49 protein-coding genes are annotated in these 51,171 nt (G+C 71.5%); 24 read left to right on the forward strand and 25 right to left on the reverse strand.

Annotation, left to right across the window (positions count from 1 at the left end; translation table 11 throughout):
• The 5 genes from CIK81_RS18375 to CIK81_RS18780 all read right to left on the reverse strand — a co-directional run.
• The coding region (locus CIK81_RS18375; RefSeq protein WP_346218063.1) for a biotin/lipoyl-containing protein at positions 1-417 on the reverse strand (417 nt) is incomplete at its 3' end.
• Positions 418-448: 31 nt separating this feature from the next.
• The gene (locus CIK81_RS15685) at positions 449-1,441 is read right to left on the reverse strand and encodes an alpha-ketoacid dehydrogenase subunit beta (RefSeq protein ID WP_096165195.1); all 993 of its coding nucleotides are present in this window, start codon (positions 1,439-1,441) and stop codon (positions 449-451) included.
• The gene (locus tag CIK81_RS15690) at positions 1,438-2,577 is read right to left on the reverse strand and encodes a thiamine pyrophosphate-dependent dehydrogenase E1 component subunit alpha (RefSeq protein WP_096196273.1); all 1,140 of its coding nucleotides are present in this window, start codon (positions 2,575-2,577) and stop codon (positions 1,438-1,440) included. The genes CIK81_RS15685 and CIK81_RS15690 overlap by 4 nt, the downstream gene beginning before the upstream one ends.
• Positions 2,578-2,671: 94 nt before the next feature.
• Positions 2,672-3,904 (reverse strand): anhydro-N-acetylmuramic acid kinase, encoded by a 1,233-nt coding sequence (locus CIK81_RS15695; RefSeq protein ID WP_096196274.1) that lies wholly within the window; start codon positions 3,902-3,904, stop codon positions 2,672-2,674.
• The gene (locus tag CIK81_RS18780; protein WP_096196275.1) at positions 3,901-5,475 is read right to left on the reverse strand and encodes a glycoside hydrolase family 3 N-terminal domain-containing protein; all 1,575 of its coding nucleotides are present in this window, start codon (positions 5,473-5,475) and stop codon (positions 3,901-3,903) included. The genes CIK81_RS15695 and CIK81_RS18780 overlap by 4 nt, the downstream gene beginning before the upstream one ends.
• Positions 5,476-6,056: 581 nt before the next feature.
• Here CIK81_RS18780 and CIK81_RS15710 point away from each other — a divergent pair.
• Positions 6,057-6,977 carry a CPBP family intramembrane glutamic endopeptidase gene (locus CIK81_RS15710; protein ID WP_158542073.1) on the forward strand — a complete coding sequence of 307 codons (921 nt, stop codon included), beginning with the start codon at positions 6,057-6,059 and terminating at the stop codon, positions 6,975-6,977.
• 160 nt (positions 6,978-7,137) lie between these two features.
• Here the strand turns inward: CIK81_RS15710 and CIK81_RS15715 are convergent, their stop codons facing one another.
• Both CIK81_RS15715 and CIK81_RS15720 read right to left on the reverse strand, forming a co-directional pair.
• Positions 7,138-8,430 (reverse strand): Gfo/Idh/MocA family protein, encoded by a 1,293-nt coding sequence (locus CIK81_RS15715; RefSeq protein WP_096165211.1) that lies wholly within the window; start codon positions 8,428-8,430, stop codon positions 7,138-7,140.
• Positions 8,431-8,498: 68 nt separating this feature from the next.
• The gene (locus CIK81_RS15720; RefSeq protein ID WP_096165213.1) at positions 8,499-9,827 is read right to left on the reverse strand and encodes a nitrate/nitrite transporter; all 1,329 of its coding nucleotides are present in this window, start codon (positions 9,825-9,827) and stop codon (positions 8,499-8,501) included.
• Between the two features lie 319 nt (positions 9,828-10,146).
• Here CIK81_RS15720 and trpB point away from each other — a divergent pair, with 319 nt between their 5' ends.
• Together trpB and CIK81_RS15730 are read left to right on the forward strand one after the other, a co-directional pair.
• Positions 10,147-11,469, forward strand: coding sequence for a tryptophan synthase subunit beta (gene trpB / locus CIK81_RS15725; protein ID WP_096165215.1), 1,323 nt, complete (start codon positions 10,147-10,149; stop codon positions 11,467-11,469).
• 39 nt (positions 11,470-11,508) lie between these two features.
• A complete protein-coding gene (locus CIK81_RS15730; protein ID WP_096165217.1) occupies positions 11,509-11,814 on the forward strand; it encodes an RDD family protein in 306 nt (101 codons plus the stop codon).
• Here the strand turns inward: CIK81_RS15730 and CIK81_RS15735 are convergent.
• Complete coding sequence (locus CIK81_RS15735; protein WP_096165220.1) at positions 11,771-12,895, reverse strand: histidinol-phosphate transaminase; 1,125 nt, start codon at positions 12,893-12,895, stop codon at positions 11,771-11,773. The two genes, CIK81_RS15730 and CIK81_RS15735, sit on opposite strands and share 44 nt — an antisense overlap.
• A gap of 145 nt (positions 12,896-13,040) precedes the next feature.
• Between CIK81_RS15735 and CIK81_RS15740 the strand changes: the two genes are divergently transcribed.
• The 4 genes from CIK81_RS15740 to CIK81_RS15755 all read left to right on the forward strand — a co-directional run bounded on the left by CIK81_RS15740 (position 13,041) and on the right by CIK81_RS15755 (position 16,030).
• A complete protein-coding gene (locus tag CIK81_RS15740) occupies positions 13,041-13,439 on the forward strand; it encodes a phage holin family protein (protein ID WP_096165222.1) in 399 nt (132 codons plus the stop codon).
• Positions 13,440-13,512: 73 nt separating this feature from the next.
• Positions 13,513-14,952 (forward strand): adenylosuccinate lyase, encoded by a 1,440-nt coding sequence (gene purB, locus CIK81_RS15745; protein ID WP_114355877.1) that lies wholly within the window; start codon positions 13,513-13,515, stop codon positions 14,950-14,952.
• Entirely contained in the window at positions 14,952-15,356 is a 405-nt protein-coding gene (locus CIK81_RS18785; protein WP_114355878.1) for a metal-sensitive transcriptional regulator, read from the forward strand. The genes purB and CIK81_RS18785 overlap by 1 nt, the downstream gene beginning before the upstream one ends.
• The gene (locus tag CIK81_RS15755) at positions 15,353-16,030 is read left to right on the forward strand and encodes a DNA-3-methyladenine glycosylase (RefSeq protein WP_114311450.1); all 678 of its coding nucleotides are present in this window, start codon (positions 15,353-15,355) and stop codon (positions 16,028-16,030) included. Before CIK81_RS18785 ends, CIK81_RS15755 begins: the two co-directional genes overlap by 4 nt.
• Positions 16,031-16,100: 70 nt before the next feature.
• Here CIK81_RS15755 and CIK81_RS15760 read toward each other — a convergent pair whose 3' ends face one another.
• A complete protein-coding gene (locus CIK81_RS15760; protein ID WP_096165230.1) occupies positions 16,101-16,826 on the reverse strand; it encodes an SDR family oxidoreductase in 726 nt (241 codons plus the stop codon).
• A gap of 96 nt (positions 16,827-16,922) precedes the next feature.
• Between CIK81_RS15760 and CIK81_RS15765 the strand changes: the two genes are divergently transcribed.
• The gene (locus CIK81_RS15765; RefSeq protein ID WP_096165231.1) at positions 16,923-17,684 is read left to right on the forward strand and encodes a CPBP family intramembrane glutamic endopeptidase; all 762 of its coding nucleotides are present in this window, start codon (positions 16,923-16,925) and stop codon (positions 17,682-17,684) included.
• 61 nt (positions 17,685-17,745) lie between these two features.
• Here the strand turns inward: CIK81_RS15765 and CIK81_RS15770 are convergent, their stop codons facing one another.
• From CIK81_RS15770 to mshD, 10 genes are all read right to left on the reverse strand, one after another.
• A complete protein-coding gene (locus tag CIK81_RS15770) occupies positions 17,746-18,072 on the reverse strand; it encodes a rhodanese-like domain-containing protein (protein ID WP_096165233.1) in 327 nt (108 codons plus the stop codon).
• Positions 18,073-18,361: 289 nt separating this feature from the next.
• A complete protein-coding gene (locus CIK81_RS15775) occupies positions 18,362-19,711 on the reverse strand; it encodes an FtsX-like permease family protein (RefSeq protein WP_114355879.1) in 1,350 nt (449 codons plus the stop codon).
• A complete protein-coding gene (locus CIK81_RS15780; RefSeq protein ID WP_096165237.1) occupies positions 19,708-20,439 on the reverse strand; it encodes an ABC transporter ATP-binding protein in 732 nt (243 codons plus the stop codon). The genes CIK81_RS15775 and CIK81_RS15780 overlap by 4 nt, the downstream gene beginning before the upstream one ends.
• Before the next feature lie 305 nt (positions 20,440-20,744).
• Positions 20,745-21,530: a phosphate ABC transporter ATP-binding protein PstB gene (pstB, locus tag CIK81_RS15785; RefSeq protein ID WP_096165239.1), complete on the reverse strand. Its 786-nt coding sequence runs from the start codon at positions 21,528-21,530 to the stop codon at positions 20,745-20,747.
• 28 nt (positions 21,531-21,558) lie between these two features.
• Positions 21,559-22,722, reverse strand: coding sequence for a phosphate ABC transporter permease PstA (gene pstA, locus CIK81_RS15790; RefSeq protein ID WP_096165241.1), 1,164 nt, complete (start codon positions 22,720-22,722; stop codon positions 21,559-21,561).
• Between the two features lie 7 nt (positions 22,723-22,729).
• On the reverse strand, positions 22,730-23,743 hold the full coding sequence (pstC, locus tag CIK81_RS15795; RefSeq protein WP_114305993.1) for a phosphate ABC transporter permease subunit PstC: 1,014 nt from the start codon (positions 23,741-23,743) through the stop codon (positions 22,730-22,732).
• Between the two features lie 100 nt (positions 23,744-23,843).
• Positions 23,844-24,974: a phosphate ABC transporter substrate-binding protein PstS gene (pstS, locus tag CIK81_RS15800; RefSeq protein WP_114355880.1), complete on the reverse strand. Its 1,131-nt coding sequence runs from the start codon at positions 24,972-24,974 to the stop codon at positions 23,844-23,846.
• 362 nt (positions 24,975-25,336) lie between these two features.
• Entirely contained in the window at positions 25,337-26,200 is an 864-nt protein-coding gene (locus CIK81_RS15805; RefSeq protein WP_096165246.1) for a DUF4190 domain-containing protein, read from the reverse strand.
• A gap of 211 nt (positions 26,201-26,411) precedes the next feature.
• The gene (locus CIK81_RS15810) at positions 26,412-27,356 is read right to left on the reverse strand and encodes an NUDIX hydrolase (protein ID WP_096165247.1); all 945 of its coding nucleotides are present in this window, start codon (positions 27,354-27,356) and stop codon (positions 26,412-26,414) included.
• 3 nt (positions 27,357-27,359) lie between these two features.
• Positions 27,360-28,397, reverse strand: a complete 1,038-nt coding sequence (mshD, locus tag CIK81_RS15815; protein WP_096165249.1) for a mycothiol synthase — start codon at positions 28,395-28,397, stop codon at positions 27,360-27,362.
• Positions 28,398-28,535: 138 nt separating this feature from the next.
• Here mshD and CIK81_RS15820 point away from each other — a divergent pair, with 138 nt between their 5' ends.
• The 7 genes from CIK81_RS15820 to CIK81_RS15855 all read left to right on the forward strand — a co-directional run bounded on the left by CIK81_RS15820 (position 28,536) and on the right by CIK81_RS15855 (position 34,224).
• Positions 28,536-29,285: a hypothetical protein gene (locus CIK81_RS15820; RefSeq protein ID WP_114305995.1), complete on the forward strand. Its 750-nt coding sequence runs from the start codon at positions 28,536-28,538 to the stop codon at positions 29,283-29,285.
• Positions 29,286-29,568: 283 nt separating this feature from the next.
• Entirely contained in the window at positions 29,569-30,219 is a 651-nt protein-coding gene (locus CIK81_RS15830) for a heme-binding beta-barrel domain-containing protein (protein WP_096165253.1), read from the forward strand.
• A complete protein-coding gene (locus CIK81_RS15835; RefSeq protein WP_241964218.1) occupies positions 30,212-31,333 on the forward strand; it encodes a folate-binding protein YgfZ in 1,122 nt (373 codons plus the stop codon). The genes CIK81_RS15830 and CIK81_RS15835 overlap by 8 nt, the downstream gene beginning before the upstream one ends.
• Before the next feature lie 207 nt (positions 31,334-31,540).
• Positions 31,541-31,975, forward strand: a complete 435-nt coding sequence (locus tag CIK81_RS15840; RefSeq protein WP_114306063.1) for a hypothetical protein — start codon at positions 31,541-31,543, stop codon at positions 31,973-31,975.
• Complete coding sequence (locus CIK81_RS15845) at positions 31,972-33,264, forward strand: aromatic acid exporter family protein (RefSeq protein WP_096165257.1); 1,293 nt, start codon at positions 31,972-31,974, stop codon at positions 33,262-33,264. Before CIK81_RS15840 ends, CIK81_RS15845 begins: the two co-directional genes overlap by 4 nt.
• Positions 33,265-33,307: 43 nt before the next feature.
• The gene (locus CIK81_RS15850; RefSeq protein ID WP_096165261.1) at positions 33,308-33,628 is read left to right on the forward strand and encodes a DUF2516 family protein; all 321 of its coding nucleotides are present in this window, start codon (positions 33,308-33,310) and stop codon (positions 33,626-33,628) included.
• 224 nt (positions 33,629-33,852) lie between these two features.
• On the forward strand, positions 33,853-34,224 hold the full coding sequence (locus CIK81_RS15855; protein ID WP_096196286.1) for a VOC family protein: 372 nt from the start codon (positions 33,853-33,855) through the stop codon (positions 34,222-34,224).
• Between the two features lie 792 nt (positions 34,225-35,016).
• On the opposite strand, the gene fbaA is transcribed toward CIK81_RS15855, so the two are convergent.
• The 3 genes from fbaA to CIK81_RS15875 all read right to left on the reverse strand — a co-directional run bounded on the left by fbaA (position 35,017) and on the right by CIK81_RS15875 (position 37,710).
• Positions 35,017-36,042: a class II fructose-bisphosphate aldolase gene (fbaA, locus tag CIK81_RS15865; RefSeq protein ID WP_096165264.1), complete on the reverse strand. Its 1,026-nt coding sequence runs from the start codon at positions 36,040-36,042 to the stop codon at positions 35,017-35,019.
• Positions 36,043-36,190: 148 nt separating this feature from the next.
• Positions 36,191-36,829 carry a TrmH family RNA methyltransferase gene (locus CIK81_RS15870; RefSeq protein WP_241964219.1) on the reverse strand — a complete coding sequence of 213 codons (639 nt, stop codon included), beginning with the start codon at positions 36,827-36,829 and terminating at the stop codon, positions 36,191-36,193.
• A 77-nt stretch (positions 36,830-36,906) separates the two neighbouring features.
• On the reverse strand, positions 36,907-37,710 hold the full coding sequence (locus tag CIK81_RS15875; RefSeq protein WP_114355881.1) for a DedA family protein: 804 nt from the start codon (positions 37,708-37,710) through the stop codon (positions 36,907-36,909).
• 254 nt (positions 37,711-37,964) lie between these two features.
• Here CIK81_RS15875 and CIK81_RS15880 point away from each other — a divergent pair, with 254 nt between their 5' ends.
• Positions 37,965-38,888, forward strand: a complete 924-nt coding sequence (locus CIK81_RS15880; RefSeq protein ID WP_114306001.1) for a neutral zinc metallopeptidase — start codon at positions 37,965-37,967, stop codon at positions 38,886-38,888.
• Positions 38,889-39,061: 173 nt separating this feature from the next.
• On the opposite strand, the gene CIK81_RS15885 is transcribed toward CIK81_RS15880, so the two are convergent.
• A complete protein-coding gene (locus CIK81_RS15885) occupies positions 39,062-39,661 on the reverse strand; it encodes an orotate phosphoribosyltransferase (RefSeq protein WP_096196290.1) in 600 nt (199 codons plus the stop codon).
• Positions 39,662-39,870: 209 nt separating this feature from the next.
• A complete protein-coding gene (locus CIK81_RS15890; protein WP_096196291.1) occupies positions 39,871-40,716 on the reverse strand; it encodes an SDR family oxidoreductase in 846 nt (281 codons plus the stop codon).
• Positions 40,717-40,791: 75 nt separating this feature from the next.
• Here CIK81_RS15890 and CIK81_RS15895 point away from each other — a divergent pair, with 75 nt between their 5' ends.
• The 7 genes from CIK81_RS15895 (at position 40,792) to CIK81_RS15925 (ending at position 46,757) form a co-directional block, all read left to right on the forward strand.
• Positions 40,792-41,592 (forward strand): exodeoxyribonuclease III, encoded by an 801-nt coding sequence (locus CIK81_RS15895; RefSeq protein ID WP_096165275.1) that lies wholly within the window; start codon positions 40,792-40,794, stop codon positions 41,590-41,592.
• Between the two features lie 506 nt (positions 41,593-42,098).
• A complete protein-coding gene (gene ssd / locus CIK81_RS15900) occupies positions 42,099-43,256 on the forward strand; it encodes a septum site-determining protein Ssd (protein WP_114307560.1) in 1,158 nt (385 codons plus the stop codon).
• Positions 43,253-44,485, forward strand: a complete 1,233-nt coding sequence (locus tag CIK81_RS15905) for a TadA family conjugal transfer-associated ATPase (protein WP_096196293.1) — start codon at positions 43,253-43,255, stop codon at positions 44,483-44,485. Before ssd ends, CIK81_RS15905 begins: the two co-directional genes overlap by 4 nt.
• On the forward strand, positions 44,482-45,579 hold the full coding sequence (locus tag CIK81_RS15910) for a type II secretion system F family protein (protein WP_114355882.1): 1,098 nt from the start codon (positions 44,482-44,484) through the stop codon (positions 45,577-45,579). Before CIK81_RS15905 ends, CIK81_RS15910 begins: the two co-directional genes overlap by 4 nt.
• 241 nt (positions 45,580-45,820) lie before the next feature.
• Complete coding sequence (locus tag CIK81_RS15915; protein ID WP_114307559.1) at positions 45,821-46,021, forward strand: DUF4244 domain-containing protein; 201 nt, start codon at positions 45,821-45,823, stop codon at positions 46,019-46,021.
• Positions 46,021-46,416, forward strand: coding sequence for a TadE family type IV pilus minor pilin (locus tag CIK81_RS15920; RefSeq protein ID WP_096165282.1), 396 nt, complete (start codon positions 46,021-46,023; stop codon positions 46,414-46,416). The genes CIK81_RS15915 and CIK81_RS15920 overlap by 1 nt, the downstream gene beginning before the upstream one ends.
• Entirely contained in the window at positions 46,413-46,757 is a 345-nt protein-coding gene (locus tag CIK81_RS15925; RefSeq protein ID WP_096165285.1) for an Rv3654c family TadE-like protein, read from the forward strand. Before CIK81_RS15920 ends, CIK81_RS15925 begins: the two co-directional genes overlap by 4 nt.
• A gap of 2 nt (positions 46,758-46,759) precedes the next feature.
• Here the strand turns inward: CIK81_RS15925 and CIK81_RS15930 are convergent, their stop codons facing one another.
• Positions 46,760-49,276 (reverse strand): DEAD/DEAH box helicase, encoded by a 2,517-nt coding sequence (locus CIK81_RS15930; RefSeq protein WP_096196297.1) that lies wholly within the window; start codon positions 49,274-49,276, stop codon positions 46,760-46,762.
• A gap of 76 nt (positions 49,277-49,352) precedes the next feature.
• Here CIK81_RS15930 and CIK81_RS15935 point away from each other — a divergent pair, with 76 nt between their 5' ends.
• Entirely contained in the window at positions 49,353-51,053 is a 1,701-nt protein-coding gene (locus CIK81_RS15935; protein ID WP_114355883.1) for a methyltransferase, read from the forward strand.
• Positions 51,054-51,171: the final 118 nt, after the last annotated feature.

A 51,171-nucleotide genomic window follows, 5' to 3' on the forward strand; every position in this document is an offset into this window, starting at 1 on the left:
GTCGGCCCCGGCGTCGGCGTCGGCGTTGGCGTTGGCGTCGGCGTTGGCGTCGGCGTCGGCGTCGGCGTCGGCGTCGGAAGATCCCTCGCCGGACTCGATGTCCTGCGCACCGGACGGAGCCGGGCCCGCCGCCGGGGCGGGGCCTCCGGCGGTGTCCACGCGCAGCAGCGGGGTGCCGACGGGCACCTCGTCCCCGACGGCGACCAGGATCTCCAGGACCGTCCCGCCGACGTGGCTGGGCAGCTCGACCGCGCTCTTTGCGGTCTCCACCTCGATCACCGGGTCGTTGATCGCGATGGTGTCGCCCACGGCGACCCTGATGTCGATGATCTCGGCCTCGGTGAGACCCTCACCGGGGTCGGTGAGGGCGATCGTCACGACCGACGCGGAAGAGGGAGTCGCAGTCTCGTCTGGCATAAGGGGATCCTTTCACGCAGGGGCGCGGCCGTCAGTGCTCGAGCAGACGGTCCACACCGTCGAGCACCCGGTCGAGGTCGGGGAGGTAGGCGTGCTCCATGCGCGCCGGCGGGTACGGCAGGTGGTAGCCGCCCACCCGCAGCACGGGCGCCTCGAGGTGGTAGAAGCACTCCTCGGAGATCCGGGCGGCGATCTCGCCGCCGATCCCGCCGAGCACCGGGGCCTCATGCGTGATCAGCAGGCGCCCGGTGCGCTGCACCGAGGCGATGATCGTCGGATAGTCGATGGGGGCCAGCGACCGGGCGTCGATGACCTCGAGGTCGATGCCCTCCTCGGCGGCGGCCTCCGCGCTCTCGAGCGCGAGGGGCATGCTCGGACCCCAGGCCAGCAGGGTCGCATCGGTCCCCGGACGCACCACCTGAGCCTGCCAGGGGGAGATCTCGGGGCGGTGGTCGGGGTCCACGTCTCCCTTGACCCAGTACCGCTTCTTCGGCTCGAAGAGGATCACGGGATCCTCGCACTCGATCGCCTGACGGGTCATCCAGTAGGCGTCCTGCGCGTTCGAGGGGGCCAGGATCCGCAGGCCCGCGGTGTGCGCGAACAGCGCCTCCGGACTCTCGGAATGATGCTCGATCGCGCCGATCCCGCCGCCGTGCGGGATCCGGATCACGATGGGCATGTGCACGGCCCCCGCGGTGCGATTGTGCATCTTGGCGACCTGGGTGGTGATCTGGTTGAACGCGGGGAACACGAACCCGTCGAACTGGATCTCGACCACGGGTCGGTAGCCGCGCACGGCGAGGCCCACGGACGTGCCGACGATCCCGGCCTCGGCCAGCGGGGTATCGACCACGCGCTGGCCGCCGAACGCGGCGTGCAGGCCGTCGGTGACGCGGAAGACGCCGCCGAGCACGCCGATGTCCTCACCCATCAGCAGCACCTTGTCGTCCGCGTGCATCGCATCGCGGAGCCCAGCGGTGATCGCCTTGGCGATCGGGAGGTTGGTGGTCGACGTCGCGCTCATGCGTCCTTCCCCGTCTGCTCGGCGTCCTCGTCATCGTCCTCGAACTGCGCGATGTACTCCAGGTACTGGTCGCGCTCGGCCTCGACGATCGGGTGGGGCTCGGCATAGGCATGGGTGAACATGCCCACCGGGTCCGGATCCTCCATGCCGTGGATGTGGTGGTGCAGCTGCATCGCGAGGTCGTGGGCCTCCTCGTCGCAGCGGGCGATGAACGCCTCGTCGATCTCCCCGAGCTGCTCGAGGTGGCGGCGCAGGCGCAGGATCGGATCCTTCTCGCCCCACTCCTCCTCCTCGGAGGACGGGCGGTAGCGGGAGGCGTCATCACTCGTGGTGTGGGCGGCCATGCGGTAGGTGACGGCCTCGATGAACCGCGGGCCCTCCCCCGCGCGGGCGGCGTCCAGGGCCGTGCGCACGGCGCCGAGCACGGCGAGCACGTCGTTGCCGTCGACCCGCACCGAGGGGATGCCCCAGCCGCGCGAGCGCTGCGCGAGAGGCACTCGCGACTGCACCGAGGTGGGCACGGAGATCGCCCACTGGTTGTTCTGGGTGAAGAAGACGACCGGGGCCTGGAAGGACGCGGCGAAGGTGAAGGACTCCGAGACCTCTCCCTCGCTCGAGGCGCCGTCGCCGAACAGCGCGAGCACGGCGGTGTCGGTCTCGGGGTCGCCGGTGCCGACGACGCCGTCGCGCTGCAGCCCCATGGCGTAGCCGACGGCGTGGGGCGCCTGGGAGCCGAGCACGATCATGTAGGGGTGGGTGCGCAGCGCGTTCGGGTCCCAGCCGCCGTGGCTTACCCCGCGGTACGACTCCAGCAGGCGCCACGGCTCGATGCCACGGGCCCAGGCGATCCCGTGCTCGCGATAGGTGGGCACGAGGTAGTCCTGCTCGCGGGAGGCATGGCCGGCGCCGATCTGCGCGGCCTCCTGCCCCAGCGCGCTCGCCCACAGGCCGAGCTGGCCCTGACGCTGCAGGTTCGTCGCCTCGAGGTCCGCCCCACGGATCATCACCATGTCGCGGTAGTAGCCGCGCAGGCGCTCCGGGGAGGCGAGGTCGTCCTCGCCGCCGGAGCCGGCCAATGCGGCGTCGAGGTCTGCGTGCGGGGTGCGGGTGCCATCGGCTGCGAGGAGCTGGACCATCGGCTCCTGGGCCGCGACATCGGGGATCGTGGATCGGAAAACACTCACGGCGGGAGCGTAACCTACGGTGCCGTAAGGAGGAAAGAGGCCCTGCTCAGCGGTGCGTCGTGCGCGTCGATCGGTCCGGGACGATCTCGAAGCGGCCGACGGGGACCTCGTCGGCAGGGCCGTGCGGCAGCGCGCTCAGGCCGCGCGGCGGGGTGAGGGATCCGAGCACGCGCGGGCCGCGCGCACCGGTGTGGGCGGGACCGTCGGGGCCGGCCAGGGTGCCGGGCAGACCGTGGGCGCCGAGGTAGCCGAGCAGGGCGATCAGCAGAGCCTCCTTGCCGTCGGCCGGGATCCCCAGCTCATCGGCGTCCAGCAGCAGCACCGGGCCCAGGTGGTGGGCGAGACGCTCGCGCAGGAGCGGATTGCGGATCCCGCCGCCGGAGGCCACCACCCGGCTCGCGCCGAGCTCGCGGATCGCCTGCGAGATGGTCACGGCGGTGAGCTCGGTGAGGGTCGCGAGCAGGTCGGGCAGGGCGAGCGCGTCCGCCGCGTCCCGCCCGAGCAGTCGGCGCACGTACTGGCCGTCGTAGTGCTCACGCCCGGTGGAGCGCGGCAGCGGCTGCGCGGAGAAGGGATCAGCGAGCAGGGCCTGCAGGGCGGGGCGGTCGACGGTGCCGGTGCGCGCGATCAGGGCGTCGTGGTCCGCAGCGCGGCCGGTCGCGGCGTGGACGGCGGCGTCCAGCAGAGCGTTCCCCGGCCCGATGTCCCCGGCGATCACCTCTCCCGGCCCGCTCCCACCGCCCACCAGGCTCACGTTGGAGATCCCGCCGATGTTCAGCACGGCGGTGCGCTCCTCGGGGTCGCCGCCGAGCAGCAGCTGGTCCAGCAGCGGTGCCAGGGGCGCGCCCTGACCTCCGGCGGCGACGTCCGCGCTGCGCAGGTCGTGGATCACAGGGAGGCCGGTGGCCTCGACGAGGCGGGAGGGGTCCCCGATCTGCAGGGTGCTGAGCGTGCGACCGTCCTGGACGTCGTGGTAGACGGTCTGCCCGTGCGTGGCGACCAGGTCGGCGTCCCCGTGCTCGGCGAGCACCGCGGTGGCAGCGGCGGCGAAGGCGTCCCCCACTGCGGCGTGCAGGCGGCTCCAGGTCGCGACGTCCGCGGGGGCAGGCGGCAGCACGGCGCGCAGCGACGCGCGGGTGGCGGCCGGCCAGGGCTGTTCCCCGAGGTGCAGCGGACGGGCGGTGAGGAGGGACGGATCGGCGGGGTCCCGCGCGAACTCGACCAGAGCCACGTCGATCGCGTCCAGGCTGGTCCCGGACATCATCCCGAGCACCTTCATCGCCGGTCCCCGTGCAGCAGCAGGTCCACGGCGGCCCGCATCATCGTGCGGCCCGCGCCGTGGGCGAGGACCAGGCGACGATGGTCGGGGGCGGCGTCCGGCACGCCGACGTGCACCACGATCGTGTCGGGCCGACGGGCGAGCAGCGCGGCCAGCCGCCGCCCTTCGTCGGGATCGCTGCGCGGCAGGCGGGTGAGGGCGAGGACCTGCGGCCGATCCGCCACCGAGCCGGGAGAGCCGGGTTGGCCGGGCCGGTCGGGAGGGCCGGGCTCGTTGGGCTGGTTGGGCTGGTCGGGAGAGCCAGGCTGGTCGGGCTGGTCGGGATAGTCGGGGACGTCGGCCTGCACCCCCTGATCGCGCAGGGCCTGCACCAGCTGCTGGGAGCGCGCTCCGGAGGCGTGGTGCGCGCCGGCTCGCAGATCGAGCACCGCCACCGGGCTCAGGTCGAGGCGGGCTCCGCGCCCGCGGACGGCCCGCGAGGCGGCGTCGGCTCCCAGCTCCTCGGCGTGCCGCAGCGCATCCTGGAGATCGGGAGGAGGCACGAAGCTGCGACGGGTGCGCAGGCTGCGGCAGTGCGCGCGGGTGCCGGCGGCACGTTCACGCAGCGTCTCGCGGCGAAGACGACCGCTCTCCACCGCCGCCACCACCGCGTCGTGCGCCTCGCGGACCATCTGCTCGTCGTCGCGACGGATCGAGGTGCCCAGACACAGCAGGTCGGCGCCGGATTCGAGGGCACGCACCGCAGCCTCCCCGAAGCCGGGATCCGCGGCCACGGCGGCCATGTCGAGGGCATCGGTGATGAGCAGGCCACGGAAGGTGCCGCCGGCGGTGCGGTCCAGCAGCGGGCGCGCCCACGGCGAGATCGAGGCCGGTCCGTCGCCGAAGGCGGGGACGAGCACGTGGGCGGTCATCACGGCGTCGAGCCAGGGCACGATCCGCCAGGGCGCGAGGTGCTCACGCTCGAACTCGGCGCGGTCCAGCGCGATCAGCGGCAGCGCGGTGTGCGAATCGGTCGAGGTGGCTCCATGGCCCGGGAAATGCTTGGCACAGGTGCCGAGCCCCGCCTCCATGAGACCGGTGGCGAAGGCGCGCGCATGGGCGGCGACCCGATCGGGGTCGTCGCTGTAGGCACGGGTGCCGATCACGGGGTTCGCCGGGTCCGTGGAGACGTCCAGCACCGGGGCGAGATCGAGGTCCACGTCGCAGGCCGCGAGCACGTCCCCGAGCGCGTGGCCGGCGTGCCGGGTCAGCTCGATGTCGTCGGCCTCCCCCAGCGCCCAGGCGGTGGGCAGCGGGGAGCCGGTGGCCGCCTGGATACGGGTGACGTCCCCGCCCTCCTCGTCGATGGCGACCACGCAGTCCTCGGAGCGGGCATGGACGGCTCGGGCGAGAGCCCGGGTGGTCTCGGGATCGGGCGTGTTGTGGCCGAAGAGGATCACGGAGGCCAGGCCCGCCTCGAGCACGTCGCCCATCCAGTCGGGGAGGTCGGTGCCGGTGAACGGCGCCATGAGCACCCCGAGGACGTCCGCGTCCCACGGGGTCGTGCCGGCATCCGCCGGAATGCTCGTCATCAATCCTTCACCGCCCCTGCTGTCAGGCCCGAGGCGAGGGTGCGCCGGACCAGCACGAAGAAGATCACCATCGGGAGCGTGATCAGCGCCGAGGCTGCCCTCACCGGTCCCCGGTCCGCGATGTTCAGCGTGACGACGGTGCGCAGCCCGACCCCTCCAGTGTACGTCCGTCCCCCGGACTCCCCACCCGAGGTCGGCGTCGCACCACGACCAACGCCCATCGACGGGCGACCATCGTCTACAGCCCGGCCCATGTCGTTGACCAGGGGTTCTCGGAGGACGACGGTGGAGTCATGCCCTCCTCATCACAGCCGTCCAGCTCTCCTCCCGAGACTCCGCCGCACCCGTGGACCGCTCCCGGAGCGGCCCCGCCGCCCCCTCTCCGGGACCAGGAGGAGGCAGGCGCGCGACCTGCCGGCAGCGCCGCCCCAGACGCACCGCACGGCGCCGCGGATGCGCAGGGCGGGGCGTCGCACCCTTCCGCGGCGTCCCTGATTTCCCCGGCTTCCCCGACCTCCTCTGCTTCCGCGAGCGCGGCGCGCCGTCGCGTCTCCTGGCGCAGCGTCGTCATCTTCGGCGCGGTGGCCTACGGCTTGCTGGCGCTCTGCGCGGCACCGTTCTGGGTGCTCGAGGGCGGCATCGCCCATCCGCTGTACACGCTCGTGATCGGCGCGGGAATGTTCGCTCCGACGATCGCCTCGGTCGTGGTCGCGAAACTCGTGGACCGCACCTCGTGGCGCGATGCCGTGGGCCTGCGCTTCCGCGGGAAGTGGAAGCGGATCCTGCTGTGGGCTCCGCTCGCGGCGCTGATCATGTTCGCGATCAATCTCGCCACCGCCGTGATCATGGTGCTGCGCGGAGTGCCCGGCGATCTCACCGGCAGCACCTGGGCCGCCGAGATCTCGCGCGCGATGGCCGAGAACGGCGCCGAGATGCCCACGGCGGCCGCGGTGGCCCTCATCCTGGGCGTCACCTTCCTCGGCATGCTGCTGACGGTGGTGCCCGCGCTCGGGGAGGAGATCGGCTGGCGCGGCTGGCTGTGGCGCGAGCTGAAGCCCCTGGGCGCCCTGCCCGCGATCGTGCTCGGCGGAGCGATCTGGTCGCTGTGGCATCTCCCGATCACGCTCATCGGCCACAACTACACCGGCGAGCCCCGCTGGGCGGCGGTCGCCATGTTCATCCCGGCGTGCATCGCCCTGAACTACCTCTTCGTCGCGATCACCGAGCGTGCGGGTGGCAACCCGATCCCGTCGGCCTTCGCCCATTCGGTGCTGAACTCGACCCTGGGCCTCACGCTCAGCGTGGTCGCCACGAGCGACACCGTCGCCTCGCTGAACTGGTTCGTCGACACCCCGCTGGGCCTCATCGGGATCGTGCTGACCGCCGCCGTCGCCGGCGCGATCATGCCGCGGCACGCCCGCCCCGACACCGGTCTTCCGGGCGCCGCTGCCGGGCACGGCGACGGCGAGCACGCACCGGCTGCTCCGACGGCGGGCGGCTGAACCGCTCAGCGCCCGGTCTCCGACCGGCACAGGCTCTCCGTCCGGTGCAGGCTCTCCGTCCGGTGCAGGGCTCGGCCCGGCGGCAGCATCTGCCGCCGGGCCTCCCTCTGCATCGGGCCGCGCCGCCGGATCATCGCGCCGACCGGTGCGGCGCCGCGCGTCACTCGACGGCGACCTCCGTGCGGGCCTCCTGCTCGGAGTAGAGCGCGTCGAGGTCCAGCGGCTCCTGATCGGCGTCGAGGTCCTGGACCGGCAGCGGGCAGTCTCCGAGGTCGCGGATCTCCAGGCGCTCGCCGCCCTGGTTCATCGACTGGTGGGCGATGACGCCGGGCAGGGTGTAGCGGGCGGCCTGCCAGGCGTTGACCATGGGCTGCTTGCCGTCGACCACGGCACGCGCGAAGTCGTCGACCAGGAAGTGGTGGGCGCCCTCGTGACCGTTGGGCATGCCCAGGAACTCCTGGGGCAGGCGCGCCTGGTGGTGGGAGCGGGCGGCGCCCGCCACGAAGGCGTCACGCAGCGTCGGCGAGACGTCCGCGAGGCGAGGATCGTCCAGGCTCATGGTCCGATCGGTGCGGATCAGATCCGTCACCTCGAGGACACGCTTCTTGTCGTGCCAGTAGGTGACGTCGATGGTCTCCTCGAAGGAGGACTCCTCGCCGAAGAAGCGGAACCGGGATTCCCGCTTGTGGCTGGGGTAGCCCACGCGGCGCAGCTCGTTCGTGCGGAAGGCTCCGCCGTTGTCCATCCCGAACAGGGCGAAGGCGTTGGAGACGTCGTTGCCGAACATCGAGACGTCCTTGTCGAACACCCCGTCCCCGCGAGTGTCGGGCCGGCCCAGCGCCGAGACGGAGACGGCGTGCCGCTCCCCCAGCACCCCGAGGATGCCGCCGATCGAGTGCGTCGGGTACAGCAGCGGCGGATAGGACGCCGTGGACTTCCAGCTCTCGCCGCCGGAGTACTTGTACGCGTCGTAGAAGCCGAGATCCATGTCGTGGACGTAATCGCCCTCGGCGTAGAACACCTCGCCGAAGGCCCCGGTGCGGTGGATGCGGCGTGCCAGCACCACGGCGGCGTTGTACTGGCTGGTCTCGCCCATCATGTAGACCAGGCCCGTGCGCTGCACCTCCTCGGTGATCTGCCGGATCTCGTCCTCCTCGATCGCCATCGGCACCGCGGAGTAGACGTGCTTGCCGGCGCGCAGCGCGGCCAGGGCGTGCTGTCCATGGGTCCAGCGCTGGGTGAAGATCGCGACGGCGTCGACGTCGGAGGCGAGCAGGTCCTCGAGGGTGTCGTAGCGCCGGTCGAAGGCCACCCCGCGCGCCTCCACCGCATCGATCCGCTCGGGGACGGAGTCGACCGCATACAGCGCATCGATCTCGGGATGGGCGGCGAACAGCTCGGCGAAGTGCGACCCGAACTGGCCGATCCCGACGATACCCAGGGTGAACGACATACTTCCTCCTTGAAATTAAGTGTCAGGAGGAACGCTACGTCACCGCGAACCGTTGCGGCAACCGCCGGTCAGATCCGGCGCCAGCGGCCGTTGCGCCACACGTCCCGCCACGGCGGCACGTGCTGCCCCGTGGCCGCCATCCGCCGACGGAGCCTGCGCCGGGTGACGAGCATGCCGACGGTGCCGATCGCCAGCAGCGGGATCTGGACGGCGAAGGCGGCACGGAAGGCCACCAGGTCGTAGTTCCCGTCGGGCCGCAGCAGGTCCAGCACCATGCCGATCAGCAGGATCGAGATGAGGCCGCCGAGGAAGCCGCCCATGATGACCATGCCGGTGGCGGTGCCGAGTCGGTGCTTCGCGAGGTCCGTGCGGGGGAAGTCGAAGCCGACGGAGGAGGCCGGACCGCCGATCGAGAAGCCCGCCACCAGGAACAGCAGCAGCCAGATCGGCGCCGGGCCGGGCCACAGCACGATCGCGATCAGCGGAGCGGCGATGGTGGCGAGGATGAGCAGCACCAGCGTGGAGCGGCGCAGCGGATGACGGGTGGTCAGGGCTCCGATCGCGGGACCGCCGACGATCCCGACCACGACCAGGAACGTCATGATCGCGGAGGCGGCGGGACGACTGAGCCCCTCCCCCGCCGTGAGATACGGATAGCCCCACATCATCGAGAAGGAGATGCCCGTGAAGCCGGCGGTGAAGTGGGTGAAGAAGCCCAGCTGGGTGGCCGGGTGCCGGATGATCCGGCCGAGGACCAGGGGGATCCGCGCGAGGTTCTGCTGGGAGCGGGGCCTGGGGATCCCCGGAGGGCTGGCGCGCACCACCAGCAGCGCGAGCAGCCCGGCGCAGGCGCTGACCCCGGCCGTGGTCGCGAAGGCGGTGCTCCATCCGGAGACCGAGAGGATCGCGACGAACGGCACGGCGGAGGCGATCTGTCCCACCTGTCCGAGGATGCCGGTCAGCTGGGTGAGCACCGGCACCCGGGCGGCCGGGAACCAGGCGGGGACCAGGCGCACGGCGCTCGAGAAGGTCAGGGCGTCTCCGGCGCCGACGACCACGCGGGCCACGATCGCGACCCAGACCAGGTCGGTCTGGGAGATGAGGAGCTGCCCGACGGTCATGAGCACGGCGCCGCCGGTGAGGGTGACGCGGGAGCCGTAACGATCCAGGAGCAGGCCCGCGGGCACCTGGGCCAGGGCGTACACCAGCAGCTGGAGGACGACGAAGGTGGAGACGATGGTCGCCGAGGTGCCGAAGCGCTCGGTGGCCTCCAGGCCGGAGACCCCCATCGTGGTGCGCTGCAGGACGGCGACGGAATACGCGAGCACCGCCGCGATCCAGACGACGTAGGCGCGCGTGCCTCCGAGGTGCTTGGCGTCGACCGCGCGGGCGCCCATGATGATCCTGCTCTCCAGCTCGTGAGGTGTTTCTCGACCGCGTCGAGGCTATACCCGTCGAGGTCATCGCCGCGTTCCTGACCACCCCTTGCCCTCAGCGAGGCGCGTCGGCCCGCTCATCCTGTGGACACGGCGCCCCCATGCTCCTCGCTCGGGGCCTATAGTCCGGGGCATGCGCATCACGACGACGATGACCTGGTGGACCGCCTGAGGGCGGTCCCCTGTCGCATGCGCTGACACCGAAGCCGCCCGCTGTGGGGCGGCTCCTGTCATCGGCGGACGCTCCCGCATCGGGCCCGAGACGAAGGACCACGACCCGATGAGCACCACCGCTGACCCCCTCCGCGCACACACCTCTGCCTCCCCCGGCGCGACGCGGGATGCCGCACCGCGCACCCTCGCGCAGGCCGCCGACCTCACCCGCGCCCCTGAGCTCACCGGGAACACCGGCGGGCGCTTCGGCTCCTACGGCGGGGCCGTCCTGCCTCCGCCGCTGGTGGGCCCGATGCAGGAGGTCGCCGACGCCTACGAGGAGGCCCGGCACGACGAGGGCTTCTACGCCGAGTACGTCCGCCTGCTGCGCGACTACGTCGGCCGTCCGTCGGCGATCTCCCCGGCCGACAGGCTCTCCGACGCGCTCGGCGGCGCACGCATCCACCTCAAGCGTGAGGATCTCAACCACACCGGCGCGCACAAGATCAACCACACGATCGGCGAGGCGCTGCTGGCCCGGCGGATGGGCAAGCGCACCCTGATCGCCGAGACCGGCGCCGGTCAGCACGGGGTCGCGCTCGCGACGGCCGCTGCACTGGTAGGCCTGGAGTGCGAGATCCACATGGGCGCGGTGGACGTGGCCAAGCAGCGTCCGAACGTGGTGCGCATGCGCCTGCTGGGTGCGAAGGTGGTCTCGGTCGAGGTGGGCCAGAAGACCCTCAAGGAGGCTGTGGACTCGGCGTTCGGCGTCTATGCCGCCGATCCCGAGCGCTACCTCTTCGCGATCGGGTCCGTCGTCGGCCCCGCGCCGTTCCCGGACCTGGTCCGCGATTTCCAGTCGGTCGTGGGCCGCGAGTCCCGCGCCCAGTTCCTCGCAGCGCACGGACGCCTGCCCGACGCGGTGATCGCCTGCGTGGGCGGCGGCTCCAACGCGATCGGTGCGTTCACCGCCTACCTCGAGGATGCCGACGTGCGCCTGATCGGCGTGGAGCCCGGCGGGCACGGCGAGGAGACCGGGCAGCACGCGGCGACGATGACCTTCGGGCGCCCCGGCATGCTGCACGGCATGGAGACCCTGGTGCTGCAGGATGCGGACGACGAACCGGCCGCGGTGCACTCGATCGCCTCGGGGCTCGACTACCCCGGGGTGGGGCCGCAGCACGTCCATCTGCGCGATCTGGGCCGCGTCGAGTACGAGAAGGTGGGCGACGAGGCCGTGCTCGAGGCCTTCCAGCAGCTCAGCCGCACCGAGGGAATCATCCCGGCGCTCGAGTCCGCGCATGCTCTCGCCCACGCGATCCGTCTCGCCCCGACGCTCCCGCCCGAGACGAACCTGCTGGTCAATCTCTCCGGCCGCGGTGACAAGGACATCGACTACGTCGCCGAGAGGATCGGGATGACCGGGGAGGCCGACGAGATCGTCGGCTGAGCCGACCGCCCTCCGCCGGCCCGCTGGGCACGGCGCCGGGTGGGGCTGGAGGTGGTCGCCGTGGCCGACGGCGGCTCGCTCACCGTCGGTGCGGCGCTGGCCCGGAACACGCTCAAGATCCTGCTGCCCTGGCAGGCGGGGCATGTGACGGCGATCGCGGCGATGTGGGGCGGGTTCGAGGACGGCGATCCGGTCGCCTACACGTCCTCGATCGTCGTCTACGTCCTGATCACGGCCTACGCGGTGATGTGCCTGCGCGGCAGCGGCCGTGGGCCCCATGACCTCTTGGCCGGCAGCGTGGTCAGGCCGGTCGGCGCTCCCGCCACGCCCTCGCCACCTCGATGAGCAGGTCGTTCGCCTCCTGCTCGGCGATGGTGGCGCGCACTCCGTCGGTCCCGTAGGCGCGCAGCACGAGCCCGCGCCGGTCCGCGAACTCCGCGAACTCCGTCGTCTTCTCCCCCAGGGGGAAGTAGACGAAGTTCCCCTGTGCGGACGGCATCTGCCAGCCCTGCTCGGCGAGCGCGGACAGCACCCGCGACCGCTCCTCGCGGATCCAGACGGCCCGTCGGTCCAGTTCCTGCTGCACGTCTCCTCGCAGGCTCATCAGGGCTGCGGTCTGGGCGGGGATGCTCGCCCCGAACGGCACGGTGACCTGGCTGAGCGCACGTGCCAGCCGGGGGTGGGCGACGGCATAGCCGATCCGCAGGCCGGCCAGGCCCTGCAGTTTGGAGAAGGTGCGCAGCAGCACCACGTTGCCGTGGCGGCGGAAGATCCCGGCGGTGCCCGCCACGGTGGCCGGGTCGTGGAATTCGCGGTAGGCCTCGTCGATCGCGACCACGGCGTCCTCGGGGACCGCGCCGAGGAACGCTTCGATCTGCGCGGTGGACAGCGAGGCCCCGGTGGGATTGTTCGGGGTGCACAGGATGATCAGACGGGTGCGGTCGGTGACCGCTGCGGCCATCGCGTCGAGGTCGTACTCGAGCTCGGCGGTGAGGGGCACCTGCACCGAGACACCGCCGTGGGAGCCGACGAGGATCGGGTAGGCCTCGAAGGAGCGCCAGGGGTAGACGACCTCGTCGCCCTGGTCGACGAGGGCTCGCACCAGATCACCGGTGACCGCGACCGATCCGGTGGACAGCGCGATCTGCGAGGGATCCACGCCGTGCTTCGTCCCGAGCGCCTCGCGCAGCTCGTGGGCTGCCGCATCCGGGTAGCGGTTCGTCACCTCGAGGCCTGCGGCGGCGGCGTCCCGGACGGCCGCCACCGGGGGGAACGGCGATTCGTTCGAGGAGGCCTTGAAGCGTCGGCTCCCGTCCTCCGCGGCGGGCTTGCCGGCGACATAGGCGGGCAGCTCCTCGAGCACGGAGCGGACACGAATGGTCTCGGACGGTGCGGGCACGACGTCAGGATCGGGCGTGGTCGACATGCCTCCAGCGTAGGCGGATCCCGGTGCGCCCCGCGCGCTGTCCGCGACGGACGACGGACAGCGCGCGACTAACGCCCGACGCCCGACGCCCGACGATGAGGTTTTCCCCCGTGCCTCTGCGGGACCGGGCTGGAACAATGGGGCCATGCGATTCCTCGGACACATCATCGTCACCGGCCTCGCGCTGTGGGTCACCGCCCTGATCCTGCCCGGCATGCACCTGGGCGACAACAGCGCGGCCATGCTCACCCAGGTCATCACCATCGCCGTGATCGCCGTGATCCTCGCTCTGATCAACACGATCGTGAAGCCGATCCTGTCGTTCCTCACCTTCCCGATCACCTGCCTCACCCTCGGCCTGTTCCAGCTGGTCATCAACACCCTGATGCTGCTGCTGACGAGCTGGGTCTCGGGTCTGCTCGGCCTGACCCTGGAGTTCGACACCTTCTGGTGGGCACTGCTGGCGGGCGTGATCATCGGGATCCTCTCCGCGATCGTCGAGGCCGTGACCGGGATCGGTGACGAGCGCGAGGTGCGCGACTGACCCGGTCCGAGGCGGTTCCGGCCCGGCACGGACCGGCGCCCATCCCGGGCCGAGATTCTGGGAGAATGCCCCCATGGCTCATTCCTTCGCGGACATCACGCCGCCGATCGCCCTGACCCCTCTCGATGGCCGCTACCGCGCGCAGGCCGCGCCGCTGGTGGATCACCTCTCCGAGGCCGCGCTGAACCGTTCTCGCCTGGTGGTGGAGACCGAGTGGATGATCCATCTGCTCGACGGGGAGGTCATCCCCGGTCTGCGTCGCCTCAGCGATGACGAGCGCGCCCTGCTGCGGGCAATCCCCGAGGACTTCGGTGCCGAGGGCATCGCCGAGCATGCCGAGATCGAGCGCGAGACCGTGCACGACGTCAAGGCGATCGAGTACTACACCAAGCGCCGCCTGGCCGGCACCAGCCTCGAGCCGCTGGCCGAGGTGGTGCACATCTACTGCACCAGCGAGGACGTCAACAACCTCTCCTACGCCCTGATGATCCGCGGGGCGGTCCACGACGTGTGGCTGCCGGCGTTCGAGCAGCTCATCGGCGACCTCCAGGTCCTGGCCCGGGAGACCGCCGACGTGCCGATGCTGTCGCGCACCCACGGCCAGCCGGCGACCCCCACCACTCTGGGCAAGGAGATGGCGGTGTTCGCCCACCGTCTGGGCCGTCAGGCGCGACGCCTCCGCGCCGACGAGATGCTCGGCAAGATCAACGGCGCCACCGGCACCTACGCCGCGCACGCCGTCGCCGTGCCGTCGGCCGACTGGGAGCAGGTCTCCCGCAGCTTCGTCGAGCACCTGGGGCTCACCTGGAACCCGCTGACCACGCAGATCGAGTCCCATGATTGGCAGGCCGAGGTCTACGCGGACATCGCGCGCGCCGGCCGCATCCTGCACAACCTGGCCACCGACATCTGGACCTACATCTCGATGGGCTACTTCCGTCAGCGGCTCTCCGCGCAGGGCGGCACCGGCTCCTCGACGATGCCCCACAAGGTGAACCCGATCCGCTTCGAGAACGCCGAGGCGAACCTCGAGATCTCCGGGGCGCTGCTGGACTCGCTCTCCCAGACCCTGGTCACCTCGCGTCTGCAGCGCGATCTCACCGACTCCACCACCCAGCGCAACATCGGGCCGGCGCTCGGGCACTCGCTGCTGGCGATCTCGAACCTGCGCCGAGGACTTTCGGGCCTGGACGTCGACGCCGAGGCCATGGCCGCGGACCTCGAGGGCAACTGGGAGGTGCTCGGCGAGGCCGTGCAGTCCGTCATGCGCACCCTCGGCGTGCAGGGCACCACCGGGATGGACAACCCGTACGAGCGGCTGAAGGACCTCACCCGCGGGCACCGGGTCACCGGCGAGGGCATGCGCGAGTTCATCGGCACCCTGGGCCTGCCCGCGGCGGAGCAGGAGCGTCTGCTGGCCCTCACCCCTCAGACCTACGTCGGCTATGCCGCCTCGCTCGTCGAGCACCTCGACACGAAGGGCGACCAGGGCGACGAGGGCGGACGGTCCTGATGAGCACCGCCGAGGAGCCTGCGGTGCCCGTCGGCCGCGAGGCGGACGGATCCGCGGATGCGGGCGCCGCGGCGCCGGAGACGCCCGTCCCCACGAAGCCCGGGGACCACGGCACCCACGGGGACCCCGGCTACCAGGGCAGGAAGTCGCCCTACCTGCGGCGGCTGAAGCTCATCGAGGGCCAGGTGAGAGGCCTGCACCGGATGGTGGAGGACGACACCTACTGCATCGACGTGCTCACCCAGATCTCCGCGGTCACCAAGGCGCTCGAATCGGTGGCCCTGGGTCTGGTCGACGACCACATCCATCACTGCGTGCACGACGCCGCGGCGTCCGGGGACAGCGAGGAGCTGGACCGCAAGATGGACGAGATCATGGGTGCCGTCCGACGGCTCATGAAGTGACTCCGTCCGACGTGCCCCTGCCTGCCCTGCCGCGGGAGTTCTTCGATCGCCCCGTGCTCGAGCTGGCACCGCTGCTGCTGGGCTGCGTCCTGGTGGGGCGCGGCGTCGCCCTGCGGATCACCGAGATCGAGGCGTACGTCGGTGCCGAGGATCCCGGCTCCCACGCCTATCGCGGTCTCACCGCACGCAACGCCACCATGTTCGGCGAGCCCGGCCACCTGTACGTGTACCGCCACATGGGCCTGCATTCGTGCATGAACATCGTGGCGGACGCCGCCGGGACCGGCACCGGGTGCCTGATCCGGGCCGGCGAGGTCGTCGGAGGCGTCGAGACCGCGCTCGCCCGACGCCAGGCCGCCGGGGTGTGCCGCACCGAGCGGGACCTCGCGCGAGGCCCTGGTCGTGCCACCGTGGCCAGCGGGATCACCTTCGCGGACGACGGCCTGGACCTGTGCGACCCGGGCTCCGGGATGCACCTCACCGGCCGGCTGGATCCGCAGGATCGGCCCGACGGGGAGAAGCCGGGCGAAGAGCCCCTCCTGCCCCATCCGCAGCTGGCCGTCGGCCCGCGGATCGGCTTGCGCGAGGAGGCCTCGCACCCCGAGCTGTTCCCCTGGCGCTACCGGATCGCCGGCGACCCGACCGTCTCCGGGCCCGGTCCGATGAACCGCTGATCGGTCCCGCGCACGGCGTGCCAGGGCCCTGGTGCTCTGGCCGGGACCGGGCTGCCGGGGCAGGGTCGGGTCAGCGAGGACGGATCGAGACCGACTCGAGCGAGGCGTCCTCGGGCAGACGCAGCGCGAGCCCCACCGCCGCGGCGACCGACGTCGGCTGCAGATAGTTCTCCTCCTGGTACTCCCCGCCCTCGAAGGAGCGCAGCTGGCGCTGCATGTCCGTCGCCACGCGCCCGGGATGGATGGAGCTGACGCGCACCCCGTTGTCGCGCTCCTCGGCGCGCAGGGAGTCGGCGAGGCCACGCATCGCGAACTTCGAGGCGCTGTAGGCGCCACGGGTGCGCACGGCGTTGATCCCGGAACCGGAGTTGATCATCACCACGGTGCCGCGGGCACGACGCAGGGCCGGCAGCAGCACCCTCGTCAGCTCGGCGACGGCCACCACGTTGATCTCGAAGGATTCCGTCCACTGCTCGGGTGCGGACTCCTCGACGGTGCCGTTGGCGAGGATCCCGGCGGAGTGCACGACGCCCGCCAGCCCGGCGGAGAGATGCAGGGCATCCACCGCGGCGGCGACGGCGGCGTAGTCGGTGAGCTCGGCGACGAACACCTCGGCGGAGGGGAACTGCGCCGCGAGCTGCGTGAGCGCCTGTTCGTCACGGCCGCCCAGGATCAGGTGGTGATCACGGGCGAGGTCCTCGGCGACCGCGCGGCCGATCCCGCGGTTGGCTCCCGTGATGAGGACGGCGGGACGGGACGTGCTGGTGGGGGCAGGGTTCTGCGACGAGTCGTTCATACGACGAGTCTGTCATGCCCGTCGAGGAACTCCTCAGCCCGCTGCGCCCGGGGCGCTCGTCGGCCCGTGGATCCGCCGCAGTGAGACCATGTCGTCGTGCAGACCCTCACGGAGAACAGGACCTGGCTGCGGGTCGAGGTGATCGTCGTCCTCGCGCTCTCGCTGGGGCGCAGCGCCGTGTACTCGCTGATCGCGCTGGTGCAGGCGCTCGCGGCCGGGCCGCTGTCCGGGCAGAGCACCTCGCTGAACTCCTCGCTCCAGGAGAACCCCTGGCTGGACCTCCTCCAGCAGCTGCTCTCGATCGTCTTCACCCTGACCCCTGTGGCGCTCGTGGTGCTGCTGCTCGCCCTCAGCGCGGGCACGTTCGCCCAGGCGCTGCGGGATCTGGGCGTGGACCTCGGCCGCCCCGGGAAGGACCTCGCCTGGGGCCTCGCGCTCACCGCAGGCATCGGCCTGCCGGGACTCGCCGTCTACTACGCGGGCCGCGCGCTCGGCGCGACGGTCGAGGTGATCCCGGCGGCGCTGGACACCCACTGGTGGACGGTGCCGGTGCTCGTGCTGCATGCGGTGAAGAACGCCGTGCTCGAGGAGGTCATCGTGGTCGGCTACCTCTACCAGCGGCTCGAACGGCTGGGCTGGTCGGGCCGGCGGATCATCATCGCCTCGGCCCTGCTGCGCGGGGCGTATCACACGTACCAGGGGGTGGGCCCGGGTCTCGCGAACCTCGCGATGGGACTCGTGTTCGGGGAGTTCTACCGGCGCTCCCGCCGCACGATGCCGCTCATCGTCGCGCACACCCTGATCGACGTCTTCGCCTTCGTGGGGTATGCCCTGCTGAAGAGCCTCATCGCCACCTGAGCCGGCACCGGCTCCGGCAGGAGTATCAGGGACCGTCGGGCGAGCCGCGGAGCACCACGCCTCAGAGGATGTAGGCGTCGTCCTCGCCGTCGGACTCGATCGGCAGGCCGGACTCGAACCAGATGTCCATGCCGCCGGCGACATTGATCGCTTCGAAGCCGTTGACGTTCAGCCACTGGGCGACCTGGAAGCTGCGGCCTCCCCCACGACAGACGATGTAGAGCGCCTCGTCGTCCTCGGGGAGCTTGTCCAGGTTCTCCATCAGGGAGCTGGCCGGGATGTGCTGAGCGGTGGGCGCATGCCCTGCGTCCCACTCGTTCTGCTCACGCACGTCGATGAGGTGCGCGCCCTCGGGCACTTCGGACGGGGTGACGTTCTCGAGTTCCATGCTCTCCAGCCTAATCCCCCTGGTCCGAGCATGGGACGGACAGCTCGCGCGCTCTCCGGCGGATCTCGTCGGCCCCCGCCGGCCCCTGTCGGCCCCTCTGGAGAGTGCCGTCCCCTGCGGGAACGGCGGATCACGTCGTGCACGACGGCGGGCGGCCGGCCCGGGAAGGGACCGGCCGCCCGCCGCCGACCTCGTGGCCCGCACGCGGTCGTCGTCCGAGGGAACGCTCCGGCGAACGCACGTGGTCATCGTGCGAGGGAGTGCTCCGGCGCATGCGCGCGGTCGCGGCTCAGGCGGCGCGCCTCGCGTACCGCTTGACCAGAGGCGTTCCCACGAGCACGGCAGCGATCACGACCGCATAGGCGGCGACCACGCTGGCCAGGTACTGGACCAGCATCGTCGCGTCCTTCGGGGCGCCGCCGATGACCGTGGAGATCACCAGCAGGGCGGTGCCGGTGGCGAGGATCGAGCTGAGCCCCACAGGCACGGCGATCTCGGCCAGCCGTGCCCGGTGCAGCTGCCCCACCTCGGCGCCGGCGATGTGCTGGGCGCGCAGGCGCGGGGCCTGGTCGATGACGCGGGCGGTCTGGGTGACCCCGGTGCTCACGGCCGCGAGCACCGCGGCGATGCCGAGGGTGAGCAGCCCGCCGGTGGACATCGCGGTGTTCATCATGATCTCGTCCGGGTTCTCGCCCGTGCCCAAGGCCGCGATCATCGTGAGGAACCCGGCGATCACCAGAGCGAACGTGATGCCCGAGACGGCTCGCCAGCCCGCTCGCGGGTCCCCGGCGAGCCGCCGGGCGCCCACCATGAGCGACGGGATCGGCGCGGTCCTCGCCAGCAGCAGCGCGGTGACCCACACGATGAAGGGGCCCACCACGTTGAGTCCGGCGACGATCGCGGCGATGAACAGCACCATCACGGCGATGGCCGCGCCACCGCCGCCGCTCTGCCCCATGAGGGTGGTGCCCACCTGCATGAAGCCGACGAAGCCGATGATCAGGACCACCCAGAGGACCACGCGGATCACGGACATCCGCACCACGCGGGAGTCGCGGGCCACGCCCAGCGGGCTGAGCACCACGCCGGTCAGCGCGACCGCCGCGGAGCCCGCGGCGATCAGCACCAGGGCGACCACCAGGACCAGGTAGGCCCACCACGGCATCAGCAGATCGGCGACGGTGAACGGGGTGATCCCGAAATCGAGACCGGTGAGGGCGGGGGTCACGGCGACGTGCGCGCCGAGGCCGAGCACGGCGCCGAGCAGCGACTGGCCGACCACGTCGAGGACCGCGAGGGATCCGACCTGGCCGCTGGTCCCGCCGACCAGACGCATCGTGGCCAGGTCCTTCTCGCGGCGGGCGAGGGACAGCCGCGCGGCGGAGCCGCCGAGGCCGACGGCGCTGGGCACCAGCAGCACCGAAGCCGTGATCGCGCACAGCACGAGGAAGCCCATGATCGAGGCCTCCCCCGTCATCGGGGTGCTCCCCTCCGGGAGGCGGCCGACGAAGGCCGCGGCGCCGCCGACGACCGTCGCGGTGATCGCGGTCGCCGCGGTGAAGGCGATGACGGGCAGGATGTCGGCGAGCGCGCCGCGGCGACGCAGCAGGAGCGGGGCGGACTGCAGCAGGGCGCTCATCGGGCCACCGCCTGAGTCTCGGTCGCGGCGTCGGCCGGGCGCACGAACTCCTGCGCGATACGGCCGTCGCGCATGGCGACGGTGCGGCGGCACACGGCCGCCACCTTCGCGTCATGGGTGACCATCACGAGGCTCGCGCCGGATTCGCGGCAGGTGTCCACGAGGATCTGCAGCACGGACTGGCCGGTGGTCTGGTCCAGGGCGCCGGTGGGTTCATCGGCGAAGACCACCGAGGGCCGTCCGGCCAGCGCCCGGGCGATCGCCACGCGCTGGGCCTGGCCGCCGGAGAGCTGGGTGGGCCGACGGTCGTGCATCCCCTGCAGCCCCAGGCGGTCCAGCCAGCTGCGTGCGTCCGCAGCGGCGGTCCGACGGGAGATGCCGGCGAGCATGCGCGGCAGGATCACGTTCTCCAGCGCCGTGAGCTCCGGCAGCAGCTGGCCGTCCTGGAAGACGAAGCCGAAGTCCTGGCGGCGCATGCGGGTGCGGGCGCGGTCGCCGAGCGAGGAGAGGTCCGTGCCGTCGTGCCGGACGGTGCCGGAGGTGGGACGCAGGATCCCGGCGAGGATGTGCAGCAGCGTGGTCTTGCCGCAGCCGGAGGGTCCCATCACGGCCAGCGAATCGGCACGGGCGATGTCGAGGTCGACGCCGTCCAGCGCGTGGGTCGCGGTGCCCTGCGTGCCGTAGGTCATGACCAGACGCCGGGCCGAGAGGACCGGGGCCGGATGCATGGCGGCCGGGCCCGTCGGCGCAGGCTGCGTGGGCTGTGCCGGCTGTGCGGGTGCGGGCTGCGTGGGCTGTACTGGCTGTGCGCGAGGGTTCGACGGGTCCGCGGCAGGCACGGTCTGGGCCGACGCGTAGCGGGTCGGCTCGGGAGAGGGGGTGGCGGCCGGAGGGGCGGGGTGGGTGTGGGGCGCGTTGTTCATGTGTCCAAGACTCGTCCGCGGGCCCCGCCTCGCGCGTCGGCCCCGGGATCGATATCCCGGTCCCGACGTCATCCCACGGTCTGACGTCCGTGGTCCTCCCCGGGGGCCGATCAGCCGAAGCGGCCGGAGATGTAGTCCTCGGTCTGCTTGTTGGTCGGGTTGGTGAAGATCGTGTCGGTGTCGTCGATCTCGATGAGGTGGCCGGGCTTGCCGGTCCCCGCGATGTTGAAGAAGCCGGTGCGGTCGGAGACCCGGGAGGCCTGCTGCATGTTGTGCGTGACGATCACGATCGTGTACTCCTCCTTCAGCTCGTGGACGAGGTCCTCGATCGCGAGGGTGGAGATGGGGTCAAGCGCCGAGCAGGGCTCGTCCATGAGGACCACCTCGGGCTCCACGGCGATGGTCCGGGCGATGCACAGGCGCTGCTGCTGACCACCGGAGAGCCCCATGCCGGGCTTGTCCAGGCGGTCCTTGACCTCGTTCCAGAGGTTCGCGCCGGTCAGCGACCGCTCCACCAGCTCGTCGGCCGCGGCTTTGGAGATCCGGCGGTTGTTGAGCTTCACGCCGGCCAGCACGTTGTCGCGGATCGACATGGTCGGGAAGGGGTTCGCCTTTTGGAAGACCATTCCCACGCGGCGGCGCACGTTGACCGGGTCGACGCGGGAGTCGTAGATGTTCTGGCCGTTGATCTCGACCGTGCCCTCGGCGTACGCGCCGGGGATCACCTCGTGCATCCGGTTCAGGGTGCGCAGGAAGGTCGACTTCCCGCAGCCGGAGGGGCCGATCAGCGCCGTCACGGAGCGGGGCCGGATCTGGACGTCGACGCCCTCCACGGCGAGGAAGTCGCCGTAGTAGATGTTGAGGTCCTCGACGTTGATGGGCTGGGGCGCTGCCATCAGATGTCCTTTCGCAGGGGGCTGCCGCTCAGCGGCTGAGCTTCGGGGAGAAGTAGTGGCTGATCAGGCGCGCGATGATGTTCAGGATCATCACGATCACGATCAGGGTGAGGGCGGCCGCCCAGGCACGATCGATGTTCGTCGTGATCGAGCAGGCGTACACCTCCTGGTTCACGGGGTTGGTCACGGTGTCGCTCATGCAGTTCGCGCTGCCGGCGCGGTACTGCTGATTGATGAACGTGGGCAGCGTGGCCATGCGGCCGTCGAACATGTTCCAGTTCACCGAGGTCACCATGCCGACCGTGAGCAGCAGCGGGGCGGTCTCGCCGATCACCCGGGCGATCGCCAGGGTGATGCCGGTGCTCAGGCCCGCGATCGCAGTGCGCAGCACGACCTTGACGATGGTCAGCCACTTGGGCACGCCCAGTGCGTAGGCCGCCTCCCGCAGGTCCATCGGGACCAGACGCAGCATCTCCTCGCTCGAGCGCACCACCGTCGGGATCATCAGCAGCGAGAGCGCGACGGCGCCCATGATGCCCATGCGCACGCTCTGGTCGGGCATGAACGCGATGAACACGGCGAGGCCGAACAGGCCAGCGACGATCGAGGGGATGCCGGTCATGACGTCGACCAGGAAGGTGACGCCCTGGCCGAGCCGGCGCCGCCAGCCGTGGTGCGCGTATTCGACGAGGAAGATCGCGGTGAACAGGCCGACGGGGATCGAGATGATCGAGGCCCACAGGGTGATCAGCAGCGTGCCCACGGTCGCGTGGAACACGCCGCCGGCGTCGGCTCCGCCGATCACGCCGGACATGTCCGCGGTCCAGAACGCGAACGGGGTGGGGGCTGCGGCGATCACGCGCACCAGGCCCTTGCCGACCACCGCCCACAGCAGCGAGAACAGCGGGAACATCGCGATCGCAAAGGCGCCGATGACCACCAGGGTCATCAGGCGGTCCATCGCCCAGCGGCGTCCCTCCCGGATCCGCGAGTAGGTGTAGCCGAACAGCAGGTGGAGCACGAAGCCCAGCAGGATCGCGCTGGGCACCGTGAGCACGTCGAAGATCGCCAGCAGGGCGATGGCGACCAGCAGGCCCGCCAGGCCGGTGACCACCAGGTGGTACCAGGGCAGCCGGCGCTCCTCGCCCGGTCGCAGCAGGGAGACGTTCTCGAAGGTGGAGGGGGAACTCATGGTGGCCTCAGCTCTTGACGCCGCTGCGCGCGACGATCCAACGGGCGACGGCGTTGATCAGGAAGGTCAGCACGAACAGCACCAGACCGGTGAAGATCAGCAGGGACATCTCGGTGCCGGACGCCTCCGCCTGCTTCGAGGCGATGTTCGCCGCGATGGACTGGTGCATGCCGACCTCGAGGATCCTGAAGGAGAAGGTCGCCCCGGGGGCGAGGATCATCAGCACGGCCATGGTCTCGCCGAGCGCACGGCCCAGACCGAGCATCGAGGCGGCGACCACGCCGCTGCGCCCGAAGGGCAGCACGACGGTGCGGATGGTCTCCCAGCGGGTCGCGCCCAGGGCGAGCGCGGCTTCCTCCTGCAGGCGCGGGGTCTGCAGGAACACCTCGCGGGCCACGGCCGTGATGATCGGCAGGACCATCACCGCCAGCACGATCGCCGCGGAGGCGAGGTTGCGCATCGGCGCATGGGGCTCGCCGGCGAACAGGGCGATGACCGGGTCGCCGCCCACCCAGGGCACGAATCCGGGCCAGGTGGGCCAGGCGCCCAGGGTCTGGTTCAGGAACAGGTACAGCGGCTCCAGGCGGGGCACCAGCCACAGCCCGCCCCACAGGCCGTAGACCACGGAGGGCACGGCCGCGAGCAGGTCGATCAGGTAGCCGAGCGTGGAGGCCAGGCGTCGGGGTGCGTAGTGCGAGATGAACAGGGCGATGCCGATCGAGACCGGGATCGCGATGGCCAGGGCGATCGCCGCGGCCAGGACGGTGCCGAACACGAGCGGCAGCGTGGTCTCCAGCAGGGAGAAGTCCGATGCGGAGCCGGTCGCCTCCCTGCTCTCCATCACCGCGGGCATCGACTCGGTGGTCAGGAAGATCGCCACCAGGGCGAGGGTGACGAAGATGAGCAGTCCCGACCCGACGCTCAGGGCCGAGAACACCGAGTCGCCGAGGCGGCGGCGGGAGCTCTGCAGCGAGACGGAGGACCCTTCGTGGGTGTCCGGCGTGACCTCAGTCGTGCTCACGGGCAACCTTCCTCAGGACGGATCGATGGGGTGGGGCGGAGACGGGCGTGCCGCCGGGACGTATGCGTCCCGACAGCACGCCCGTGTGCTGAAGCGCAGGTCAGCCGACGGTGATGCCGTCGATGGCCTTCTGCGCCTCGTCCGAGAGCTCCTCGGTCAGCGGGGCGGAGCCGGCGTTGTCCACAGCGACCTGCTGGCCCTCCTGGGAGGTGATATAGGAGGCGTAGGCCTTCACCGCGTCGCCCTGGGCGGCGTCGGCATAGGAGCCGCACAGGACCAGGTAGGAGACGAGGACGATCGGGTACACGCCCTCTTCGGTGGTGGTGCGATCCAGGTCGAAGACGATGTCGTCGTCCTCGCGGCCCTCGGCGCGCGGGGAGACGTCCACGGCCTTGGCGGCGGCGTCGGCGCTGTACTCGACGAAGGAGTCGCCGACCTTCACCGCGGCGATGCCGAGGTTGCCTGCCTGGGAGGCGTCGGCGTAGCCGATCGTGCCGTTGCCGCCCTCGACGGTGGAGATCATGCCGGAGGTGCCGTCACCGGACTGCCCGCCCTCGATCGGCCAGGTCTCGACCGGTCCCTCGGTCCAGGCGTCGGGCGCCGTCTCGGAGAGGTACTCGGTGAAGTTCTCGGTGGTGCCCGAGTCGTCGGAGCGGTGCACCGGGACGATCGCGAGGTCGGGCAGATCGGCATCGGGGTTGTCCGCAGCGATCTTGGGGTCGTTCCAGTTCGTGATGTCGCCGGCGAAGATCCCGCCGATGACCTCGGGCGACAGGTTCAGGTCGTCGACTCCCTCGAGGTTGAAGACCACCGCGATCGGGGAGACGTACACGGGGACGTCGATGGCCTGCTCGCCGTTGCACTGCTCGGCGGAGGAGGCGAGCTCCTCCTCGGTCAGGGCGGCGTCGGAGCCGGCGAACTGGACCTGGCCGCTGAGGAACTGCTCGCGGCCGGTGCCGGAGCCCGTGGGGTCGTAGGTGGCCTGCAGGTCGCCGCCCTCGGACTGGACGAGGCCCATGAAGGACTCGGTCCATGCGGTCTGCGCGTTCTGCGTGGAGGAGGCGCCGGAGCCGGCGAGGTTGCCGCTCAGCTCGGCGTAGCCGCCCGAGGAGGCACCGCCGTCGGACGTTTCCCCGGAGGCGTCCGAGCTGCCGCTGCAGGCGGTCAGGGCGAGCCCGCCGACCAGGCCGAGCGCGGCGAGGGAGACGAGCGGGTTCTTGCGAACGTTCACTGCAAGTCCTTTCGGGGCCTGAGCCCAGGAAGATGAGGTGCGAGATCGTGCGGGATCCTGACGTCGCAGACGCTAAGGAGCACAGATGACGCCGCACCCGTTCTTGCATGAACTCCAGGTGAACAGCCGGTCAGGGCCCATGAACCTGCAGGTCAGAACGTAAGTACGATCAGGTCACATTATGGTCGCGGCGACCGGCGGGCGGGCGGCGGGGCGGAGGCACGGCGCCGGGGCGGTGGCACGACGGCACGACGGCACGACGGCACGACGGCACGACGGCATGACGGCATGACGGACCGTCGGACCGTTCCTGACGGCCCGACGGTCGTGCCGGGTGGATCAGCGGCGATGCCGCGACCGTCTCAGTACGTCGAGGAGGCCGATCCGAGCACGGCCATCAGCACGAAGAAGCCGATGTACGCCACCACCAGGAGGGTCCCGAGGATCGAGATGACGAGTCCGGCGATCGCGAAACCGCGGCCGCCCTTGCCCGTCCCGGAGGTCGGCGAGGTATCGCGCATCCCGAGGATGGACAGCACCAGGCCCACCGGGGACAGCAGCCCGGTGCACACGATCAGCGAGGCGATGCTCACGATGAATCCGGCGAGCGCCAGTCCCGACGTCGGTGCCGGCGGCAGGTACTGGCCCCCGTAGTACGACCCCTGGCTGTACACGGGCACCGGTCCGCCGGTCGGCATCGGGACCGCCGCCGTCGGACCGGTGCTCCCGCTGCTGAAGGAGCTCGAGAACTCCGGCCCGAAGTCGTCGGCCGACACAGCGTCGGCTGCGTACGGGTCCTCGCTGCTGCTCGCGGCCGCATACGGATCGGAGGCGGAGGGAGCGGAGCCGTGCGGGCCTGATCCGTAGGGCCCCGATCCGTAGGGGCCCGTGTCGTAGGTGCCGGACCCGTAGGAGCCTCCGTCGTACGTGCCCGACCCATAGGAGCCTCCGTCGTAGGTGCCCGACCCATAGGTGCCACCGCCATACGTGCCCGACCCGTAGGAGCCCCCGTCGTACGTGCCCGATCCATAGGTGCCACCGCCGTAAGTGCCGGACCCGTAGGCGCCTCCGTCGTACGTGCCGGATCCGTAGGACCCTGCCCCTGCCCCGTAGGAGTCCGATGCGTACGACCCCGCGTCGCCGCCGCCCGACCCGTAGGCACCGGAGCTGTCGGGGCCCGAGTCGTCAGGGGCTCCGAACGGGCCGTATCCATCATTCGTGCTCATGCTCGTCCCCTACGTTCTCTCGCGTGTACTGGTCGAAGCGCTCAGCCGCGCTTCGTGGAAGATTCCGATGGTGTCCCGTGATGTGTCCCGTGGCGGCGCAGAACCCGCGGTCCCGCAGCTCCGGTCTCCCCGTCCAGCCAGTCCGTCAGGCCATTCCCGTCGTCGATTCCCGCAGGGCTCGACCGCGACGGGCGCTCAGCCGCCTGGATGCTCAGTCGATGTTCGGCAGATGTCGTTCGACGGCTGCCACCTGACCTCTCGAGGTCGTGTGCAGAATGAGCGCCTCCCCCGCGGCCAGGAACGGGTTCTCGCGCGGCAGCTCGAGCGCAGCGCCCTGCTGGGACGCCTCACGCACCGCCTCGATCACCGTGGGCAGCACCGGTCGGTGGGTGCACACCACGGCCGCCTGGCCCTCGTGCAGCACCCGCTCGATCACTGCGCGGGTGCGGGAGGGATGGTCCTCGTGCCCGGCCTCGGTGAGCTCATCCTTCGTGCGGAGCGCGAGACCGCCCTCCCGGGCGAGCGGTTCGATCGTGCTCACACACCGCTTCCACGGACTGCTGACGACCCTGCTCGGGTCGAAGGCATCCAGCAGCGGGGGCAGAGCCAGGGCCTGCTTGCGGCCCTTCGAGTTCAGCGGCCGGCTCTTCTCGCCCTTGCGCCATTTCGCCCGGGACTTCGCCGCCCCGTGCCGCTGCACGATGATCGGCACGGTGCGCAGCTCGTCATCGTCCTGGAAACGGCGCAGCGCGGTCAGGCAGACCAGGTCGCCCTGCCTCGTCAGGAGCTTCTCGGCGGTGTCCAGACGCACCCAGCGCACCTCGTCGATCTCCGAGGCGTCCTCCGGTCCCGGCGCCAGCTTCGCCCGTACGGTGCCGCACCAGTAGTGGACGATCTTGCTGCGCCCATCGGGCAGTCGATAGACCGAGGCGGGCAGCGGACGGTGCAGCCGCACCCGATAGCCGGTCTCCTCGGCGACCTCGCGCACCGCGGCCTGGGGGAACGTCTCCCCCTTGTCGAGCTTCCCCTTGGGGATCGACCAGTCGTCGTAGCGGGGACGGTGCACCAGCAGCACCTCGGTGCCCTTCTTGCCCTCGCGCCAGGCGAGCGCTCCCGCCGCGAGCACGGGCGGCGACTTCCCCGGGGCGACCTGCACGATTCAGCCCTCTCCCGCGGCGCGCAGCTGGACGTCACGACCCGAGACGGTGAATCCCCAGGTCTCGTACAGGCGCAGCGCGGGCGTGTTGTCTGCCTCGACGTACAGCTCCACACCGGGAACTCCGGCCTCGTGCAGTCGCTCCAGCGCAGTGGCCAGCAGGTATCCGGCGACGCCGCGACCCTGCACCGAGGGCGCCGTGGCGACCACATAGATCTCGGCGTCCTGCGGAACCACGTTCTGGCTGTCGCGGCCGGCCGGGTTCTCGCGGCCAGCCCCGTTGTCGCGGCTGTCGCGGCCGGCCCCGTTGTCGCTGCTGTCGTCGGCATCGGCGGTCCCGACCGGGGCCTCCTGCTTCACCCAGACGAAGCCGACGAGCTCGTCGTCCACCCGGGCGACGAGCAGATCCTCGGGGTCGAACCACGGCTCGGCCATGCGCTGATCGAGGTCGGAGCGGGTGAGAGCTCCCTGCTCCGGGTGATCGGCGAAGGCGTGAGCGTTGACCTCGAGCCAGCGGTCCGCATCGCGCTCGACGTCGAAGGTGTCCAACCGCAGCCCCTCGAGCGTCGGCGCGGGCACGGTAGGCACCGGATGGGCCGCATCCAGCGGGCGATGCAGGGTCAGGAGCCGACGGGTCTCGTGCAGGCCCGCCGCGGAGAGGAATGCCATGGAGGCCTCGAGCGCGCCGTGCGCCCAGACCCCGGCGTCGGGCCGCAGCGCGAGGGCGGCGCGCAGCAGAGCCGTGCCGTGCCCGCGCCGACGGTGCTCCGGGTGCACCATGCCCTGCACGGTCCCGTCCTCCAGCACGCTGACGTAACCGGCCAGCGCGCCCTCGTCGGCCGCCTCGGCCGCCGCCCGACCGGCGTGATCGGTGCCGTTACCGAAGTCGACGGGAGACAGCAGATGCTGTGCGGTGCCTCCCACCAGCGCGAGACGTGCCGCTTCGTCCAGAGGGCTGATCCCGTCGTGGGCGGTGACCGCATCGAGCAGGTCACGGACGGCGTCATGGTGGGCGGGCGAGAGAGCGTCCGTCGTGATCATGGGGTCCTTCCGGGGCTCAAGGGAGTCGCTGAGTGTGCCCCCGACCGGCGGGCGCTCGTAGACTGCCACTGTAGCGCCCGACCGACCACGTCCGTCGGCGGCGATCAAGAGACCGGAACCGAGTGCTAGGGAGGCACGATGACCGCTCCCGAGCGCGCCCCGCTGGGCGCTGCCCTGGCGCTCCTGCTGGCCCTGGTCTCTCTCACCGGAAGCCTCTCCCCCGTCCTCATGGCGATCTGCGTGGGCGTGCTCGCCCTGCTGGTCGGCGTCGCCTGGCCGTCCCTGCTCGAGCTGCCCTCCCCCCGGGGCACCGCCATCGTGATCAGCGCGGTCGGGATCGTGGGAGCCGCGCTCGCGGTCCTCACCCCCGAACGGTTCACCCCGATGTCCGGGGTGGTGATGGTGTGCGCCGTCGGAGTGTTCGCCTCCTTCGTGCAGCAGATGCTACGGCCGGAGCGCCGCGACCTCACCGCGTCCCTGACCGGGACCGTCGCCGGAGTGTTCGTCTCGGGCACCGCCGCCTGCTGGGCCCTCGCCCAGACGGAGGCCGTCGCCACAGGACGATCCGCTGTGATCGCCGCGCTCGCCCTGGGACTGGCGACGACCCTGCTGCTCAACGCCACCCCCCTCCCCTTCTGGGTGCGCCTGGCGCTGTCCTTCGCCGCCGGGACCGCGGTGACGGCGGCGCTCGCGATCGCGCTGGCCGGGGTCGCCCTGCCCTTCGCGATCGCCGTGGGCGTGCTCGTCGCGGTCGGCTCCACCTGCGCGCAGCTGCTGGTGGGCTCCTCACTGGTCGCCAAGGAGCCGCTGCCCTCCCTCGCAGTGGGCGCGGTGCCCGTGGCCACCGTGGGCGTGGTCGCCCACCTCGCCGCGCTCCTGATCCCCTGATCCCCTGATCCCCTGAACCGCTGTTCCCCTGAACCGCTGTTCCCCTGATCCGCTGGCGCCCTGGTCGCCAGCTCCGTGTGCCTGCTCCAGCACTCCTCCGTGCCTGTGATCCGCCGGTCCCGCGCCTTCCTCGCACAGCGCGGCGGCGCGATAGACTCGGGGACATGTCTGCGCTCTCCCTCGTCTTCATCGCCCTCGTGGTCCTCGTGGGCCTCGGCACCCTGGCCTTCGCCCTCCTCGTGCTCACGCGCCTGTTCTCCAGCTGATCGGCCCCGGGACTCCCATGCCCATCTCGCTGGACACCTCACTGCCCGAGTCGCTGTACCCGCTGGCCTGGCTGATCGGCACCTGGTCCGGCGAAGGCGCCGTCCAACGGCCCGGGGACGACGAGGCCCCTGATCGACGGATCGAACAGCAGCTGGTCTGCACCGCACAGGACGATGGCACCCTCGCCTGGCGCTCCACGATCCACGAGGTCGACGAAGCCGCTCCCCTGCCTCCCACCAGCGTCTTCGCGCGGGATGACGACTCGACGCCCGCTCCTGCGGGAACCGGCGAGCGCACCCTGCTGATGCGTGAGGACGGCATCTGGACCGTCGGCGATCCGCTGCCGGGCCAGGACATCGCCGCGGCCCGCGCCGCGAAGCCCGGCGACCCCGCCGCCTTCCTGTCGCACTCCCTGCAGGCGCAGTTCACCCGCCAGGACGGCAGCGAGGAGACCTGGGCCGGTGAGGTCCGCGGGCCTCGCGTCCAGCTCGCCCACTCCGCTCCCGGCCGACGTGAGGTGACTGCAACCCGCATGTTCGGGTACATCAGCGGCCGCCTCATGTGGCTGTGGGAGCAGCGTCTGCCCACCACCGAGGGAGCCGAGAGCACCGCATCGGATGCTCCGACCATGGCTCCCTACCTTTCTCTGGAGCTCAACCGTGCTTGACCCCTCGCGGGACATCCATCCGCTGCTGCGCACAGGCGCCGTGCTCGGGGACGGCCCCGACGCCGCCGTGCCCGCCCACTACGGCGCCCCGCTGCGCGAGCAGCGCCGACTGCTGAACCATCGCGCGGTCGTGGACCTCGGCCAGTTCGAGGTGCTCGAGGTGAGCGGCGCCGACGCCCGCACCTGGCTGACCACCACCACCTCCCAGGTGCTGGCCGGCACCCCGGTCGGCTCCTCCTCCAGCCTCGCCGTGCTCTCCCCGACGGGCCGCGTCGAGCACCTGGCCTCCGCGGTGATCAGCGCCGAGGACGCCGTGCTGCTGGTGCTGGACGCCGACTGCCGCGCCGGCCTGCGGAAGTACCTCGAGATGATGCGCTTCGCGGCGCGCGTCGAGCTGACCGACCGCGACGACCTGCGAGTGGTCGGCGCGCTCGCCCCTGCCTCCGAGGTGCTCCCCGAGCTGGGGCTGCCGGAGCCGGCGGCCGTCTGGTCCGAGCCCTGGCCGCAGGTCGCACCGGGCGGCATCGCCTACGGTCCCGACCCGGAGGATCCGGTGGGTGCGGTGCTCACCGTGCTGGACGCCGCCGCGCTCGCCGACCTGCCGTGGAAGCCAGAGCACCTGGCCGGGATGACGTCCTGGGAAGCGCTGCGCATCGCCGACCACCGCGCCCGCGCGCGACGCGAGGTCGACGAGCGTTCGATCCCCCACGAGCTCGACCTGCTGCGCACCACCGTGCACACCACCAAGGGCTGCTATCGCGGCCAGGAGACCGTTGCGAAGGTGCTGAACCTCGGCCAGCCGCCGCGCCGCCTGGTCATGCTCCACCTGGACGGCTCCCAGGACATCCCCGTCGCCCCCGGCGGGGAAGTGCGACTGGAGAACAGCGACGGCAAGGTCGTCGGCACCGTCACCTCCGCGGCGCTGCACGCCGACCTGGGCCCGATCGCCCTCGCCGTGGTGCGGCGCGCGGTCCCCCTGGACGCCGGCCTGTCGGTCCAGGTGCTCATGAGCTCGTCCGACGGCGAGACCACGGCCTCGTGGATCGATGCGAGCCAGGAGCCGATCGTGCTCTCGCGCGAGCACGGCGCACGCCCCGCCACCGCGAGGCTCTGAGCGCACCGGACCCCGCCACCTCCTCCCCCGCACGTCAGGCGTCGGGCGTCGGGGGCGGACGGTGCCGCTGTCCGGCGCAGCCGGCGTCGTCGGCGGGCACGCCGGTGTGGCCGACGCCTCCGGGGTCAAGGATCCGCCACATCATGTGCACGCCGTCCCCACGGCTCCCACCCGCATCGGTGACACGGACCTGGAAGAATGGCGATCATGAGTGCACAGGGCGACCAGGAGGACTGGACCCGACACCGCCAGGAGGTGTTCGAGGCCAAGGAGCAGGCGCTGCGCGCCGCGCGCCAGGCGGAGCACGAGAAGGCGACCACGATGATCCGGGAGGCGATCACGCGCTTCCGTGAGGCCGGGATCGCACCGGTCCCCCTCCGGGCGAAGCCGTACGCCGGCCCCGGCACGATCCGCACTGCGCTGGAGGGCTGGTACCTGAAGAAGGACCGCACCCTCGCGGTGGACACCGAGGGTCGCTACTACGTGATGCGGGTCGACGGCGGCCTGCGCTCACGCCTCCAGGGAGCCACTCCGGAGCCGAGACCCGCACCGCTGGTGGTGGGTCGCGGCGCCCGCGACGGAGACTCCTTCGACCTGCCCGAGCTGCTGCAGATGCGGCTCGAGGATCCGGTGCGCCCATGAGTCCCGCCGCCCCCTCGCCTCGCCGCAGGAAGCTGGAGAACGCCCGCGCGGCCGTCGCGGACTGGTTCACCACCGGGCTGTCCCGCGGGCGCCACGACGTGCTCACGGTGAGCCGCGCCGCGGTCGCCGCCGGCTGCGCCTACATGCTCAGCAGCCTGCTGTGGGGCCATGAGTTCCCGTTCTTCTCCTCGATCGTCGCGTTCGTGATCATCGGATTCGGCATCGAGAAGAAGATGCGCAAGATCGTCGAGATGGCGTCGGGCGTCATGTTCGGCGTGCTGCTGGGAGAGATCGCCCGACAGCTGCTCGGCTCGGGCACCTGGCAGATCCTCGTGGTCGTGTTCTGCGCCGGGATGCTCGCCCGCTTCATCGACAAGTCGAACCTGTTCGGATTCCAGACCACGATCCAGTCCCTGCTGGTCATGATCATGCCGATGACTCCCGGGATGACTCCCGGCGGGCGCGTGCTCGATGCGGTCACCGGTGTGGTGGTCGCGATCATCGTCCACCTGCTGCTGTCCGGGGATCCGCGGCGCCTGCAGAGCGAGGCCGCGATCTCCTTCTACCGGGAGCTGGAGAACACCCTGGTCTCGCTCGCCCTGGCCGCCCGCAGCGGCGATCGCGACGTGGCCCAGGCGGCGCTCGTGTCCGTCCGGGACACGTCCCAGAAGTACACCGACGAGTGGAAGCTCGCCAACGATGTCGCCAACGAGATGGCGACCTTCGCTCCATCCGGTCTGCGCCACGCGGGCGACGTGGGCCGGCTCGAGCACCTGCTGATCGGCTCGGACCGGGCGATGCGCAACATGCGCGTGATCGCGCGGCGCGAGACGGAGTTCCTCGACGCCGTGCACGGCGACGCCCACTCCACCCTCGCCGACGCCCTGCTCGCCGCCCGCGATGCCGTCACCGAGCTGAGCGCCGCCGTCACCCACGATGCCGTCGACTTCACCGAGGCGCGACGGAAGCTTCGGCTGTACTCGTCCTATCTGACCCCGGAGATGCTGCTGCGCAACGACGAGGGCGTCCGACCCGGCCGAGCCGGACATTTCGAGGGCGTCACGCTCGCCATCCAGCTGCGCTCCCTCGCGATCGACCTGCTGCAGGCCACAGGACTCACCTCCGTGGAGGCCAAGCAGTTCCTGCCCAGCCTGGTGGTCGTCGCCGACGGCGATGCGATCGGCCCGCGCCCCATGACCCAGGAGATGCGTGCCCTCGAACCGCCTGCGACCACGGAGGCGATCGAGCTGCTGATCACCGATCGCTCCGATCCGACCCGCCGACGCTGACCGCGCCCGGGAGCCGTCCAGGCGCTCCCCGTATCCTGTCCCGATGATCGCTGCCATCCAGATGTGGATCTTCCTCGTGCTCTCGCTGGCCCTGCTCGCCGTCGAGATCTGGGCCTTCGTGAACGCACTGCGCTTCCGCGCGGACGCCTATGTGGCGGCCAGCAAGCGCACGAAGGTGTTCTGGTGCGTGCTGACCGGTGTGGCGATGCTGCTCGGCTTCCTCTCGCTGCCCTACCCCATCGGCCGGGGCGGCTCCTCGATGCTGTTCATGCTCGCGGGCGTGATCATCTCGGGCATCTTCCTCGCCGACGTGCTCCCCGCGCTCAAGCGCGTCATGGGCCGCGCCGCGGGCAACCGCTGGTGACTCGTCGTCGCTCGTGATGGTCGGCGGTCACTCGCGGCGGTTCGACGGCCACTCGCGATAGTCGGCGGCCACTCGTGGCGGTCGACAGCCACTCGTGGCGGTCGGCGGTCACGCGCGGTGGTCGCCGGTCAAGCGCGGCGGTCGGCGGTCAAGCGCGGCGGTTCGACCTCCTGCATTGCAGCTCCGCCATTGCGGCTCCGCATCGACCGGCATAGCATCCAGAAATGATCACCTCGGTGGCCTCCGCGATCCTCTATGTCAGCGACCAGGACTCAGCTCTGGAGTTCTACCGCGACGTCCTGGGCTTCGACGTCGTGATGGACGCCGAGATGGAGGAGGATTCGCGATGGCTGGAGGTCAGGCCGTCCGGCGCTCAGACATCCCTCGTCCTGGCTGCCGCCGCAGCGTTCGGGAAGCAGCCCGGTGAGGGCGCGTACCTCACCTTCGCCGCCGATGACGTCGCAGCGACTGTCGAGCAACTGCGCGCGCGAGGTGCGAGGACGTCCGAGGTGACGCGCGAGCCCTGGGGGACGTACGCGACGGTCGATGCCCCCGATGGGCACAAGCTCCAGTTCAATGAGCGGCCGCAGAACTGACGGGTTCCCCCAGAACTGACGGGTCCCCGCAGCACTGACAGGTTCCGTGCCCCACGGCTCCGATGAGCGGGTCGAGACGATCGGGGCTGTGTCGCCGACACGTTCCCACGCCCCAGCAGGGCGCCGCGTCTCCCGCGGACCGCCAAGTCTCCGGCGGGCTCCCACGGCGCCAGCGAGCTCCCGTGTCACCGGCAAGCTTCCGCGTCTCCGGCAAGCTTTCGCGTCTCCGGCAAGCTCCCGTGTCACCGGCGGGCCAATGGTGAGGTGCACTGGCGATATAACCCGTGCACATCACCAGCGGCCCATCGGCGACGCGACCACCACCCCGAATGCCCACCCGGCCCACGCCCACGCCAACGCCAACGCCAACGCCGGACCCGACCAGGGACAGCTGCCACGGGAACGGCGGACCAGGGACCACGGGGCCGAGAACGGCGAGCCCCCACGGCGCCAGCGTGCTCCCGTGTCACCGGCGGGCCAATGGTGAGGTGCACTGGCGATATAACCCGTGCACATCACCAGCGGCCCATCGGCGACGCGACCACCACCCCGAATGCCCACCCGGCCCACGCCCACGCCGACACCAACGCCAACGCCGGACCCGACCCAGGGACGACGGGCCCAGCGACGACGGGCCAGGAACGACGGGCCCGGGAACGACAGGCCAGGGACCACGGGCCAGGACCGACGCCCCCGAAAACGGCGGACCAGGAACGACGGAACCCCGGAGCCGAAGCTCCGGGGTTCCGTGTCGTGCTGGGCCTGCCTAACGGCAGATCAGCTCGCGACTGCTCACACGTGGGTGCCGGCCGAGCGGAGGTTCTCCGCTGCCTCGACCAGGCGTGCGGCCAGTCCGGCCTCGGCCTTCTTGCCCCAGGCGCGGGGGTCGTAGGCCTTCTTGTTGCCGACCTCGCCGTCGATCTTCATGACGCCGTCGTAGTTCTCGAACATGTGCGAGACGACCGGGCGGGTGAAGGCGTACTGGGTGTCGGTGTCGATGTTCATCTTGATGACACCGTTGTCGACCGCGGTCTGGATCTCCTCGATGGAGGAGCCGGAGCCGCCGTGCATGACGAGGTCGAACGGCATGTCCTTGCCGTATTCCGCGCCGACGGCCTTCTGGATGTCCAGCAGGATCGACGGGGTCAGCTTGACGTTGCCCGGCTTGTACACGCCGTGCACGTTGCCGAAGGTCAGAGCGGTCAGGTAACGGCCGCGCTCGCCCAGGCCGAGCTTGGCGGCCGTCTTCAGGCCGTCCTCGGGGGTCGAGAAGAGCTTGTCGTTGGAGACGTCGGCCTGCACGCCGTCCTCTTCGCCACCGACGACGCCGACCTCGATCTCGAGGATCTTCTTGGCCTCGACGGACTTCTCCAGCAGACGCTCGGCGATCTCGAGGTTCTCGTCGACCGGCACGGCGGAGCCGTCCCACATGTGCGACTGGAAGAGCGGGTTCAGGCCCTTCTTCACGCGGTTCTCGAGGTCCCACTCGATGAGGGGCTCGACCCAGGTGGGCAGAACCTCCTTGGCGCAGTGGTCGGTGTGGAGCGCGACGTTGATCGGGTAGTTCTTGGCCACCGCGTGCACGAACTCGGCGAGCGCGAGCGAACCGGCGACACGGTCCTTGACCGTGGAGCCGGAGAGGTACTCGGCACCGCCGAAGGACACCTGGATGATGCCGTCGGTGTTCGCATCGCTGAAGCCCTGCAGGGCGGCGATGGCGGTCTGGGAGCTCGAGACGTTGACCGCCGGGTAGGCGAACTTGCCCGCCTTCGCGCGGTCGATCATCTCTGCGTACTGATCCGGGGTTGCGACTGCCATGAGGCATTCTCCTTCGCTGAAGAGAGTCTGAGACGACCGGCAGTGCGGAAACACGGCGCAGGGTCGTTCGATCCCTCTCATTGTTCCACAGTGCGCCTGACTGCCCCGGGTCGAAGGTCCCACGCGGACAACCCGCCCTGGGCGGCGCTCAGCGCACGGGGCCGTCGGGGATCTCGGCGTGCTGCAGGATCCAGCTGTGCATGGCGATCGCGGCGGCTGCGGCCACGTTGATCGAGCGAGTGGATCCGAACTGCGTTATGCCCACGACGAGGTCCGCCGCCGCGAGGATCTCGGCGCTCACACCCGGCCCTTCCTGCCCCACGACCAGCAGTGCATTGCGCGGCAGGGCCGTGTGCTCGAGCGGCATCGCACCGGGGACGAGGTCGATCGCGACGATCGGGCGGGACTTCTCGCGGGCCCAGGCGATGAGGTCTGCGGCGTCGGGGTGGTGGACCTCGTGCTGGTAGCGGTCGGTGACCATCGCCCCGCGACGGTTCCAGCGGCGCCGGCCGACGATGTGGAAGGCGCCCACCCCGAAGGCGTTCGCCGTGCGCACCACCGAGCCGATGTTCGCGTCGTGCTCGAGGTTCTCGATGGCGACGTGCAGATCATGGCGGTGCGCATCGAGCTCGGTGACGATCGCTTCGCGCCGCCAGTAACGGAAACGGTCCTCGACGTTGCGGCGGTCCCCGTGCTGCAGCAGATCCGGATCCCAGTGCTCTCCCTCCGGCCAGGGCAGGGGATGCGGGCCGACGCCGACAGCGCGCTCGGGGGCCTCAGACGTCACGGGTGTCTCGGAGGTCTCGGAGGTCTCCGACGTCTCTGAAATCTCGTTCGTGCGCGAGGGATCGGCGGCCGACGGGGTCATCGGGAGAGCTCGGTTCCGTGGCCGGTGCCGTCCGCCAGATCGCCCTGTTCCTGCGTCCGCTCCTGCTCCTGCGCCTGCTCCTGTTCCTGCGCCCACTCCTGCACTTGTTCCTGCTCTTGCTCTTGCTCTTGCTCTTGCTCTTGCTCTTGCTCTTGCTCGAGCAGTACCTCATCGGGGTCCGGCAGGCCGAGTCGGCGCCGGGCGACCTCGCGGCGGATCAGCTGGACCAGGAAGACCAGCGCCACGAGCGCGATGATCGCGTAGACGACGTTCGAGAAGAGACCGGTGTACGGCTCGATGACGATCCAGTTGCTCCCCAGGGAGTAGCCGATGGTCAGGAAGATCGCGTTCCAGATCGCGCTGCCGGCGGCGGTGAGCAGGCTGAAGCTCCACAGCGGCATCGCGTACAGACCCGCCGGGATGGAGATCAGGGATCGCACGCCGGGCACCATGCGCCCGAAGAAGATCGCCTTGTTCCCGTGCTTGTCCATGAACGCGACGGTCTTGTCGTAGTCCGTCACGTGCAGCAGCGGCAGCGTGAGGAAGATGGTCCGCAGCCGTACCGGGCCCAGCAGGCGCCCCAGTCCGTACAGCAGCCAGGCCCCGAGCAGGGAGCCCGCGACCGACGCCAGAAGCATCGCCGCGAAGCTGTGCTGCGGGCCCGCCGCCGCCACTCCCGCGAGCGGCAGGACCACCTCGGAGGGGATCGGCGGGAACACGTTCTCGAGGAAGATCAGCAGGGCGAGGCCGAGGGCGCCCATGGCGTCCATCGCGCTGACCGCCCAGTCGACGATGTTCATGCAGGTCTCCTCAGTGCTCGGTCCGGCCGCCGGCGGCTGGGATGTGATGGTGGGCCGGTCCTGCGGGGAGGGCTCCGCACCGGTCGATCCGTCGATGGCCGGTGCCGTCCCGTCCTGGTCCGAGGCAGCGGCCTGCCCTGCTCATATCGTAGAGGGGCGGCGGCATCCTGCCGCTCCTGCGCCAGCGAGTGCGCAGGACCTTCACGAACGCCATTCAGCCTGCTCACGTGGATCTCTCGGTCTACTCTGTCGCTATGACCTTCACCCCGAGTGCGGAGATCCGCTCCGGCAACGTCGCCCGCGCGGGCGGTGCCGGCGGAGGTCGAGGTCCGGGCGGATTCCGGCCCGGTGGTGGGCTGAAGCTCGGGGGCGGCGGCGGATGCCTCCTGCTGGTGGTCCTGCTGATCCTCACGTTCACCGGGGTGATCGATCCGGCGACCTTCCTGGGCGGGACCGATGAGAACGGCCCGGCCGCCGAGGGCGGTGCGCTCGAGGAGTGCCAGACGGGGGCGGACGCCGACGAGCGCGATGAGTGCCTGGTCCAGGCGACGGTCGAATCCGCGGACTCGCTGTGGGCACGGCTCGGCCCCGAGTCGGGCATCGACTTCGTCGAGCCCCAGGGGCGGGTGTTCGACGACTCGGTGCAGACCGGCTGCGGTGGGGCCACGGCCGACATCGGCCCGTTCTACTGCCCGGCCGACGCGACCCTCTACGTCGACGTGTCGTTCTTCGATTCGCTGTCCACGCAGTACGGGGCCGACGGCGGCCAGCTCGCCAAGATGTATGTGGTGGCTCATGAGTACGGCCACCACATCCAATACCTGTCCGGCACGATGCAGAGCGCGGATCGCTCCCAGACCGGCCCGCAGTCCGACGGGGTGCGCATCGAGCTGCAGGCCGACTGCTACGCGGGGGTGTGGGCCAGCCATGCGTCGTCCACCACGGACGATCAGGGGCAGGCGATGCTGTCGCCGCTGTCCGAGCAGGACATCGACTCGGCGCTGTCCGCGGCGAGCGCGGTGGGTGATGACCACATCCAGGGCGCGGTCGCCGGCGGTGAGGTGCGGCCGGAGACCTGGACGCACGGCTCCTCCGAGCAGCGTCGCGCCTGGTTCACGACCGGCTACGAGCGGGGGACCGTGGAGTCCTGCGACACCTTCTCCGTCGAACGGGTCTGACCCGGCCCGTCAGAGGTCGCGCGGGCCCGCGTCGAATCAGCGCGCGCCGAACGGCTCTCGTCGAGAGGGCGGGCGCCGAACGGCTCTCGTCGGGACAGCGGGCGCCGAGCGATTCCGCGCCGAGTCTGCGGGGGCCGAACGGGCCCCGACACACCCGTCGGCCGCGCGTCGTCTCAGATCTCGAGCTCGGAGAGGTCGTAGGCGGAGAGGTAGCGGTAACCGGCGGCCTCAACGGCCTCGCGGGAGGCGTCCGAACGGTGCACGATCACGGCGACCGCTGCGATCTCGGCACCGGCCTCGGTGAGGGCTTCGCAGGCGGTCAGCACGCTGCCGCCCGTGGTCGAGGTGTCCTCGACGGCGATCACGCGACGACCGGTGACGTCCGGTCCCTCGATCCGCCGCTGCAGGCCATGCGCCTTGTTGGCCTTGCGCACCACGAAGGCGTCGAGCGGGTCGATCGCCTCGTCGGCCGCGGAGGCGTGCAGGATCGAGGTGGCGACCGGGTCGGCGCCGAGGGTGAGCCCGCCGACGGCTTCGACGCCGGGCACGAGGCCCTCGCGCTGCAGCAGGTCGAGCATCACGCGGCCGACGAGCGGTGCGGCCTCGTGGTGGAGGGTGATGCGGCGCAGGTCGACGTAATGATCGGCCTCGGCGCCCGAGGAGAGCACGACGTGGCCGCGCACGACGGCGAGGTCACGGATCAGCTCACGCAAGCGCTCACGGGCGGCGTCGATCGGGGCGGACAGGGCGGGGCCGGTGCTGGTCTCGGGCATGCCGCCAGGGTAATGGACCTCGCCGCCCCGGCGTCGTCCGCGCCGGACCGTGGAGCCGCCGGGGGCTGACGAGGAGAAGCCCGGCTGGCGCTCCGAGCAGCGGTGGCAGGCGGGTCGCCGCCCCGAGCAGCGGTAGCAGACAGGTCGCCGCTCCGAGCAGTCGGGAAGCAGCCGGGCTGACGCTCCGGGTCGCCACGCAGCTGCCGGAACTACTCGCCCTCGCGCTGCCAGGGAGCGCGGAGGTTGCGCCTCGAGGCCCGGCGTCGGGAGCGCAGCACGGCGCGCTGCTGCATGCGGTGGTACCAGTTCGGCGAGGTCAGCGCCCGCACCATCGACCGCGGCGCGATCCGGGAGAACTCGCCTGCGGTCCGATACTTCACCGAGGGGATCGACAGCACGTTCCCCTTGGCGGTGTCCTTGAGCGCCTGCTCCACGACGAACGGCGCCTTCAGCCAGGTGATCCGCGGCAGACCGTCCATCGTCATGGCCGCCCGCTCATGGAACTCGGTCTGCACAAAGCCCGGGAGCAGAGCAGTGGCCGTGACGCCGGTGCCCTTGAGCTCCATGGCCAGCGCCTCCGTGAACACCGTGACCCAGCTCTTGGAGGCCGCATAGGGTCCCGCCGTGGTGTAGCCGGCCAGGGAGCTCACGTTGAGGATGGCCCCACGCCGACGCTGCACCATGGTGCGCGCCGCCGCATGGGACAGCACCAGGACAGCCTTCATGAGGGTGTCCATCTGCATCTCGTGGTCCTCGATGCCCACCTCGAGGAAGCCGCCGCGCAGTCCGTAGCCCGCGTTGTTGACCAGCAGGTCCACGCGGTCCACCGGGTCGGTGAGCCGGACGGCGACCTTCTCCAGCAGCTCACGGTCCGAGAGGTCCGCCGCGAGCACCTCGACGTCGACGTCGTGGACGTCCCGGATCTGCTCGGAGACGGCGCGCAGCCTGTCCTCATCCCGTGAGACCAGCACGAGATCATGCCCGGTGCCTGCCAACTGCCAGGCGAACTCCAGGCCCAACCCTGAGGTCGATCCGGTGACGAGTGCGCGCGCCATGAGCTGAGTTTACGACTCTTCGTGGCCACTCATGACCATCTGCGAAGGTCGGCGCTCCCCCGTAGCATCGTCGGCATGCGCATCGCCACCTGGAACATCAATTCTCTGCGAGCACGAATGGATCGCGTGCTCGCCTTCCTGGAGCGTCACGACGTCGACGTGCTGGCTCTGCAGGAGACCAAGGCCAAACCCGAGCAGCTGGACCTCACCGCTCTGCAGGAGGCCGGATACGAGGTCAGCGCACACGGGCTGAATCAGTGGAACGGCGTCGCGCTGATCTCGCGCGTCGGCCTGAGCGACGTGCGCACCGAGCTGCCCGACGTGCCCAGCTGGCCCGAGGACGAAACGGGCGTGGTCGAGGCCCGTGCCCTCAGCGGTGTCGTCGGCGACGGTCTGCGGATCTGGTCGCTGTACGTGCCCAACGGCCGCGAGCTCGAGCACCCTCACTACGCCTACAAGCTGCGCTGGCTGGAGGCCCTGCGGGCCGAGGCCTCCCGCACGCTCTCCGAGGATCCGGCCGCGCGCGCCGTGCTCGTGGGCGACTTCAACGTCGCCCCGCTGGACGAGGACGTCTGGGACATGAGCTTCTTCGAGGGCAAGACCCACGTCACCGAGCCCGAGCGCGCCGCGTTCCGGGCCGTGGTCGATGCCGGCTACGCCGACGTGGTGCGCCCCGATCACGAGGGTCCGGGCGTGTACACCTACTGGGACTACCAGGCGCTGCGCTTCCCGAAGAAGGAAGGCATGCGCATCGACTTCGTGCTCGGCTCCCCCGCCGTGCAGAGCGCCGTCAGCGGATCGTTCATCGATCGCGAGGAGCGCAAGGGCAAGGGCGCCTCGGATCACGCGCCGGTGGTGGTCGACCTGGAGTTCTGAGGCCGACGCCGACCCGGGGCTCCGAGACCGACGGGGCGGCAGGTCCGGAGAGCCTGGGTCCTGCGGTCCTGCGGCCCGGCGCACGAGGCGCGGCCGACAAGCCGGCCCGGTGGGCGAATGTGCCCGGTCGACAAACCGGCTCGGTCGACAAACCGGCCCGTGAGCGAATCGGCCCGGTCGACGCATGGCGCGAACATCGGCCCGCACAGAATGGAGCGGCGTCGCAGTGACTGCGGCGCCGCTCCGGACGAGCCTTGGCATCGGTATCAGGCGTGCACGGTGAGTGGCTGCGGTGGCGCTTTCGACGCCTCACAGCCGGTCCGTTGCGGGGACCAGTCGCACGTGGGTTCCGGTGCCGGTATTCGTCGTTGTCCACGTCACATTACGCCGGACCGGAGCGGTTGGCAAGCCCTCTGCGCGCGGCACCTCTCCTCCCCAGAGGGCGGTTGTCCACCGCCGCGCCTCCCGCCCGGTGAGCAACCGTCCGGCACGGCAACGATGGCCGCATGACCAGCACAACCATGCGTCCACGCGGCAGCGCACCGCACGGCTCGAGCTCCCCGGGGGACGCCCTCGCGGCCGCGTCCGCCCTCCTGTCGTCGGCCGGTCCGCGGCGCCGCCCCGCGCGGTTCCCCGGCCCTTCCGCCGCGCCTCCGACAACGGCCGACGGGCCTCTCCTGGTGCGCTGGGCGGGTGCGGATGAGGGGCTGCGCGAGCTGGTCCGCGACCACGCCGGCGCGCTGGGGATGGAGCTGTCCGAGAGCCCTTCCGAGGGGACGACCGTCTGCCTCGTGGTGGACGCTGCCGCGCTCGAGCATCAGGAGCGCGCAGTGCGCACCGGGCGTCTCCCGCTGCTCGTGGTCACCGCCTCGCCAGAGGTTCCGCAGGAGGTCTGGGAGAGGGCCCTCGCCGTCGGCGCCCAGGCCGTTGTTCCGCTGCCCGCGGGATCGGACGGCTTCCTCTCGCACCTGGCCGAGTTCTCCCGTCCGCGCGCCGCCTCCCGGATCCTCGGGGTGGTCGGCGGCTGCGGCGGCGCGGGCACCTCGAGCTTCGCGGCACGCCTGGCCGCCGCGGCGCGCACTCACGGGTCGACGGTGCTGATCGATGCCGATCCGTTGGGCGGCGGCCTGGACCTCCTGATCGAGGCGCCCGAAGCCGCCGGGATCGGTTGGGCGGATGTCTCGGGCCTCGGTCCCGATGATGGAGAGGCCCTGCACGACGGCCTTCCGGCGGTGGACGACGTGCGCCTGCTGGCGGCGACGAATCACGTGGGCCCGGCCCCGGAGCCCCTGGCCAGAGTGCTGACGGCGCTGCGTCCGCTCGGCAGCACCGTCGTGGTGGATCTGGCCGACGGGCTCGTTCCCGACTGCGCCGAGCATCTCGACCAGCTGCTCCTGGTGGTTCCCGCCTCCGATCATGCGGTCCGGGCGACGGCACGCCGCCTGCGCAGCTGGCAGCTGCCCGACGCCATCGCTCAGGTGGTCGTGCGACGGCGCGGTCCGCTCACTCCCGCCGAGGTGTCCCAGGACCTCGGCCTCCCCCTCGCGGCCTCCTTCCGGGACGGCCCCGCCGCGGCGGTCCCCCTGTTGGACGTGAGGCGCCGTGGCGCGGATCGTTCGGCACGGCGGCTGATGGCGCACCTGCACCAGGAGCAGGCGGCATGAGCGACGACTGCGCCCGCACCCCGGCCCAGGGGATCGCTGCCGGGACCCTCGACGAGAACCTGGCCTCCCTCGTCGAGCTGGTGCGCGAGGACCTCGTGCGCTCCCCGGGCGCCATCGACGTCCCCCGCATCACTCGCGCGCTGCGCCGGCAGGGCAGGGTGCTCGGCGCCGCAGCGACCCTCGAACTGACCGCGCGCATTCGCGACCACGTCGAGGGGCTCGGGCCCCTCCAGGACCTGATGGCCCCCGGCGTGACGGACCTGCTGGTCAACGACGACGGGAGCGTCTGGGTCGACGACGCCGACGGGTTGCACCCGACGCCCGTGCACCTCTCCCCCAGCCAGGCCCGCGACCTGGCCGTGCGGCTGGCGACCTCCGGTGGCCGGCGGTTGGATGACGCGGTGCCCTGGGCCGACGCCCACCTTCCCTCGGGTCTGCGCTTCCATGCCGTCCTCCCGCCGCTCTCCCCCGGAGGCGCGATCCTCTCCCTGCGCCTGCCCGGTGGGGTGCGCCTGGATCTCGACGCCCTCCAGTCTCTCGGCGCCTTCACGGCGGCCACCCGGACGGTGCTGCACGCGATCATCGGCTCCCGGCTGCCGTTCCTGGTCACCGGTGGCACGGGGACCGGGAAGTCCACCCTGCTGGCCGCGATGCTCCGGGAGGTCCCCCACCAGGAGCGGATCGTCGTGGTCGAGGACGTCCTCGAGCTCGCCGTGGACCATCCGCACACGGTGCATCTGCAGTCCCGGCATGCCAACAGCGAGGGCGCAGGTGCCGTGGACCTCACCGCTCTGGTGCGCCAGAGCCTGCGCATGCGCCCGGACCGGATCGTGCTCGGCGAGTGCCGCGGCGGTGAGATCCGGGAGCTGCTCCAGGCCCTGAACACCGGACACGAAGGTGGCTGCGGCACCGTCCATGCGAATACCGCAGGCGACGTCCCGGCGCGGCTCGAGGCTCTCGGGGCGCTCGGCGGGCTCGACCGCGGCGCACTGGCGGCCCAGGTGAGCAGCGCCCTGGAGGTGGTGGTCCACCTCGGACGACGGGAGGGACGGCGCACCGTCGAGGAGATCGCCCTGCTGCACCGGGACCGCGAGGGCATGCTGCGGGCCTCGACCGCGCTGCGCGCGACGGCCGAGGGGCTCCAGGAGGGGCCCGCCGCCGCACAGCTCGCCGCCCGCCTGGGTGAGAGCTCACAGGCCCCCGTCGCCCCCGGTCGGAGAGCGGCATGATCTCCGTCGCGATCCTGCTGGCCGCGCTGATGGCGGTCTTCTGGGTCTGTGCGCCGCCGCTCCTGACGAGCAGGCCCGGCCCGGCCGCCAGGGCGACACGCCGTGCCACCGCCGGACGGCTCGAGGTCGCGCGGATGGTCGAGCAGCTGGCCACCGTGATCAGCTCCGGCGCCGGGGTGCGGCAGGCCTGGGCCGCTGTGGCCCATTCGATGCCCGAGGGCGAGCTGGCCGAGATGGCCCGCGCCGCTGCGGCCGGCGCGGATCCGCGTCGCGCCGCCTCCGGCTCGCTCGCCCGCAGCGAGACGATCGGCTCGCTGGGCGCAGCGCTCAGCGTCTGCGAGCGCACCGGTGCTCCGACCGCCGGGATGCTGCAGAGCCTCGCCGATGCCCTGCGGGATCTCCACGACGCCGCACAGGCACGACGCAGCGCCTTCACCGGCCCTCGATCGACCGCCAAGATCCTCCTGGTGCTCCCGCTCGCCGGGTTGGGGCTCGGGGTCCTCCTGGGCGGAGACCCGCTGCGGCTGCTGGTCAGCTCGCCGTCGGGCCACCTGCTCGGCGTCCTCGGGATCGCTCTGACCGGTCTGGGCTGGTGGTGGATGCAGCGCCTGATCCATCGGGCCGATCCGCCGGAGACAGGACGGGTGGATCCATCGGTGGTGCTCGAGCTGATCGCAGGGGCTCTCGACTCCGGGCTGCCGCTGGCCCGGTCGGTCGGCTCCGTCGCGCTCGCGCTGCCCTCGGGTCCGGACGAGGAGACCCTCGGTCGGCTCGCGGGAGCGCTCGACGCCGGGCTCCCCGCCGTGCTCGCCACCGCGGAACTGCCCAGCGAGTTCACCGCGCTGGGGCAGTCTGCGGTGCTCGCGGAATCCGCGGGGGCGGACCTCGCCCGGGTGCTGAGGTCCGCCGCGCGGGATGCTCGCCGGGGCCGGGCCCGGGACGCGGAGGTGCGCGCCGCGCAGCTGGCCGTGCGGCTGGTGCTGCCCACCGGCGTCGCGCTGCTGCCCGCTTTCGTGGTGCTCGGGATCATCCCCACCGTGATCTCCCTGCTCGGCGGCACCTTCGCCCTGACCGCGTCAGGAGCAGCGCTGTGAGCGCCTCCCGTGTGCAGCGTCCTCGCGCCCCGCCAGAGCTCCTCAGCGATCGCCAGAACTCGCACGAACTTCCCTTCACTTCCCACCGATCTCCGGGCTCGAGCCCGGGGCGCAGGCCCCTTCCCGGGCCGACGCCAGGCGGCTGCGGCTGCCACCCGGGGCGACAGCCGTCGTCCCTCCCGAGCGGCTCCCACCGCTCACCCAGGGCGGCCTCAGCCGCCCCGACGAGAAGGAGAGAACCATGTCCGCCACGAAGAGCCGGATGCACCGTGTCCTCGATCGCGTGCTGCGCGACGAGACCGGGGCATCCACCGCCGAGTACGCCATCACCGTGCTCGCCGCCTGCGGTTTCGCCGCCGTCCTGGTCGCCCTGCTGGCGTCCGGGGAGGTGCGCTCGCTGCTGATGGGCATCATCACCTCAGCCCTGTCGATGGGGTCGTGATGCCGCGGTCCGCCCGGTCGTCCCGCCTGCGGGACGACCGGGGGTCCGCCACGGCGGAGACGGCGATCGTGCTGCCCGTGGTGGTGCTGATGGTGGTCGTCATCCTCCTCACCGGAGCCGGGCTCGGCGCCCAGCTGCGACTGGAATCCGCTGCCCGCGGAGCGGCCCGCGAACTGGCTCGGGGCGAGGAGTCCGGAGCCGCGACGGAGACGGCGCAGCGGATCGCCGGGGACGGCGCCCGGGTCGAGGTCTCCGGCAGCGGAATCTGGGTGCGGGTCGAGGTCAGCCGCGCCCTGGAGGCCCCGAGCGGATGGCTCGCCGGCGCTCGCTGGGAGCTGAGCGCCGATGCCGAGGCCCGGCGTGAACCGCACCTGGTCGACAGCGGTGCCCCGTGAGCACGGGAGCGGCGAGCGTGCTGGCCTGGACCGGAGCAGCGACCGCAGTGGTCGCGGGCCTCGCGCTGCTGGGGACAGGAGTGCTCGCACAGTCGCGCGCCGGCACGGCCGCAGATCTCTCCTCGCTCGCCGGGGCCGATGCTCTCGCGGCGGCGAACGGGCAGCCCTGCGTGATCGCCGCCGAGGCCGCCGAGAGGAACGGGGCCCGACTGACCAGCTGCGAGCAGCGCGAATGGGACGTCCTGGTGCAGGTCCAGGTCGAGGCGGACCCGCTGCCTGCGATGACCGCCAGGGCCCGCGCCGGTCCCGGCCCCTCCCAGGGCCCCGGTGACCTGCCGTGACGTCAGGGATGCATCAGCGCGAGCAGGCGTGCGGCCTCGGACTTCGACAGCGGCTCGTTGCCGTTGCCGCACTTGGGCGAGACCACGCAGGCCGGGCAGCCCGCCTCGCAGCCGCACTCGGCGATCATGTCCGCCGTCGCCCGCAGCCAGGCATCGGCGTCGTCCGCCCCGCGCTCGGCGAACCCGGCGCCGCCCGGTGCCCCGTCATAGACGAAGATCGTCGGCTCGCCGGTGTCCTCGTGCTGCGCGGCGGAGACCCCGCCGATGTCCCAGCGGTCGCAGGTGGCCAGCAGCGGCAGCATCGAGATCGCGGCGTGCTCGGCCGCATGCAGGGCGCCGGGCAGCTCCTCACCGGGAATCTCGGCGCCGTCGGTGGTGGCCTGCGGGATCACCCACCACACCGCCTTCGTCGTCAGTGTGCGCGGCGGCAGATCGAGCGGATGCTGGGCGAGGACCGCCTGGGTGAACACGTCACGCACCTGGTAGCCGGTGACCTGGTCGGTGACGTCCACGGTGCCGAAGCACAGCTGCACGCCGCCGGCCCAGGCGACCTCGCGGTCGGTCTGCCGGATCCGGATCGTGGAGGTGGTCTGCGGATGCGTGGAGTGGAGCGGATCCTCCCGGTGCACGAAGGCCACCGCCTGCTCGACGTCGAGGTGGTTCACGACGTAGCTGGTGCGCTGGTGGAGGTACACGGCCCCGTCGTGGACCTGGGTGTGCGCGCTCGCGGCATCGACCGTGCCCAGCAGCGTGCCGCTGGCCTCCTCGACGATGCGCACCGGTTCCCCGCCGCTGCCTCGCAGGTCGGTCAGCTCGTGGGCGGACTCGGTCATGGTCCAGAACCAGCCGGTGGGCCGCGCCCGCAGCACGCCGCGGGCGGCCAGCGTGGTGAGCAGCTCGCGGGCGGTGGGCCCGAAGATGCCCTCCTCGCCGTCGCGGATCGCCAGCTCGGAGGCCGCCGCGCACAGATGCGGAGTCATCACATAGGGGTTGGCGGGGTCGAAGACGGCCGCTTCGACCTCTGCGCCGAACACCGTCTCGGGGTGGTGGACGACGTAGGTGTCCAACGGATCCTCCCGGGCCACGAACAGGGCCAGCGCTCCCCCGTCACGATCCTGCCGTCGGCCTGCCCGCCCGAACTGCTGCCACAGGGAGGCCCGGGTCCCCGGCCAACCGGCGATCACCACGGCGTCCAGGCCGGCGATGTCGATGCCCAGCTCCAGCGCGTTCGTGGAGGCGAGCGCCTTCAGCTCGCCGGAGCGCAGGGCGTCCTCGAGGCCTCGGCGCTCGCGGGCGAGGTAGCCGCCGCGGTAGGCGGCCACGCGCCGGGCGCTGTCCGCGAGGTGGGGGTCGCCGGTGTGCTCGGACTTCTGTTCGAGCATGCGGCGGGCGCCGCTGGAGACCAGCTCGGCGCCGCGCCGGGACCGCGCGAACACGAGCGTCTGGACGTCCCGTTCGACGAGGTCGGCGAGGAGCGCGCCGGCTTCGCTGGTGGCAGAGCGACGCAGCGGTTCGTCGGCCGACTTCGTCGATCCGTCCTCGGCCGCGGGATCGTCTCCGTCCGGCCAGTCCCCGTCGGGGTCGGCGTGGGAGTTGGCACCGACGCCGCTCCCGACACCGTCCCCGGCACCGGCACCGGCACCGGCACCGGCGCCGTATCGATCAGTCGTCATCGGGCCCCGACCGTCCACGCGGGCGATGGTCCCGGGTTCCCACAGGCCGATCGTGAGCCCGGCGCGCGGCGAGCCGTCCTCGGTGACCGCGGTGACGTCCCGGCCCACCAGGCGGCTGGCGGAGAGCTCGGGGTTCGCGGTGGTGGCCGAGGCGAGGATGAAGGTGGGATCGGCCCGGTAGTGGGCGGCGATCCGTCGCAGGCGCCGCAGAACCATCGACACGTGGCTGCCGAACACGCCGCGATAGCTGTGGCACTCGTCGATCACCACGTAGCGCAGTGCTCGGAAGAAGCTCGCCCACTGCTCGTGACCGGGCAGCATCCCGAAGTGCAGCATGTCGGGGTTGGTGAGCACCACGGTGCCGTGGCGGCGCACCCATCGGCGCTGCTCCGTGGGGGTGTCGCCGTCGTAGACCGCCACCCGGGCGTCACGGATCCCCGCCCCGTCGGCCATCGCGGTGATGTTCGTCAGCTGGTCCGCGGCGAGCGCCTTCGTGGGCGAGAGGTACAGGGTCGTGGCGCGGCGCGAGTCGGGATCGAGCTCCCGTGCGCCGACCGCGGTGAGGACGGGCAGCAGGTAGGCGAGGGATTTCCCGGAGGCCGTGGCGGTGGAGAGGACGACATCGCGGCCGTCGTGGGCGAGCTGCGCGGCCTCCTCCTGGTGGATCCAGGGCGCGGCGATCCCCTGCTCCTCGAGGTGCTCGAGCAGGCGCGGATCGACCCAGTCGGGGAAGCGGCCGCGGCGTCCGTCACGGGCAGGACGCTGCTCGACGTGAGTGAGGCAGCTGCGACGGGTGAGCGGCTGCGAGAGGTCGGCCAGCAGATCTGCTGCTCTGCCTGCTCGCATCGACTCCTCATTCCCTGTGCATTTCCCACACCTGGACGTCGGTCGCAGGCCAGGTGGCTGTTGCACAATCGTAGCCATGCCCACCGACGCATCTACGGCGCCCTCCGCCCCTTCTGCGCCCTACTCACCTCCGACGGCCCTGCCGGAGCAGATCACCGCTCTGCGCACCGATCTCGTGGCCGCCCGGTACACGGTCGAGACCACCGAGGCCCTGATGGGGCAGGTCGCCCTCGAAGCGCTGCGCCGCGAGAACCCGATCCCAGCCCGGCGCGCGCTCGACCCGCTCACGGAACCGGCCGCCGTGCTGTTCCGCCTGTTCGCGCTGGGCACGCCCGTCCCCCGGTCCCTCGTGGACGCGGCGCTGCCCACGCTCGGTGCGCAGGGCGCGACGATGCTGGGACTGCTCGGGCCCGCGCCTCTGCGCCCGCTGATCGGGGCGGACGACCACGCGGCCGACGACCCCGACCCGCTGCATGCAGCCCGGGTCGAGCTGTCGCCCTATTCCGCGCGCGACGACATCGGCGAGATCACCTGGTGGATCGCCTCGGATCTCTCCGAGCTCGTCACCGGCCGAGCGCTCGACTCCGAGCACGTGCTGGGTGTGGGCGGCGCCTCCCTCACGCTGGCGCGGATCACACCGCGCGCGAAGGTCGGGCGGGTGCTGGATCTCGGCTGCGGCGGCGGCATCCAAGCACTGCATGCCGCTCGTCACGCCGATCACGTGGTGGCCACCGACCTCTCGGACCGGGCGCTCGCCTTCGCCGCCTTCAACGCGGCGCTGAACGAGACCGAGCTCGAGCTGCGCCAGGGCTCGCTCCTGGACCCGGTCGAGACCGAGACCTTCGATCTGATCGTCTCCAACCCGCCGTTCGTGATCACCCCGCGCCAGGGCAGGCAAGCAGCCCCGGTCACGGCCGATGCGGAAGCGCGAGAGGCAGCGGGAGAGGCAGCGCGCGAGGACGCGGGAGCAGGCATCGACGAGATCTGGACCTACCGCGACGGCGGCCGCGCAGGCGACAGCCTGCTCGCCGACCTGCTGACGGCGCTGCCCGCGCATCTCGCGCCGGGCGGCAGCGCCGTGATGCTCGGCAACTGGGAGATCGGCGCACAGCACGCCTGGGACGTCCATCCCCGCGCCTGGCTCGGCGCCGCGACCGAGGACGGCGTGGACGCCTGGGTGATCCAGCGCGAGCACGAGGATCCTGCCCAGTACGCGGAGACCTGGGCTCGCGACGGCGGCGTGACCAGCCGCGATGCGCGCTGGCCGGAGTTGCAGAACGCCTGGCTCGACGATTTCGCGACCCGCGACGTGGAGAGCATCGGATTCGGCTACCTGCTGCTGCGACGCCCCGAGGCGGGCAGCCCCTCGCGCCCCGGCGTGCTGCGCACCGAGCAGGCCGCGGGCACCGGCACCGGGTCCCTCGCCGCTCACCTCGCCCAGGGCCTGCACGCCCTGGACACCCTGTCCCATCTCGACGACGACGCACTCGCCGCGACCCGACCGGTCCGGGCGGCGGATGTCGTCGAGCGCCGACACCTCACCCCCGGGGAATGGGACCCGATGCTCATCGAGCTCGCGCAGGGAGCCGGGTTGGGCACAGTGGTGCGCGCGGACCAGCTGCTCGCCGCGACCGTCGGCGCCCTGGACGGCACCCTCACCCTGGACCAGGTCATCGGTGCCGTCTGTGCTCTGACCGACGCCGACGTCGACGAATCCCGAGAACGCATGCTCCCGCTCGTGCGGGATCTGCTCGTGACGGGGATGGTGACCCTGTGAGCTCGCCCCTGGACCCCCGCGACGCCACCGCGAACAGCTCCGCCGCTCCGCCCCCGGCAGCTCCGTCCCCGGCTGCACCGCCCCCGGCCGGGCCGCCCCCGGCTGCACCGCCCCCGGC

Source organism: Brachybacterium sp. JB7 (genome assembly GCF_003335205.1).
GTDB classification, from domain to species: Bacteria; Actinomycetota; Actinomycetes; order Actinomycetales; family Dermabacteraceae; genus Brachybacterium; species Brachybacterium alimentarium.

Coding starts and splice junctions, on each gene's coding strand:
- pstA (WP_096165241.1), bottom strand. CDS start 22,722: ATGAGTTCCCCCTCCACCTTCGAGAACGTCTCCCTGCTGCGACCGGGC.
- CIK81_RS15840 (WP_114306063.1), top strand. CDS start 31,541: ATGAGTGCACAGGGCGACCAGGAGGACTGGACCCGACACCGCCAGGAG.
- CIK81_RS15720 (WP_096165213.1), bottom strand. CDS start 9,827: ATGGGCGCCCGCGCGGTCGACGCCAAGCACCTCGGAGGCACGCGCGCC.
- CIK81_RS18780 (WP_096196275.1), bottom strand. CDS start 5,475: ATGACGAGCATTCCGGCGGATGCCGGCACGACCCCGTGGGACGCGGAC.
- CIK81_RS15875 (WP_114355881.1), bottom strand. CDS start 37,710: ATGAACATCGTCGACTGGGCGGTCAGCGCGATGGACGCCATGGGCGCC.
- CIK81_RS15845 (WP_096165257.1), top strand. CDS start 31,972: ATGAGTCCCGCCGCCCCCTCGCCTCGCCGCAGGAAGCTGGAGAACGCC.
- fbaA (WP_096165264.1), bottom strand. CDS start 36,042: ATGGCAGTCGCAACCCCGGATCAGTACGCAGAGATGATCGACCGCGCG.
- CIK81_RS15715 (WP_096165211.1), bottom strand. CDS start 8,430: ATGTCGTTCACCCTGGGTATCGTCGGGATCGGCCAGTTCGGGTCGCAC.
- CIK81_RS15935 (WP_114355883.1), top strand. CDS start 49,353: ATGCCCACCGACGCATCTACGGCGCCCTCCGCCCCTTCTGCGCCCTAC.
- ssd (WP_114307560.1), top strand. CDS start 42,099: ATGACCAGCACAACCATGCGTCCACGCGGCAGCGCACCGCACGGCTCG.
- CIK81_RS15850 (WP_096165261.1), top strand. CDS start 33,308: ATGATCGCTGCCATCCAGATGTGGATCTTCCTCGTGCTCTCGCTGGCC.
- CIK81_RS15855 (WP_096196286.1), top strand. CDS start 33,853: ATGATCACCTCGGTGGCCTCCGCGATCCTCTATGTCAGCGACCAGGAC.
- CIK81_RS15920 (WP_096165282.1), top strand. CDS start 46,021: ATGCCGCGGTCCGCCCGGTCGTCCCGCCTGCGGGACGACCGGGGGTCC.
- CIK81_RS15830 (WP_096165253.1), top strand. CDS start 29,569: ATGCCCATCTCGCTGGACACCTCACTGCCCGAGTCGCTGTACCCGCTG.
- CIK81_RS18785 (WP_114355878.1), top strand. CDS start 14,952: ATGAGCACCGCCGAGGAGCCTGCGGTGCCCGTCGGCCGCGAGGCGGAC.
- CIK81_RS15740 (WP_096165222.1), top strand. CDS start 13,041: ATGCGATTCCTCGGACACATCATCGTCACCGGCCTCGCGCTGTGGGTC.
- CIK81_RS15910 (WP_114355882.1), top strand. CDS start 44,482: ATGATCTCCGTCGCGATCCTGCTGGCCGCGCTGATGGCGGTCTTCTGG.
- CIK81_RS15905 (WP_096196293.1), top strand. CDS start 43,253: ATGAGCGACGACTGCGCCCGCACCCCGGCCCAGGGGATCGCTGCCGGG.
- trpB (WP_096165215.1), top strand. CDS start 10,147: ATGAGCACCACCGCTGACCCCCTCCGCGCACACACCTCTGCCTCCCCC.
- CIK81_RS15685 (WP_096165195.1), bottom strand. CDS start 1,441: ATGAGCGCGACGTCGACCACCAACCTCCCGATCGCCAAGGCGATCACC.
- CIK81_RS15890 (WP_096196291.1), bottom strand. CDS start 40,716: ATGGCGCGCGCACTCGTCACCGGATCGACCTCAGGGTTGGGCCTGGAG.
- CIK81_RS15895 (WP_096165275.1), top strand. CDS start 40,792: ATGCGCATCGCCACCTGGAACATCAATTCTCTGCGAGCACGAATGGAT.
- CIK81_RS15930 (WP_096196297.1), bottom strand. CDS start 49,276: ATGCGAGCAGGCAGAGCAGCAGATCTGCTGGCCGACCTCTCGCAGCCG.
- CIK81_RS15885 (WP_096196290.1), bottom strand. CDS start 39,661: ATGCCCGAGACCAGCACCGGCCCCGCCCTGTCCGCCCCGATCGACGCC.
- CIK81_RS15915 (WP_114307559.1), top strand. CDS start 45,821: ATGTCCGCCACGAAGAGCCGGATGCACCGTGTCCTCGATCGCGTGCTG.
- pstB (WP_096165239.1), bottom strand. CDS start 21,530: ATGGCAGCGCCCCAGCCCATCAACGTCGAGGACCTCAACATCTACTAC.
- CIK81_RS15690 (WP_096196273.1), bottom strand. CDS start 2,577: ATGGTCCAGCTCCTCGCAGCCGATGGCACCCGCACCCCGCACGCAGAC.
- CIK81_RS15805 (WP_096165246.1), bottom strand. CDS start 26,200: ATGAGCACGAATGATGGATACGGCCCGTTCGGAGCCCCTGACGACTCG.
- CIK81_RS15760 (WP_096165230.1), bottom strand. CDS start 16,826: ATGAACGACTCGTCGCAGAACCCTGCCCCCACCAGCACGTCCCGTCCC.
- CIK81_RS15775 (WP_114355879.1), bottom strand. CDS start 19,711: ATGAGCGCCCTGCTGCAGTCCGCCCCGCTCCTGCTGCGTCGCCGCGGC.
- purB (WP_114355877.1), top strand. CDS start 13,513: ATGGCTCATTCCTTCGCGGACATCACGCCGCCGATCGCCCTGACCCCT.
- CIK81_RS15770 (WP_096165233.1), bottom strand. CDS start 18,072: ATGGAACTCGAGAACGTCACCCCGTCCGAAGTGCCCGAGGGCGCGCAC.
- CIK81_RS15695 (WP_096196274.1), bottom strand. CDS start 3,904: ATGAAGGTGCTCGGGATGATGTCCGGGACCAGCCTGGACGCGATCGAC.
- CIK81_RS15880 (WP_114306001.1), top strand. CDS start 37,965: ATGACCTTCACCCCGAGTGCGGAGATCCGCTCCGGCAACGTCGCCCGC.
- CIK81_RS15735 (WP_096165220.1), bottom strand. CDS start 12,895: ATGTCGACCACGCCCGATCCTGACGTCGTGCCCGCACCGTCCGAGACC.
- CIK81_RS15780 (WP_096165237.1), bottom strand. CDS start 20,439: ATGCATCCGGCCCCGGTCCTCTCGGCCCGGCGTCTGGTCATGACCTAC.
- mshD (WP_096165249.1), bottom strand. CDS start 28,397: ATGATCACGACGGACGCTCTCTCGCCCGCCCACCATGACGCCGTCCGT.
- CIK81_RS15820 (WP_114305995.1), top strand. CDS start 28,536: ATGACCGCTCCCGAGCGCGCCCCGCTGGGCGCTGCCCTGGCGCTCCTG.